This is a genomic window from Umezawaea endophytica (assembly GCF_025061645.1).
Taxonomy (GTDB): domain Bacteria; phylum Actinomycetota; class Actinomycetes; order Mycobacteriales; family Pseudonocardiaceae; genus Umezawaea; species Umezawaea endophytica.
The window spans coordinates 57,086-114,756 of record NZ_JANYMP010000010.1 but is presented as its reverse complement, the minus strand read 5'-3'; the positions used below and the strand labels follow the sequence as shown (position 1 = coordinate 114,756).

The 57,671-nt window shown below is 72.3% G+C and carries 46 protein-coding genes (2 of these 46 running past the window's edge); 26 read left to right on the top strand and 20 right to left on the bottom strand.

What is annotated here, in order from left to right:
* Both NZH93_RS21535 and NZH93_RS21530 read left to right on the top strand, forming a co-directional pair.
* Nucleotides 1-233: the final stretch of an ABC-F family ATP-binding cassette domain-containing protein gene (locus NZH93_RS21535; RefSeq protein ID WP_259625170.1), read on the top strand. 1,390 nt of this gene lie to the left of the window's left edge; only the last 233 of its 1,623 coding nucleotides appear in the window; its start codon lies beyond the left edge, outside the window; it ends in the stop codon at nt 231-233.
* Nucleotides 176-1,444 carry an NB-ARC domain-containing protein gene (locus NZH93_RS21530; protein WP_259625169.1) on the top strand — a complete coding sequence of 423 codons (1,269 nt, stop codon included), beginning with the start codon at nt 176-178 and terminating at the stop codon, nt 1,442-1,444. The genes NZH93_RS21535 and NZH93_RS21530 overlap by 58 nt, the downstream gene beginning before the upstream one ends.
* Before the next feature lie 49 nt (nt 1,445-1,493).
* Here the strand turns inward: NZH93_RS21530 and NZH93_RS21525 are convergent, their stop codons facing one another.
* Both NZH93_RS21525 and NZH93_RS21520 read right to left on the bottom strand, forming a co-directional pair.
* Nucleotides 1,494-2,108 (bottom strand): PKD domain-containing protein, encoded by a 615-nt coding sequence (locus NZH93_RS21525; RefSeq protein WP_259624953.1) that lies wholly within the window; start codon nt 2,106-2,108, stop codon nt 1,494-1,496.
* A 124-nt stretch (nt 2,109-2,232) separates the two neighbouring features.
* Nucleotides 2,233-3,006 (bottom strand): DeoR/GlpR family DNA-binding transcription regulator, encoded by a 774-nt coding sequence (locus tag NZH93_RS21520; protein ID WP_259624952.1) that lies wholly within the window; start codon nt 3,004-3,006, stop codon nt 2,233-2,235.
* 136 nt (nt 3,007-3,142) lie between these two features.
* Between NZH93_RS21520 and NZH93_RS21515 the strand changes: the two genes are divergently transcribed.
* Complete coding sequence (locus tag NZH93_RS21515; protein ID WP_259624951.1) at nt 3,143-4,630, top strand: hypothetical protein; 1,488 nt, start codon at nt 3,143-3,145, stop codon at nt 4,628-4,630.
* Between the two features lie 105 nt (nt 4,631-4,735).
* Here NZH93_RS21515 and NZH93_RS21510 read toward each other — a convergent pair whose 3' ends face one another.
* On the bottom strand, nt 4,736-6,190 hold the full coding sequence (locus NZH93_RS21510) for an ice-binding family protein (protein ID WP_259624950.1): 1,455 nt from the start codon (nt 6,188-6,190) through the stop codon (nt 4,736-4,738).
* A 391-nt stretch (nt 6,191-6,581) separates the two neighbouring features.
* Here NZH93_RS21510 and NZH93_RS21505 point away from each other — a divergent pair, with 391 nt between their 5' ends.
* Nucleotides 6,582-7,799: a GAF domain-containing sensor histidine kinase gene (locus NZH93_RS21505; protein ID WP_259624949.1), complete on the top strand. Its 1,218-nt coding sequence runs from the start codon at nt 6,582-6,584 to the stop codon at nt 7,797-7,799.
* Here the strand turns inward: NZH93_RS21505 and NZH93_RS21500 are convergent.
* Nucleotides 7,755-8,159 carry a response regulator gene (locus NZH93_RS21500; RefSeq protein WP_259624948.1) on the bottom strand — a complete coding sequence of 135 codons (405 nt, stop codon included), beginning with the start codon at nt 8,157-8,159 and terminating at the stop codon, nt 7,755-7,757. The two genes, NZH93_RS21505 and NZH93_RS21500, sit on opposite strands and share 45 nt — an antisense overlap.
* Nucleotides 8,156-8,848 (bottom strand): response regulator transcription factor, encoded by a 693-nt coding sequence (locus NZH93_RS21495; RefSeq protein ID WP_259624947.1) that lies wholly within the window; start codon nt 8,846-8,848, stop codon nt 8,156-8,158. The genes NZH93_RS21500 and NZH93_RS21495 overlap by 4 nt, the downstream gene beginning before the upstream one ends.
* A 224-nt stretch (nt 8,849-9,072) precedes the next feature.
* Here NZH93_RS21495 and NZH93_RS21490 point away from each other — a divergent pair, with 224 nt between their 5' ends.
* Nucleotides 9,073-10,173, top strand: coding sequence for a C40 family peptidase (locus NZH93_RS21490; protein ID WP_259624946.1), 1,101 nt, complete (start codon nt 9,073-9,075; stop codon nt 10,171-10,173).
* Nucleotides 10,174-10,259: 86 nt separating this feature from the next.
* Here NZH93_RS21490 and NZH93_RS49915 read toward each other — a convergent pair whose 3' ends face one another.
* Together NZH93_RS49915 and NZH93_RS21480 are read right to left on the bottom strand one after the other, a co-directional pair.
* A complete protein-coding gene (locus tag NZH93_RS49915) occupies nt 10,260-12,434 on the bottom strand; it encodes a tetratricopeptide repeat protein (RefSeq protein WP_276023846.1) in 2,175 nt (724 codons plus the stop codon).
* Nucleotides 12,435-12,608: 174 nt separating this feature from the next.
* Nucleotides 12,609-13,685, bottom strand: a complete 1,077-nt coding sequence (locus NZH93_RS21480; RefSeq protein WP_259624945.1) for a hypothetical protein — start codon at nt 13,683-13,685, stop codon at nt 12,609-12,611.
* Nucleotides 13,686-13,991: 306 nt separating this feature from the next.
* Between NZH93_RS21480 and NZH93_RS21475 the strand changes: the two genes are divergently transcribed.
* From NZH93_RS21475 to NZH93_RS21460, 4 genes are all read left to right on the top strand, one after another.
* Nucleotides 13,992-15,452, top strand: a complete 1,461-nt coding sequence (locus NZH93_RS21475) for an AfsR/SARP family transcriptional regulator (RefSeq protein ID WP_259624944.1) — start codon at nt 13,992-13,994, stop codon at nt 15,450-15,452.
* Nucleotides 15,386-16,978, top strand: a complete 1,593-nt coding sequence (locus NZH93_RS21470; protein ID WP_259624943.1) for a tetratricopeptide repeat protein — start codon at nt 15,386-15,388, stop codon at nt 16,976-16,978. The genes NZH93_RS21475 and NZH93_RS21470 overlap by 67 nt, the downstream gene beginning before the upstream one ends.
* A gap of 85 nt (nt 16,979-17,063) precedes the next feature.
* Nucleotides 17,064-18,689: an L-lactate permease gene (locus NZH93_RS21465; RefSeq protein ID WP_259624942.1), complete on the top strand. Its 1,626-nt coding sequence runs from the start codon at nt 17,064-17,066 to the stop codon at nt 18,687-18,689.
* A gap of 96 nt (nt 18,690-18,785) precedes the next feature.
* Complete coding sequence (locus NZH93_RS21460; RefSeq protein ID WP_259624941.1) at nt 18,786-19,997, top strand: GNAT family N-acetyltransferase; 1,212 nt, start codon at nt 18,786-18,788, stop codon at nt 19,995-19,997.
* An 11-nt stretch (nt 19,998-20,008) separates the two neighbouring features.
* Here the strand turns inward: NZH93_RS21460 and NZH93_RS21455 are convergent, their stop codons facing one another.
* The 5 genes from NZH93_RS21455 to NZH93_RS21435 all read right to left on the bottom strand — a co-directional run bounded on the left by NZH93_RS21455 (nt 20,009) and on the right by NZH93_RS21435 (nt 26,573).
* A complete protein-coding gene (locus tag NZH93_RS21455; protein WP_259624940.1) occupies nt 20,009-20,794 on the bottom strand; it encodes a GntR family transcriptional regulator in 786 nt (261 codons plus the stop codon).
* A gap of 68 nt (nt 20,795-20,862) precedes the next feature.
* On the bottom strand, nt 20,863-21,654 hold the full coding sequence (gene trpA / locus NZH93_RS21450; protein ID WP_259624939.1) for a tryptophan synthase subunit alpha: 792 nt from the start codon (nt 21,652-21,654) through the stop codon (nt 20,863-20,865).
* Entirely contained in the window at nt 21,651-22,823 is a 1,173-nt protein-coding gene (gene trpB / locus NZH93_RS21445) for a tryptophan synthase subunit beta (RefSeq protein WP_259624938.1), read from the bottom strand. The genes trpA and trpB overlap by 4 nt, the downstream gene beginning before the upstream one ends.
* 155 nt (nt 22,824-22,978) lie before the next feature.
* Nucleotides 22,979-24,502 (bottom strand): glycoside hydrolase family 53 protein, encoded by a 1,524-nt coding sequence (locus NZH93_RS21440; RefSeq protein WP_259624937.1) that lies wholly within the window; start codon nt 24,500-24,502, stop codon nt 22,979-22,981.
* Nucleotides 24,503-24,533: 31 nt separating this feature from the next.
* A complete protein-coding gene (locus NZH93_RS21435) occupies nt 24,534-26,573 on the bottom strand; it encodes a beta-galactosidase (RefSeq protein WP_259624936.1) in 2,040 nt (679 codons plus the stop codon).
* Between the two features lie 172 nt (nt 26,574-26,745).
* Between NZH93_RS21435 and NZH93_RS21430 the strand changes: the two genes are divergently transcribed.
* The 6 genes from NZH93_RS21430 (at nt 26,746) to NZH93_RS21405 (ending at nt 34,208) form a co-directional block, all read left to right on the top strand.
* Nucleotides 26,746-28,035, top strand: coding sequence for an ABC transporter substrate-binding protein (locus tag NZH93_RS21430; RefSeq protein WP_259624935.1), 1,290 nt, complete (start codon nt 26,746-26,748; stop codon nt 28,033-28,035).
* A gap of 3 nt (nt 28,036-28,038) precedes the next feature.
* Nucleotides 28,039-28,962: a carbohydrate ABC transporter permease gene (locus NZH93_RS21425; RefSeq protein WP_259624934.1), complete on the top strand. Its 924-nt coding sequence runs from the start codon at nt 28,039-28,041 to the stop codon at nt 28,960-28,962.
* Nucleotides 28,959-29,792 carry a carbohydrate ABC transporter permease gene (locus NZH93_RS21420; protein WP_259624933.1) on the top strand — a complete coding sequence of 278 codons (834 nt, stop codon included), beginning with the start codon at nt 28,959-28,961 and terminating at the stop codon, nt 29,790-29,792. Before NZH93_RS21425 ends, NZH93_RS21420 begins: the two co-directional genes overlap by 4 nt.
* Before the next feature lie 13 nt (nt 29,793-29,805).
* On the top strand, nt 29,806-30,825 hold the full coding sequence (locus tag NZH93_RS21415) for a LacI family DNA-binding transcriptional regulator (protein ID WP_259624932.1): 1,020 nt from the start codon (nt 29,806-29,808) through the stop codon (nt 30,823-30,825).
* A 220-nt stretch (nt 30,826-31,045) separates the two neighbouring features.
* Nucleotides 31,046-33,871: an AfsR/SARP family transcriptional regulator gene (locus tag NZH93_RS21410; protein ID WP_259624931.1), complete on the top strand. Its 2,826-nt coding sequence runs from the start codon at nt 31,046-31,048 to the stop codon at nt 33,869-33,871.
* 49 nt (nt 33,872-33,920) lie between these two features.
* A complete protein-coding gene (locus NZH93_RS21405) occupies nt 33,921-34,208 on the top strand; it encodes a hypothetical protein (RefSeq protein WP_259624930.1) in 288 nt (95 codons plus the stop codon).
* A gap of 73 nt (nt 34,209-34,281) precedes the next feature.
* Here NZH93_RS21405 and NZH93_RS49910 read toward each other — a convergent pair whose 3' ends face one another.
* From NZH93_RS49910 to NZH93_RS21385, 4 genes are all read right to left on the bottom strand, one after another.
* Nucleotides 34,282-38,142 (bottom strand): DEAD/DEAH box helicase, encoded by a 3,861-nt coding sequence (locus tag NZH93_RS49910; RefSeq protein ID WP_308214222.1) that lies wholly within the window; start codon nt 38,140-38,142, stop codon nt 34,282-34,284.
* Nucleotides 38,143-38,258: 116 nt separating this feature from the next.
* Entirely contained in the window at nt 38,259-39,224 is a 966-nt protein-coding gene (locus tag NZH93_RS21395; protein ID WP_259624929.1) for a hypothetical protein, read from the bottom strand.
* Complete coding sequence (locus tag NZH93_RS21390) at nt 39,221-39,718, bottom strand: SigE family RNA polymerase sigma factor (RefSeq protein WP_259624928.1); 498 nt, start codon at nt 39,716-39,718, stop codon at nt 39,221-39,223. Before NZH93_RS21390 ends, NZH93_RS21395 begins: the two co-directional genes overlap by 4 nt.
* A gap of 77 nt (nt 39,719-39,795) precedes the next feature.
* A complete protein-coding gene (locus NZH93_RS21385; protein ID WP_259625167.1) occupies nt 39,796-40,800 on the bottom strand; it encodes an aldo/keto reductase in 1,005 nt (334 codons plus the stop codon).
* Between the two features lie 49 nt (nt 40,801-40,849).
* Between NZH93_RS21385 and pdxR the strand changes: the two genes are divergently transcribed.
* Nucleotides 40,850-42,235: a MocR-like pyridoxine biosynthesis transcription factor PdxR gene (gene pdxR, locus NZH93_RS21380; protein WP_259624927.1), complete on the top strand. Its 1,386-nt coding sequence runs from the start codon at nt 40,850-40,852 to the stop codon at nt 42,233-42,235.
* 79 nt (nt 42,236-42,314) lie between these two features.
* Nucleotides 42,315-43,463, top strand: a complete 1,149-nt coding sequence (locus tag NZH93_RS21375) for an NAD(P)/FAD-dependent oxidoreductase (protein ID WP_259624926.1) — start codon at nt 42,315-42,317, stop codon at nt 43,461-43,463.
* 90 nt (nt 43,464-43,553) lie between these two features.
* Here the strand turns inward: NZH93_RS21375 and NZH93_RS51280 are convergent, their stop codons facing one another.
* On the bottom strand, nt 43,554-44,501 hold the full coding sequence (locus tag NZH93_RS51280; protein WP_443742655.1) for a cold-shock protein: 948 nt from the start codon (nt 44,499-44,501) through the stop codon (nt 43,554-43,556).
* A 186-nt stretch (nt 44,502-44,687) separates the two neighbouring features.
* On the bottom strand, nt 44,688-45,329 hold the full coding sequence (locus NZH93_RS21355; protein ID WP_259624925.1) for a TetR/AcrR family transcriptional regulator C-terminal domain-containing protein: 642 nt from the start codon (nt 45,327-45,329) through the stop codon (nt 44,688-44,690).
* Nucleotides 45,330-45,414: 85 nt separating this feature from the next.
* On the opposite strand from NZH93_RS21355, the gene NZH93_RS21350 reads away from it, so the two are divergent.
* Together NZH93_RS21350 and NZH93_RS21345 are read left to right on the top strand one after the other, a co-directional pair.
* Nucleotides 45,415-45,906 (top strand): ester cyclase, encoded by a 492-nt coding sequence (locus NZH93_RS21350; RefSeq protein WP_259624924.1) that lies wholly within the window; start codon nt 45,415-45,417, stop codon nt 45,904-45,906.
* On the top strand, nt 45,903-46,991 hold the full coding sequence (locus NZH93_RS21345; protein WP_259624923.1) for an MBL fold metallo-hydrolase: 1,089 nt from the start codon (nt 45,903-45,905) through the stop codon (nt 46,989-46,991). The genes NZH93_RS21350 and NZH93_RS21345 overlap by 4 nt, the downstream gene beginning before the upstream one ends.
* Nucleotides 46,992-47,033: 42 nt before the next feature.
* On the opposite strand, the gene NZH93_RS21340 is transcribed toward NZH93_RS21345, so the two are convergent.
* A complete protein-coding gene (locus NZH93_RS21340) occupies nt 47,034-47,597 on the bottom strand; it encodes a hypothetical protein (protein ID WP_259624922.1) in 564 nt (187 codons plus the stop codon).
* A gap of 227 nt (nt 47,598-47,824) precedes the next feature.
* On the opposite strand from NZH93_RS21340, the gene NZH93_RS21335 reads away from it, so the two are divergent.
* The gene (locus tag NZH93_RS21335; RefSeq protein WP_259624921.1) at nt 47,825-49,348 is read left to right on the top strand and encodes a family 43 glycosylhydrolase; all 1,524 of its coding nucleotides are present in this window, start codon (nt 47,825-47,827) and stop codon (nt 49,346-49,348) included.
* A 16-nt stretch (nt 49,349-49,364) separates the two neighbouring features.
* On the opposite strand, the gene NZH93_RS21330 is transcribed toward NZH93_RS21335, so the two are convergent.
* Nucleotides 49,365-50,279, bottom strand: coding sequence for an RICIN domain-containing protein (locus NZH93_RS21330; protein ID WP_259624920.1), 915 nt, complete (start codon nt 50,277-50,279; stop codon nt 49,365-49,367).
* A gap of 701 nt (nt 50,280-50,980) precedes the next feature.
* Here NZH93_RS21330 and NZH93_RS21325 point away from each other — a divergent pair.
* The 6 genes from NZH93_RS21325 to NZH93_RS21300 all read left to right on the top strand — a co-directional run.
* Complete coding sequence (locus tag NZH93_RS21325; RefSeq protein ID WP_276023874.1) at nt 50,981-52,513, top strand: discoidin domain-containing protein; 1,533 nt, start codon at nt 50,981-50,983, stop codon at nt 52,511-52,513.
* A gap of 9 nt (nt 52,514-52,522) precedes the next feature.
* The gene (locus tag NZH93_RS21320; protein ID WP_259624918.1) at nt 52,523-53,752 is read left to right on the top strand and encodes an MFS transporter; all 1,230 of its coding nucleotides are present in this window, start codon (nt 52,523-52,525) and stop codon (nt 53,750-53,752) included.
* A complete protein-coding gene (locus NZH93_RS21315; RefSeq protein ID WP_259624917.1) occupies nt 53,749-54,696 on the top strand; it encodes a WD40 repeat domain-containing protein in 948 nt (315 codons plus the stop codon). The genes NZH93_RS21320 and NZH93_RS21315 overlap by 4 nt, the downstream gene beginning before the upstream one ends.
* A 132-nt stretch (nt 54,697-54,828) precedes the next feature.
* A complete protein-coding gene (locus NZH93_RS21310; protein WP_259624916.1) occupies nt 54,829-56,418 on the top strand; it encodes an ABC transporter substrate-binding protein in 1,590 nt (529 codons plus the stop codon).
* Nucleotides 56,385-57,413 carry an ABC transporter permease gene (locus tag NZH93_RS21305; RefSeq protein WP_259624915.1) on the top strand — a complete coding sequence of 343 codons (1,029 nt, stop codon included), beginning with the start codon at nt 56,385-56,387 and terminating at the stop codon, nt 57,411-57,413. The genes NZH93_RS21310 and NZH93_RS21305 overlap by 34 nt, the downstream gene beginning before the upstream one ends.
* Nucleotides 57,406-57,671: the beginning of an ABC transporter permease gene (locus NZH93_RS21300; protein ID WP_259624914.1), read on the top strand. The gene runs 622 nt beyond the window's last position; the window shows 266 of its 888 coding nt (coding positions 1-266); its start codon is at nt 57,406-57,408; the stop codon falls past the right edge of the window. Before NZH93_RS21305 ends, NZH93_RS21300 begins: the two co-directional genes overlap by 8 nt.

The following is a 57,671-nucleotide window of genomic DNA, read 5'->3' as shown; positions in this document are numbered from 1 at the left end:
TGGCGTGCGTCCTGTTCGCCGAACCGGCACCCCAACTGCTGCTGCTGGACGAACCGACGAACAACCTCGACCTGGTCAGCGTCGGCCAACTGGAAAGCGCGTTGAACGCTTACCAGGGCGCGTTCGTGGTCGTGAGCCACGACGAACGCTTCCTCGCGACGCTCGGCGTGACCCGCTGGCTGCGCCTGTCCGACGGCGTGCTCGCGGAGGCGGGAGGGCCGGAGACGCGCTGAGGCCTCCGGGTGCCACCCACGACACGGCCAAGCACCGGCACAAAAAGGTCCGCAGCCGGGACGAGTTCGTCGCCCTGCTCGAACGGGAGATCGCGGACCCGTGCGGACGGGTACTGGTCCTCCACGGTGGCGGGGGTTTCGGGAAGACGACGCTGGCGCTCGAAGCCGCGCGGTTGGCGTCGGCGCGGGGAACGCAGGTCTGGTGGATCTCCGCGTCCGACAGGACCAGGCTGAACGCCGGGATGCGCGAGGTGGCGCTCCGACTGGGAATACCGACGGCGGAGATCGACCACGCGTGGTCCGGGCGGGCGTCCGCGCCGGACCTGCTGTGGCGGCACCTGCGCCGGAGCGGGCGGCGGTGGATCCTGCTCATCGACGACGCGAACGAGCCCCAGTCGCTGGCGGACCCCGACCAGCGGCTGTGCGACGGGACGGGGTGGTTGCGGCCCCCGCCCGGCGGCCGGGGAACGGTGGTCGTGACCAGTCGTGACGGGAACCGCTTCGCCTGGGGTGACTTCTCGTGGCTCCACCGGGTCGAATCGCTCGACGCGGTGTCCGGCGGCAAGGCGCTGCTGGACCTGACGGGCGACGGGGCGGGAACCGAGGCGGACGCGCGGAGGCTGTCGGCGCAGCTCGGCGGTCTGCCGCTGGCGTTGCACATCGCCGGGACCTACCTGGCGTACTCGGCCCACGCCCCGAGCGTTCCCGGCACCACCGTGCCGCGCACCTTCCCCTGCTACGGATCGGCACTGGAGCAGCAGTTCGCCACCACGATCGACCGATTACCCCCTGGCGATCGACAACCGCGCGCGGAGAACGGGATCGTGACGCGCACGTGGGAGCTGTCGCTCGACCTCCTCGCCCGACAGGGCTTTCCCAGGGCCAGGTCGCTGATGCGCTTCCTCGCCTGCTTCGCCCAGGCGCCGGTGCCCTACGGGATCCTCGACGTCCGGGAGATGCGGCCGATCGCCGCGTTCGGCGACCTGACGCCGGAGGAACTGCTCGAACTGCTCCACCTGCTCGCCGACTTCGGTCTGGTCGACTGCTTCGAGGACCGGGTGCTCCAGTCCCACGCCCTGACACTGCACCCGCTCGTCCGCGAGACCAACCTGCACCACCTCACCCGGCCGGAGGTCACGAGGCTGTTCCTGGAGTTCGACCACTCCCGGTCCTACCTGGAACTCCACCGCTACGCGCACGACTGGCGCTGAAACCGGGCCCGGCGAGGGGAACGCTGTCGTCCCCCTCGCCGGGCGGCGATCAGGCGACCTCGACCGTCAGGTTCGTGGCCGCGGAGGCGCCGGAGGAGTCGAAGACCTCGGCCTTGATCACGTACGTGCCGGGTTCGGCGTACACCCAGTCGATGTCCCGCATCGACGGGTAGTAGCCTGAGGTGTAGGAGCCGTTGCCCCAGAAGACGCGCATCCTCGTCAGGTCGTAGCCGCTCGCCGGGTCGCTGTGCACCAGGATGGTTCGCGGGGCGGTCAGCGTGGCGGTCGCGGTGATCGAGATCGGGCCCTGGTCGGGGACGACGACGATCGAACCGGTGGACACGGCGACCACGCCGGTGGTCGTGCGGCCGGTCTGGGTGATCTGGTACGTGCCGGGCTGGGCGTACGGGTGCCGGATGTTGTCGCACGGACCGTCGCTCACCTGGCCGTCACCGAAATCGGTCTCGCACAGGAACTCCGCCTGCTGCTCGCTGGTGTACGTGGCCCTGAACCTCACGTCGCCGCCCACCGGGGCCTGCTCGGACATGACCCTGAAGGACTTCAACACCAGGCGGTCTTCCTGCTGGCCGCTCGCGGCGGCGGCAGGTGCCGACGCACCGACGACGGCCATGGCCACAGCGGCCACCACAACAGCGATCTTCACGGTTCCCCCCAAAAGATCCACCCCGGAAGTGCCTCCCCCCGAGGCTCCCGCCCTGTGCGGGCAAGGGCGAACAGTAGTGGATCCGGACACCGCGAACGAATGTGACGAACAGCACAATGCAACTTCAGGTGGACGCTTCCGCCACGTGCACGGTGACCCCGGCCGTCCGCAGCCGGTCGAGTTCCTCCACCGGGGCGCGGCTGTCCGTGACGACGTGCGCGATGCGGCCCGGTGCAACGGTCTGGACCATCGTGTCGACGCCGATCTTGGTGTGGTCCGCCAGCACGGCCACGTCGTCGGCGATGGCGGCCATGGCGCGGTCGACGCCCGCGACCGCGGTGTTCGGCGTGGACAGGCCGTGACCCGCCGAGAGGCCGTTGCCGGACAGGAACGCGCGCTGCACGCGGAGGCCGCTGATGCCCTGCTCGGTGGTGCTGCCGACGAGGGCGAAGATCGTTCCCCGGAGGACGCCGCCGGGCAGGATCACCTCGATGCCGGTGCTCCTCGCGAGCGCCTGGGCCACCAGGAGCGAGTTGGTCACGACCGTCAGCCGCGGCACGCGGGCGAGGCGGCGCGCCAGTGCCTGGGTGGTGGTGCCCGCCCCCACCACGATCGCGTCCCCCGGCGACACGAGGTCGGCCGCCAGGTCGGCGATGGCCGCCTTCGCCGCGCTCGCCACGCCGGTCTTCTCCGAGTGGCTGGGTTCGTAGGCAGGGCCGTCGGTGGCGACCGCGCCACCACGTCTGCGCACGAGCAGGCCGTCGGTGTCGAGGAACCGCAGGTCGCGGCGGACGGTCACCTCGCTGGCCCCGACGATCCTGGCCAGCTCGCGCAGCGAGACGGCCCCGTTCGTGCGGACCAGTTCGAGGATCACCTGGCGACGTTCGGCGGCGAACACGACACCCAGGCTAGGCCGTTGTCGACCGGAGTTGACCGTTCCGGAGCGGATCGAGCGCCACTTCCGATCAATCCCTGGTGCGGGCCGACCGTCTGCGGGTACATCTCGTGGGCCGACCGCGGACGAGGGAGGGCACGTGACAGAAGGTGGAATCGATCGCCGCAGCCTGCTGCGCGGGATGGGGGCGGCGGGGTGCGCGGTGGCGCTGCCCGGCCTGCTGACCGCCCCGGCGGCCGCGGCGCAACCGGTCCGGACGCCGTTCGACCTGCACTTCGAGGTCACCCACAAGTTCCGGCCGTTCGACCTGGTCGCGCCGCGGTTCACCCAGTACGACAGCGCGATCGGCACCCTGGACACGCTGGTCACCACCGGTGTGCGACCGAAGGCGCCGTTCGGTTCCGTGCTGGTCGAGGTGCTGGGCGTCGACGGCCCCGGCGCCGTGGTCGCGGGCTTGGCGGGCGGCGGCACGTCGGTGCTCGGCACGGTCGACCCGTCGGCGGGCCGGGCCACCATCGAGGTGACCACCAACGGCACGACCACCGTGGTCAAGACCGCCGAGGTGCGGGTGGCCGGGGCGTTCCGGCTGGCCCTGGTGGTCAACGAGAACGCGGTGACCGTCCTGGTCGACACCACCGGCACGGGCACGGCGTGGCAGCCGGTGCTGACCGAACGGGACCGCGTCCGCGCGCTGCTCGACCTGCGCGTGCCCGCCGTGCTCGGCAAGCTCGACTACGCCTACGGCGGACGCGGCTCGGGCTCGGTGCGCCTCGGCCGGGTGCGGGCCGGGTACTTCGGCCAGGCGGGCGTGCGCGACCCGCACGTGGTGCAGCACGCCGACGGCAGGCCGTTCATCCGCGACGGCAAGCTGTACCTGACGATGACCAACGCCGGGCTGGGGTTCTTCCAGCAGGCGCACTGGGCGGTGTGGACGCTCGACCTGGCCGACCCGACCAGGCTGGAGCAGGTCGCGGTGCTGTTCTTCGCCCGTGACGGCGTGGTGGTGGGCGACCACGCGGGCCAGATCGTCTACGACGACCGCACCCGCCGGTTCATCCTGCTCATGAGCTCGTGGGGCGACTTCGCCTTCCGCGGCGTGCACGTCCGCCACGTCACCACGACGGCGGACGTCCTGTCGGGCGTCCACGTCCTGCCCACCGAACGCCTCCCGCTGCCCACCTCGGTCAGCTCCTGGGACCCCTCGCTGACCCGCGTCGACGGCCGGTGGCGGCTGGCGTTCGTGGAGAGCGAGGCCCAGCAGCCCGCGTTCGTCTTCCACCCGGCGCTGGCGGTGGGCCCGCCCGGTGCCGACTACGCCGACTCGCTCGGACTGGTCGGTGCCGACACGACCGTCGACCAGACCGAGGGCCCGATCATCCAGCGCGTGGGCAGCCGGTGGTACGTGTTCGCCAGCGACGGCGACGCCCGCGAGTACCCCGTGTACGACCTCGCGATGCGCAAGCTCGGCACCCTGGACGCCCCGTACGGCACCAACATCCCGCACCCGGTCCTGCTGCCCGTCGGCCGCGACTGGTGGCTGATCACCTTCGACGGCACCCAGTACGCCGAACCCGTCCTGGGCTACGGCGGCCACGGCGACCTGGTCGTCATGCGCTCGAAGGGGTGAGGGCGGCGGTCACGCGCTGCTGACGGGGCGCAACAGCGATTTCCTCGTGGTGCGACCGTGACCGGTTTTTCCGCGTTCCTCACCTTGACCTTCGGGCCGGGACCTCTACATTTTTCGCGACCTGCGTGAACGGAGGGTCACAACCAGCAGAGCGCCACCGAGGAGGAGCAGCACACCGACAGCGAGCACGGCTCCCAGACCGCTGCTCACACCGGTGCTCGCGAGACCGGACGGGTATTGGCCCGATCCCGAATCATCGGTCCAGACCCGTTCACCCCCGGCGGTTCCATTCCGACCCGCCGCGGCGCTTTCGGTCGTGGAGCTTTCCGAAGCGGTCCACGCCGTGCCCGAGGAGTCGGTCGACACCTCGGGCGCGGTCGTGGCACCCGAGGTGGTCGCCCCGGACGTCGGTGTGGTGGTGGTCGCCTCCGACGTCGGTGTGGTGGTGGACGACCCCGTGGTCGTGGTGGTGGGCGCTGTGGTCGTGGTCGACTCGTCGGTCGTCGTGGTCGTGTCCGTCGTCGACGTGTCCGTGGTGGTCGTGTCCGTCGTGGTGGTGGGTTGGGTCGTGGTGGTCGACTCGTCGGTCGTCGACGTGTCCGTCGTGGTCGTCGTCGGCTCGGTCGTGGTGGTGGTCTCGTCCGTCGTCGACGTGTCCGTCGTGGTCGTCGACTCGTCGGTCGTCGTGGTCGAGTCCGTGGTGGTGGTCGTCGAATCCGTGGTCGTCGAATCCGTGGTGGTGGTCGTCGGTTCCGTGGTCGTCGTCGAGTCCGTGGTCGTCGCGTCGGTCGTGGTGGTCGTGATCGGCGTCAGGTCGCAGCCCGGAACCGTGAAGACGTTGGTGTCGAGGGAGACCTGGCCGTTGCGCGCCAGTGCCCGGCCTTCGACGACCGCGCCCGTCGTGACCGAGATCGAGCTGAGCGCGAGGACGCTGCCGACGAACGTCGAGTTGGTGCCCAGGGTCGCGGAGCTGCCGACCTGCCAGTAGACGTTGCACGCCTGGGCGCCGTTGATCAGGTTCACGTCGCTGGCCGACGCGGTGATCAGGGTGGAGGCGATCTGGAAGATGAAGACCGAGTTCGGGTCGTTCTGGCCGTCCAGCGTCAGGGTTCCGCTCAGCGCCAGCGGACCGGTCGACTTGTAGACGCCACCGGGCAGGGTCCGCCCCACCAGGTCGTCCGCGACGCTCGCGGTCAGCGCCCTTCCAGCGGCGTCGTCGTAGGCGATCACCAGGTCGGACTGCGCCTGCGCGGCCACCGCGTCGCCCGCGGTCGTGGCCCCGCCCACGATGCCCGGCGGGAATCCGGTGATGGCGTCGCCGGGACTGACGCCGAGGTCGCCGCCGAGGAGGGTGTCGCCGGTGTTGGTGACCGTCACACCCCCCAGCACCGAGTAGCTCTGAGCGGTGCCGAGCAGCACTGGCGACTCAGCGGCGAGCGCGGTCGTCTGGCCCGCCAGCAGCCCGATCACCACCAGCGTCGTCGCCGCGGTGGCGATCCCGGCGACGGCACCCCACCGCTTGCGGTCGAATCGTCCGGTCCGAACTGGATCGCCGTTCATCAAGAACCTTCCCTCGCAGATAAAAATGTGATTTCAAGAACAGCGTGATAAGCACGTCGCACATTCCGACCGTACACGGGCTCAAAGACCAGACTCACCCACGGGAAAAACATGAATGCGAGCAGTGGAAAACCAGAGGAAAAACAGAGCTGAAAACCAGGATATTCTCGTAACACCCACAATCGATTTTTCGACATCAGGTCGACATGAGCGAGAACACACCACTACCCACAGCTACCACCCAACCGGGAAAGTTGTAATTCACCCACAAGAGCCCCAAGATCCGAAAACTTGCCCGAACGGGTGAATGCCAAGGGCAATGAGTAATTGACCCAGCCCGGAAATCGATACTCATCGGTGGTGGTCCCTCATCACGGACGGGTGGGTCAGGGTGGTGAACGGAGACCAGGACGCCGAGGTCGAGCGGGTGGCGGCGGTGCACGCGCTGCGGCTGCTCGACACCCCACCGGAGGACCGGTTCGACCGGATCACCCGGCTGGCGCGGCACCTGTTCGAGGTGCCGATCGCCCAGGTGACCCTCGTCGACACCGACCGCCGATGGGCGAAGTCGTCGTCAGGGGTCCCGCCGCGGGCCGTGCCGCGAGCCACCTCGTTCTGCTCGTACGCGATCGAGGTGGGCCAGTACGTCGAGATCCCGGACGCCACCGCCGATCCGCGGTTCGCGAACACCTCGGCGGTGCTCGGACCAGCGCACATCCGCTTCTACGCAGGCCACCCGATCGCGGCCCCGTCCGGGCACATGATCGGCACGCTGTGCGTCCTGGACCGGGTGCCCCGGCGGCTGACGGGACGCCAGCGCGAGCAGCTCCGCGAGCTGGCGGGGTGGATCCAGCGGGAGTGCTCGGTGCGGCAGGCGAACCAGTGGGAGCAGGAGACCGAACGCGCCCGCCGCGACTTCGTCTCGGTGGTCGGCCACGAACTGCGGGCGCCGCTGACGTCCATCCACGCCTCACTGGAGTTGATCACCTCCGGCCGGTTCGGCGAGCTGCCGCCCCAGGTCGCCCAGCTCGTCAGCATCGCCGCGCGCAACACCGACCGCCTGGTCCGGCTCTCCCAGGACGTGGTGGACCTGCACCAGGCGCACCGGGGCAGGCTGCAACTGCGGCTGGCCGAGGTCAGCCTGGCCGAGGTCGTGGAGCAGGCGGTCAACGCGGCCGAGAACGCCGCGGGACGCGCGGGGATCCCGGTGGCAGTGGTGTGCGAAGGCCTCCCCGCGGTCAGGGGCGACTCCGATCGGCTGGTGCAGGTGGTGACGAACCTGCTGGTCAACGCGGTGCGTGTGTCACCTCAGGGGGAAGTGGTCACCGTGACGTGCGCTGTGGACGGTCCAGGGGCGCGGATCGAGGTCCGCGACCGCGGGCCCGGCGTTCCCCAGGGGCAGTTGGACGAGATCTTCGAGCCGTTCGCGCAGTTCGACGTCCCCGGTCAACGCCGAACCGGCGGGGCGGGCCTGGGCCTGGCCATCGCCCGAGGGATCGTCGAGGCGCACGGCGGACGCATCGGGGCCAGGCCCGCTCCCGGCGGGGGCAGCGCTTTCGAGGTCTCACTGCCCACGGCGGGTCCCGAGGTCGACCGGGCTTGGTGGTAGGCCCAGGAACTCCGCCACCTGGTCGCCGACCCGCACGGGGTCGAACGGCTTGTGCAGCACGGCGGTGGCGCCCAGCGCGTGCAGGCGCGAGGTGAGCCCCGGATCGGCCAGCGCGGTCACGAACACCACCGGGAGAAGCGCGGTGCGCGGATCCCCCCGCAGCGCCGCCAGCACGCCCGGCCCGTCCAGAACGGGCATCTCGACGTCCAGCAGCACCACGTCGAGCCGGCTCGACCAGCAGATCTCCAACGCCCGCGCGCCCGTGGTCACGGCTTGCACGTCCCACCCGCGGAAGGAGACGAGGGCGAGGGAGAGCACCTCGACGGTGTCCGCGTCGTCGTCGACCACGAGCACCCTCACGGCCCACCCCCCGGCACGTACCGGTAGCCGACGCCCCGCACGGTGGTGATCATCCCGGCCTCCCCCGTGGCGCTGAGCTTGCGCCTCAGGTTGGACATGTGCACGTCGACGGCGTGGTCGTCGGCCAGCCGCGAGCCGCCCCACACCCGTTCCCGCAACTGGTCACGGGTGTGCACCTGGCGAACGTCCTCCATCAACGCGGCCAGCAGGTCGAACTCGATCTTCGTCAGCCCCACGACCTCGCCCGCCACCCGGACCTCTCGGGCCGCCAGGTCCATCGCCACCAGACCGGTCTCGACGACGGCGGACCCCGCCAGGTCGCGCGGACGGCGCAGCATGGCCTGCACGCGGGCCAGCAGTTCCCGCGGCGAGAACGGCTTGGTCAGGTAGTCGTCCGCCCCGACCGACAACCCGATCAGCTTGTCCACCTCCTCGGCGCGCCCGGTCAGCATGAGCACGTAGGCGTTGGAGAACCGCCGCAACCTGCGGCAGACCTCGACCCCGTCGGGACCGGGGATGCCGAGGTCGAGCAGCACCACGTCGGGCTCCCAGTCCTGCGCGGCCGCCAGCGCCCCGTCGCCGTCGCCCACCGCCCGCACGTCCAACCGGGCCTCCACGAGCGCCAGCTCGATCAGGTAGCTGATCTCGGGGTTGTCCTCGACGACCAGGATCTTCGCGGGCTCTCTCACCCGCCTCATTGTGCGCGTTCCCCCGCGGATCGCCACCGAGGACTCGGAGCTCACCGCGGTCCGATCTCGACAGTCGTCCTCATGGGAGTGACACTGCCACCCCGACCTCTGGCTGACGTCGGCTGAACCTCAAGTAATCCGCAAGCACTCGCCACAACCGTTCCGGGGCGCGGATCCACGCCTAGCGTCGGGTGTCACCACCTCCGTCGCAAAAGGAGCAAGCCTTGAGGAAGCACGCCACGGCCACGCTCGTCCTGGTGTTCCTGACCACCGCCCTGATCGGCGTGATCGGACCGCCGGGAACGGCAGCCGCCCAGGAGCCCACCACCACCGCCCGCTATGAGGAGTTGAGCCGTTCAGCCGCCCGCGCCAGTGAGGACGTCCTGACCGCCCGGCAGGTCCTCGACGACAAGCGGGTGGCGCTGGACGAGGCGACCGGCGCGGCGGACAGGTCGCGACTCCTCGCCGACGAGGCCGCCGAAGCGCTCACGCGCGCCACCGACGCGGCCGACGCGGCGAAGGCCGTGGAAACCGGGCTGCGGGCCGAGATCGACCACATCGTGGAGATCTCCTTCAAGGGGTTGCGGCTCAACGGACTGGCCGCGATCTTCAGCAGCGACTCGCCCGAGGAGTTCCTCGACGCGGCGATGATCATGGACGTGTACGCCGAGCGGCACGGCGACCTCGTCACCGCCGCCGCCACGGCCTCGGACGACGCGGCGCTGGCCCGAAGCGAGGCGGACACCGCCCAGCACCGGGCGGCGGAAGCCAGCCTGGCCGCCGACGAGACCCGTGACACCGCACGGCGCCTCACCGACGAGGCGGCGGAAGCGGCGCGCGGCGCGGAACGGCGCCAGGAACGTCTGGACGGCGAGGTGGCGGAGGTGCGCCGAGCACTGGACCTGCTGGCCACCGCCGACCGGACCCTGTTGGCGGGCACCGGTCCGGCCGTGGACGTCCCGGCGGCCGACGGCGCCGGGGGCGACGCCGTGCGCTTCGCGCTGGCCCAGCTCGGCAAGCCGTACGTGTGGGGCGCGGTCGGTCCGGACACCTACGACTGCTCGGGTCTCGTCATGGCGGCGTTCCGGTCCGCGGGCGTCCTGGTCCCCCGCACCACCTACACCCAGGCCCTGATCGGCACGCCGGTGCCGCGCGACCAGGTCCGGGCGGGTGACCTGGTGCTGTACCACGACTCCCTGAGCCACGTGGCCATGGCGATCGACGGCACGATGGCCGTGCACGCGTCGACCGCGGGAGAGCCGGTCAAGGTGAGCCCGATCAACGCGATCGGGCCCATCGCGACCATCCGCCGGGTCAGCGGCTAGCGCGGTGATCCCCTGGTCCACCGGGCACTTCCGGCCCGGCCGACGTCACCGCGGGGCGAACGTTCGTGATCACCCGGCACCGGGTGTCACGACCTCGGTGGGTTCCGGCGCTGGGCGGGCAGGTCGACCGGGTCGACCACGCGGATGCGGCCCCGGCGGCGGCCGAGCGGCGAGGTGGACGGGCGGTCGTCGTCCGTCGCGACGCGCAGGTTGTGCCGGGAGGCAAGGGTTTCCGGGTGGTCGGGGCCTCGGCGGGAGGCCAGGACCTCCAGGACGTCCCGCAGTTCCGCCGCCGCGTCCTCCCCGCGCGCCACCACCGCCCGGCTGGTGCGCGCGGTCAGCGTGATCGGGTGCTCGGGGCCGAGCGCCGCGATGGTGAGCCGGACGACGTGGTGCTGGTCCAGGTCGTCGTGGCACGCCCGCGCCAGGCGGTGCCTGGTGATGAGGGTGTGGGCGTGGTGGTGGCCGAGCACGCGGACCTGGTCGTGGAGGAGGGCGCGCAGGGCGGTCGTGGCGCCGGGGTCGCCGCGGTCGTGCAGCGCCGCGGCGGTCTCGTAGCGGGTGATGAGGGTGTCGGGGTGGTTCTCGCCGAGCACTTCCCGTTGCAGCGCCTCGATTTCGCGGTACTCGGCTTCGGCGTGGGCGTGCTCGCCGCACGCCCACGCCGTCCGCGCCAGGTCTCGGCGCGTGGTCAGCACGTCCGGGTGGCACTCGCCCAGCACGGCTACCTGGTCGGCCAGCACGGCGCAGAACTCGGCGCGGGCGGCCTCGGGGTCGCCGTCGTCGGCGTGCAGCACGGCCAGGTTGTGCCGCGTCGCGAGGCTGTCGGGGTGCCGCGGTCCCAGCAGGTCGAGCCGGACGCGGAGCGCCCGCCGGTACAGGCGTTCCGCCGCGGTGGAGAACCCGTGCTCGTAGGCCGCTCCGCCCGCGCTGTGGCACAGGTCCGCGAAGGCGGTGTCCGACCGCACGGCGAGCCGCTCGTGTTCGCAGTGAGGCAGGAGCGCCCGCCACAGCGACCAGCCGGACGGGTCGGCGGCGCGGGTGGCCAGCCGGTGCAGCAGGGCGAGTCGGGTGTCGGTGTACGGGTCGTGGTCGTCGACGTGGTGCCGGGTGATGTCCCGGACCAGCGGGTGCAGCGACACGGTGTCGAGGTCGCCGTGGTGGACCTCGACCAGCCCGAGCCCGGCCAGTTCCGAGACCAGCGCGGCCAGTCCGGTCGGGGTGGTGCCCGCGAACACGGGTGACCCGGCCAGCACGGCGGCGTCCAGCAGCGCGCACGGGACGGGCGCGGGCGCGAACGTCGACAGCAGGCGGAGCAGCGGCCGGGCGAGGGGGTGGCCGCGGTCGTGGAGGAGGTCGAGCGACCTCTCCCACGTGGTGACCAGGCAGTCCCGGTGGTGGGTCGGCTCGGCGGTCACGGCCGTCACCGCGTCGGCGAAGTGGTCGCGCAGCATCGTCCGGTACTCGGCGAACGTGCGGGGCCGGTCGGCACCCGGCAGCCGCACGGCGCCCGCGGTGGCGTCGAGGTAGCGCCCGGCCAGGCACAGCGCGAGGGGCAGCCCGCCCAGCGCTTCGGCGAGGTCGGCCGCCTCCCGCAGGTCACCCGCGCGGGGCGCGAGTTCGCGCAGCACGGCGGCGGCGTCGCGCGGGTCCAGCGCGGGCACCCGCCTGCGCAGCACCCGGCCGCCCCACGTCGCGGAACGGCCGTCGCGGCTGGTGATCAGCACCGTGCCCGTGCGCGGGGGCGTCCGGACCCAGTCCCGCCCGTCGCCCGCGCCGGGCGAGTCGGCGTTGTCCAGCACGAGCAGCCACGGTTCGCGCAGCCGGTCCAGCGTCGCCCACAGGAGGTCCGGGGCCGAGCGGTCGCCGCGCCACGCCCGGCGGACGGGTTTGGGCGCCGCGCCCGCGCGCAGCGCGACCTCGCGGAGGTCGTCGGCGAGCGAGCGGGAGTCCGTGGCGTCGACCCACCACACGTGGACGGACTCGGACACGCGGCGGGCCAGCGACAGCGCGATGGCGGTCTTGCCGAACCCTCCCGCGCCGTGCAGCACGACCGACCGCCCTCCCATCCGGGTCAGGGCCGTGACCTCGTCGAGCAGGTCGTCGCGGCCGCGGACCAGGTGCTCCGTGCCGTCGTACGGCACGGCGACCGAGCCGCGTCCCGGACCGCCACCACCGCCGTGCGGCGCGTGGTGGACGTGGAGGTCCCCGGCGGCCTGGTGGACGACACCCGCCGAGGAGGCGCGCCCGATCTGGCTCATTCCCGCCGCGGTCGACCGCGGCTCACGACGGCGGTCCACGGTCAACCGCCGCCGGTCCGCGCGCGGTGCGACGAGGACGCCACGAGCGCCGCCTTCGTCCGGGTCGAGGTGCGAACTGCGGGGATCGCCTGCGGTACCACGGATCTGCTTCCTCTCCAGGGGGTGCGGCGGCGGTCAGATCATCCGGCGGGGGCCGCGGATGGGGGTGATCATCGGTTCCGCGGAGGGCGGGGGCAGGCGGAGCATCCGGTAGATCCGGGCGCGGATCCGCCGCGCGGCCTGTCCGGGCACCGACGTGATGTGCTCGCTGACGTGGCGCTGGAGGTGTGGGCTGTGCGCGGCGTGGGCCGCGTCCACCTGGGACGGCAGCGGCAGGTCGGGCCGCAGTCGGGGCACGGCGGTGTGGTGCGCGACCGCGGCCCGCCGACCGGTCGGCGTGGACCCGGTGCGGACGGGGCTGGTCGACAGGACCGGCAGGCCCGCGCCCGCGCTGTAGAGGGTGATCGACCCGTGGTCGCCGACGACCAGGTCGGCGGCGGCGACGACCGGGCGCCACTCGGTGAACGGGTCGACGACCTGGACGCTCGCGGTGCGCGCGGTCGTCATCCACGCGTTCAGGTGCCGGACGTCCTCCGAGAACCACGCCATGGGGTGGATGAGCACGGCGACCCGGTAGCGGTCCTCGGCCAGCTCGTCGGTGAACCGGTGCAGCAGCGTGGGTTCGCGGACGATCAGGGACCTCCGGCCCCAGGCGGAGACGACGACCACGAGCCGGCGCCCCGCGGGGACGCGGAGCGCCCGCCGGTACTCGCCGCGCGAGCCCGCGCTGAGCGTGAGCCGGTCGAAGCTGAGGTCTCCCGCGAGGACGGTGCGGTCCCGGCCGATCCGGCGCAGGTCGTCGCTGTGGGCCGTGAGCAGGACCGCCGAGCCGGTGCGTCGGGGAGCGGGCACGCGTTCGCCGTGGGGGCGCGGCGCGACCCGCCGCCGACCGCACGCGCCGGGGATCACCAGGACCGGGGTCCGGTCCCGCCGGAGGTCGGTCCGGGACGCGGTGATCACCAGGTCGAACGCGCGGGTGCCCGCCTCGTCCCAGTCCAGGGTGGTCACGCCCACGTCCCCCAGCAGGCCGTCGACGCCGTTGGCCCAGATCGACGGCACCTTGGAGAACACGATCCGCAGCCGGGGGTCCGCGGCGAGCAGTTCGACGACGTCGAGCAGCCGCTGGCCGCTGCCGACGGACCGGACGGGCACGAGAACGCGTCTCGACGACCACCGGGGCACTTCGACTCCAGGTCGGTGGACCAGTTCCGTTCGTTCTTCTCGAGTCACCCTTTACCGCCCTTTCGCGTGACGGAATTCGGCCACAGCAATAGAGGATGGCGGGATGGGGTTGACAGTCGGGCTGCCACTCGGTGGACACTCCAGTTGTCGCCGGGGATCTCCTTCCTCCGCCGACCGGGAGGAGGCGTCCGACGTCGTCGACGAGCCGCAAAAATCGTACGCCCGTATTCGCGACAACCTGGCATTTCGACCGGCTCGGACGACGGGAGAAGCACGGTGGAGTTCCACGTCCTCGGCCCGGTCGAATTGCTCCACGGTGACCGCAAGGTGCCGATCACGCGGGCCAAGACGCGGCACGCGCTGGGGGTGCTGCTCCTCGCTCAGGGACGGCCGGTGTCGGCCGAGACCATGATGGAGGCCCTCTGGGACGACCGCCCGGACCACGTGCGCAAGGACCTCCAGAGTTACCTCAGCAGGCTGCGCCGCACGCTGAGGTTGGCGCACTGCACCGCGCGGGTGCGGTCCCACGAGGGTTCCTACCTCCTGGAGGCCCCGGACGACGAGATCGACTACGACCGCAGCACCGCGCTGCTGGACAGGGGCCGCCAGGCCAGGCAGCGGGGCCACCTCGACGAGGCCGCGGACCTGCTCCGGGACGCGATCGAACTCTGGCACGGCCTCCCGGTCCAGGGCCTCAACACCCTGTGGATGGAATTGCGGCGGGAGGACCTGGACTTCCAGTTGGCGTCGTGCTGGCAGGCCCGCATCGAGGTCGACCTCCTGCGGCACAATTACAGCGAAGCGCTCAACATGGTCAACAAGGTCATCCCGGACCACGAATTCGACAAGGCATTCATCGGCCAGAAGCTCGCGGCGCTGAACGGCTGCGGCCGCTACTCCGAATTCGACTCCTATTGGCAGCGCATCAGGTTGTCCGGTATCAAGGCGTTCGGCACGGAGCCCGACAGCGAATTGCAGGACCTGCACATCAGGCTCCTCCAGGAACGCGACGGCTACCACCTGTCCCACTCCCCCGTGACCGCGGGCGGCAACCCGCTGCCCACGCCCGCGCAGCTCCCCCCGCAGTCGGCCGACTTCGTGGGTCGCGACGAGCTCGACGCCCTCGACGAGGCGCTGGGCCGCACCAGGGCCAACAGGCCCACCGCCATGCCGGTCCTCGCCGTCGTCGGCGGTGTCGCGACCGGCAAGACGACGCTGGCCGTGGAGTGGGCGCACGACAACCGCCGCCGCTTCCCCGACGGCCAGCTCTTCGCGGACCTGCGCGGGTTCGACCGCCACCCGCCCGCCCGCGCGTTCGACGTGCTCGCCGACTTCCTCGTCGCGCTGGGTCTGGCGCAGGACCAGCTCCCCGACACGACCGAGCGGCGCACGTCGCTGTTCCGCAGCGTGGTGGACGGCCGCCAGGTGCTGATCGTCCTCGACAACGCCCGCGACACCGACCAGGTCCGGCCCCTGCTGCCCGGCAGCTCGTCGTGCGTCGTGGTCGTCACGAGCAGGCACCGGCTCCCCGACCTGGTGAGCAGGCACGCCGCGCGCCGCGTCACGCTCGGCGCGCTGCCCCGCCCGGCGGCCGCGGGCCTGCTGCGCGAGAGCATGGAGGTCGACCGGCTCGCGCGGGAGTCGACCGCGCTGTCCACCGTGGTCGACCTGTGCGGGGGGGGCTGCCGGGTCTGCTGCGCGTCGTGGCGGACGCGCTGGTCGACCGACCTCACCTGAGGTTGGAGGACCTCGTCGCCGAGCTGCGGGGGTCCGAGGACCACGTCCTGCCGTTCGGCGGCGGCGAGGACGGTTCGCTCACGGTGGAGGCGTGGCTGTCGTGGTCGTTCGACGCGCTCAGCCCAGCCACCGCCCGGACGTTCCGGCTCGTCGGCCTGCACTTCGCCGACGAGTTCAGCGCGGGCGACGTGGCCGCGCTGGCGGACACCACGCCGCGGGAGGCCCAGCAGCACCTCAACGCGCTGTGGTCGATCCACCTGATCCAGCAGTCGAGCCATCAGCGCTACCACTTCTACGGCCTCGAACTGGCCTACGCCCGGCGCCGCTTCCGCCTCGACCACGGCGACGCGGACCGGACGGCGGCGCTTCGCAGGCTGCTGGAGTGGTACCTGCACACGTCGGCCAACGCGGTCCGGACCCTGTGGTCGGCCACCGAGACGACGGGGTCGGCGAAGTCGGCGGTCGACCCCCTGACCTTCACCACCGCCCGCGACGCCCTGCTGTGGCTCAGGACCGAGCGGTCCACCCTGGCCGCGGCGGTTCGGGAGGCGGCCGACCTCGGCACCCCGGAGTCGTGGCTGCTGCCCCTGGCGCTGCACCCGCACCACGTCCACGTGGAGTGCCTGGGCGAGTGGCACGACGGGTACGCGACCGCCCTGCGAGCGGCCCGGAAGGCGGGCGACGAGCACTCCGAGGTCACGGCCCACCTCGCGCTCGCCGCGTCCTCCCGCGCGCTCGACGACGACGTCCACGCGGAGCGGCACCTCGTCCGAGCGCTCGCCGCCGCCCGACGCCTCGGGCTGGACCACGAGGAGTCCGAAGCGCTGCGGGAGTTGGGAACGCTCCACCACCACCTCGGTGACCCGGCCTCGGGCGTCGAGCGGTGCGAGGAGGCGCGGCGGGTCGCCGTCGCGGCGCACGACCGGGCGGGCGAGGCGTCGTCGCTGCACCGCCTCGGGCTGATCCGGGCCGACCGCGGCGAGCACGACGACGCGATCGTCGCGTTCGGCCGCGCGCTGCGGCTCCGCGAGGACCTCGACCTCCGGATCGACGTCGCCGCGACGTGCTGCGAACTCGGTCTCGCCCACCTGCGCCGCCACGAACCCGACGAGGCCTTCGCGCTCTGCGAGCGGGTGGTCGACACCGGCGGCGAGCACGCGGCCAACCGCACCGACCTGACCAGGGCGCTGCTGGTGCTCGGCGAGATCGAACATCGGCGCGGGAACCACTTCAAGGCGCTCACTCACCTGCACCGCTCGCTCGCGCTGTGCCACCCGCTGCGCGACAAGGCGTCGGCCGCGCACGCCCTCGACCTCCTCGGCACCTCGTTCCGCGCGCTGGGGCAGAGCGACAACGCCAACGAGGAGTGGCAGCAGGCGCTGCTGCTCCTCACCGAACTCGACGACCCCCACGCCGAGCACATCAGGGCCCGGCTCGCGGACCTGACGTCGACCCGGATCGTCCTGTCCTCCGAGGACACCGCCCTGCCAGGCCCCGACCAGGCCCCGCCGGACCGCTCCAGTTGAGACGGGCACGGAGCGCGAGTGGTTGACCACGGTGCGCACGGCCCCTAGCTTCGGGGGAAAGCGCATTCCTCAACGAGGAGGAAACGTGTACCAGCCGGTCCTCGACGCCGTCTCGGGTTCGCTCGGCCTGACCGCCCTGTTCGCGGCGCTGCCGCTGGCCACGTTGTTCGTCCTGCTCGGCGTGGTGCGGATGAGGGCGTGGCTCGCCGCGCTGCTGTCGCTGGCGGTCGCCGTGCTGGTCGCGGTCGTCGCCTACCCGATGCCGGTCGGCCAGGCGCTGCTCGCGGCGACGGAGGGGGCGGCGTTCGGGTTCTTCCCGATCCTCTGGATCGTGGTGAACGCGATCTGGGTCTACAACATGACCGTCCAAACGGGACACTTCGACGTGCTGCGGCGGTCCTTCGCCCGCGTCAGCGACGACCAGCGGATCCAGGGCGTGATCATCGCGTTCTGCTTCGGCGCGCTGCTCGAAGCGCTCGCCGGGTTCGGCACGCCGGTCGCGATCACCAGCGTCATGTTGATAGCACTGGGTTTCCGGCCGTTGAAGGCGGCGAGCGTCGCGCTGGTCGCCAACACGGCGCCGGTCGCGTTCGGGGCGCTGGCCGTGCCGATCACGACCCTGGCGACCGTCACGGGCCTGCCGGTGCAGGACCTGGCGTCGATGGTCGGCAGGCAGACGCCGCTGCTGGGCGTGTTCGTGCCGATGGCGCTGGTGCTGATCATCGACGGGCCGCGCGGGGTGCGCCGGACGCTGCCCGCGACCCTCGTCTGCGGCACCACGTTCGCCGTGGCGCAGTTCGCCACCTCCAACTACTTCAGCGTTCCCCTCACCGACATCGTCGCCGCGCTGGTGAGCGCCGCGGCCACCGTGCTGCTCCTGCGGGTGTGGCGACCGGTGGACACCTACGTGGAAGCGGTCGCGCCCGCAGGCACGGGCTCGGCGGAGCCTGCGCCGGCGGAGGAGCGGGACGCGCCCAGGGAGGTGTTCCGCGCGTACGCCCCGTACGGCGTCATCATCGCGGTGTTCGCCCTGGCGCAGATCCCCTTCGTCAAGAGCGCGCTCACCAGCGTCACCAGGACGTTCTCCTGGCCGGGGCTGCACCTGCTGACGGCGAACGGGAAACCGTCGACCCTGCCGGTGTTCAAGTTCGACTGGCTCGCCTCGGGCGGCACGCTGCTGATCGTCGCCGGCCTGATCACCATGCCGCTGATCGGCATCGGCGCGCGCCGCGCGTGGACCACCTACCTGGCCACCTACCGGCAGCTCTCGGCCGCGATCGTCACGGTGATGGCCGTGCTCGCGCTGGCGTACGTGATGAACGCGAGCGGCCAGACCGCGACGCTCGGCACCTGGATGGCGGGCGCGGGAGCGTTGTTCGCCGTGCTGTCACCGATCCTCGGCTGGATCGGCGTCGCGGTGACCGGTTCGGACACGTCGTCGAACTCGCTGTTCGGCGCGCTCCAGGTCGCCGCCGCGCAGCAGGCCGGGCTGAGCACGACGCTGATGGCGGCGGCCAACTCGTCCGGCGGCGTGCTCGGCAAGATGATCAGCCCGCAGAACCTGGCCATCGCGGCCGCCGCGGTCGGCATGTCCGGGAAGGAGGGAGACCTGTTCCGCAAGGTCCTCCTGTGGAGCCTGGGTTTCCTGGCGCTGATGTGCGTGCTGGTGTTCCTCCAGTCCACACCCGTGCTGTCGTGGATGGTGCCGTAGGGCGCGTTATTCGCTTGACCCCGCCGCGGGCCCGCGCTGCACTGTGGCCGGACACCGCGGGCCGTGGTGCCGGTACCCGCGGAGGCTGTGGCAGCGATGGAGATCCGTTCCACCACCGACCAGGACCTCGACGTCCTGCTCGACACGTTCCACGCCGCGCTGGGGCGCTTCCCGGACCCGCCTGCCGAGGGCGGTGGGTCCTGGTGGTCGGCGATCGAGGTGGACCGCGGCCTGCTCGCGGTGGACGACGGGCGGCCCGTCGGCACCGCGGGCGCGTACTCCTTCGAGCTCACCCTCCCCGGCGTGGCCGTCGTCCCGGTCGCGGGGGTGACCCACGTCGGCGTCCTGCCCTCGCACCGCCGCCGGGGCGTGCTCACCGCGATGATGCGGCACCAGCTCGCCGACCTGCGGGCCCGAGGCGAGTTCCTCGCCGTGCTGCTGGCGTCCGAGGCCCCGATCTACGGCAGGTTCGGCTACGGGCCCGCGACCTACACGACCCGGCTGACGGTGCAGCGCCACCGGTCCGCCTTCACCCCCGCCCGCACGACGGCCGCCACCCCGGCGACCGGCTCGGTGGAGGTGCTGCGCCGGGCCGACTGCGGCCCGGTCCTGGAGGAGGTCTACGACCGGTACCGCCGCGCGATGCCCGGCGCGCTGTCCCGGCCGCACCACTGGTGGTCACGGGGCGCGGGCCAGCCCCCGGTCTCCACCGCGCCGCGCTACGTGGCCGTCCACCGGGACGCCGCCGGTGTCCCGAACGGATACGCGAGTTACGCGCTCGGTGACGGCGGCAGGCTGAAGGTCGACGAGACCATCACCACCGACGACGCGGTCTTCGCGGCCCTGGCCCGGTTCGTGCTCGACCACGACCTGGTCGACCGGGTCGTGTTCGAGCACGTCCCGACCGACAACCCGCTGCGCTGGCAGCTCGCGGACTTCCGCGCGGGCGAGGTGAGCGACGTCGGCGACTGGCTCTGGGTGCGGCTGCTGGACGTCCCGCGGGCGCTGACCGCGCGCGGCTGGCTCGCCGAGGGGGAGATCGTCCTCGACGTCACCGACCCGTTCCTCGGCGAGCACGACCGCTACCTGCTGACCGCCAGGGGCGGTGAGGCCGCGTGCGTCCCGACCGACCGGGAGCCCGACCTGTCACTGGACGTGCGCGACCTGGGCTCGATCTACCTCGGCGGCACCGCCCCGAGCACGCTCGTGCGCGCGGGCCACGTCCGGACCCACCGGCCGGGCGCGGTCGCACTGGCCGACGAGCTCTTCCGCGCCGAACGCCCGCCGCACTGCCTGCACTGGTTCTGACGCCGCGTCGGCTACCGCTGGACGTACCGGAAGTTCGGGCCCGCCGCCTCGCGCTCGATGGTGACCACCATGCGGTCGCTCACGAGCAGCGCGTCGTCGTGCACCAGCGCCACGCCGTACGCGTCGAAGGTCAGCCGGTCGCTCCGCAGCCCGACGGCGCCCGCCGCCACCTCCAGCAGCGCCGCCACCTCCGGTGTCATCGACTGGGGCGTGATCGTCTCGGTCGCCCGCGCGGGCACCGCGCCGCAGCGCTCGGCCAGCAGCCCGTAGAGGGACTCGGTCTGGAAGTCCGCGTCCAGCAGGGCAGCGCCGAGCGCCTCCGGCACGCGGGACAACTGGTGCACCACGGGATTGGGCCCGACCAGCCGCAGGCGTTCGACCTCCAGCACGCGGTCACCCGCCGCCAGCCCCAGCCGCGCCGCCGTCTCCGGGGTGGCGTCGACGACCTCCGCGCGCAGCAGCGTCGTGTCCATGACGATGCCCTGGGCGCGCAGGTCGTCGACGAGGCTGCCCAGTCCCGTCGCCACGTACGGGACCCGGTTGATCCGGACGTACGTGCCCTTGCCGGGGACCTGCTCGACGACGCCCTGCGCTTCGAGCGCCTGCAACGCCTGCCGCAGGGTCATCAGGCTCACGCCGTACTGCTGGCTCAGGTCCCGTTGGGACGGCAGCGGCCCACCGGCGCGGAACTCCGCCCGGCCGATGCGGCGCAGCAGGTCCCGCTCGATGACCACGTACTTGGGCGTGTCGACGGCCTTGGTGAGCTTGTGCTTGGCGTCCGGCCGCGGGTTCGCCATGTGTCCGTCCTCCTGGTCCGTCCCGCGTGGATCACTGCGGCAGACGGTATCCGGCGGACGGGCGCGCGTCACCCACCGGCCCGGTCCAGTGCGGCGCGGAACCCGGCGATCAGCTCGGCGACACCCGCCGCGCCGCCTGCCTCGGCCACGCGCCGCATCACCGGCGCCCCGATGATCACGCCGTCCGCGACGCCCGCGACCTTCTCGGCGTTCTCCTTCGTGGACACCCCGACACCGATCAGCACCGGCTTGTCCGTGACGGCCTTGAGCCGCCGCGCCATGTCGCGCGCCGAATCCGTCGGCGCGGCCCGCTCCCCCGTCACCCCCATCACGCCCATGCCGTAGACGAAACCCGTGCTGCGGGAGCAGAGCGCGGCCAGCCGGTCGTCGGGTGTGCTGGGCGCGGCGATCAGCACGGTCGCGACCCCGTGCGCGGCGGCGTCCGCCTCCCACGACGCCGACTCCTCCAGCGGCAGGTCCGGCAGGATCGCCCCGTTCACCCCGCTCGCCACCAGGTCGCGGGCGAACTCCCGCTGCCCGTGCTGGAGCACCAGGTTGTAGTAGGTCATGGCGATCAGCGGCACGTCCCGCCGGTACGCCGCGAGGTCGCGCAGCACGGATTCGGGCGTCGTGCCGCGGTCCAGCGACCGGACGGAGGCGGCCTGGATCACCGGTCCGTCGATCACCGGGTCGCTGAACGGGATGCCGATCTCGACGGCGTCCGCGCCCGCGTCGACGGCGGCGTGCACGTAGTCGATCCAGTCGTCCGACACACCGCCGGTGACGTACGGGACCAGGAGCTTGCGGTCGGTGCCGCGCAGGTGGGTCTCGAGCGCGGTGAGGTACGCCGTCGTCGTCATGCCTTGCCACCCTTGCCGTTGAGGAGGGTGATGACCTGGTGCATGTCCTTGTCGCCCCGGCCGGAGAGGTTGACCAGGACGGTCGAGCCGAGCGGGATCCCACGGCCCGCCTCGCGGAACAGGTACGCGAACGCGTGGGCGGACTCCAGCGCGGGGATGAGGCCTTCGAGCCTGCTCAGCTCCCGCACGGCGACGATCACCTCGTCGTCGGTGACCGAGGGGTAGGTCGCGCGGCCGAGGTCGGCCAGGTGCGAGTGCTCCGGCCCGATGCCGGGGTAGTCCAGGCCCGCGGAGATCGAGTACGCCTCCAACACCTGGCCCGCGCCGTCCTGGAGCAGCATGCTCTTGGCGCCGTGCACCACGCCCACGCGACCCGCGCCGATGGCCGCGCCGCCCGCCGCCTCCACGCCGATGAGCGCGGCGTCGGTGTCGGCGAACCCGGCGAAGATCCCGGCCGCGTTGGAGCCGCCGCCGACGCAGGCGACCACGTGCGTCGGGTCGGCGCCGTCGAGCAGTTCCCGGCACTGCGCCAGGGACTCGTCGCCGATCACCCGCTGGAGTTCGCGCACCATCCACGGGTACGGGTGCGGCCCCAGGACGGAGCCCATGCAGTAGTAGGTCGTGTCGACGGAGGCGACCCAGTCGCGCAGCGCGTCGTTGACGGCGTCCTTCAGGGTCCGGCTGCCCGAGGAGACCGGCCTGACCTCCGCGCCGAGCAGTTCCATCCGGAACACGTTGAGCTGCTGGCGCTCGACGTCGACCTCGCCCATGTAGACCACGCACTCCAGGCCGAACAGGGCGCACGCGGTCGCCGTCGCGACGCCGTGCTGGCCCGCCCCGGTCTCGGCGATGACCCTGGTCTTGCCCATGCGCTTGGCGAGCAGCGCCTGCCCCAGCACGTTGTTGATCTTGTGCGAGCCGGTGTGGTTGAGGTCCTCGCGCTTGGCCAGCACCCGGACGCCCAGTTCCTCGGACAGCCTGCGGCACTCGGTGACCGGCGAGGGGCGGCCGACGTAGTGCTTCAGGTAACCGTCCAACTCGCGCCGGAACTCCGGATCGGCCCACGCCTCGGTGAAAGCCCGCTCCAGCTCCACGCAGGCGGGCACGATCGGCTCCGGCACGAACAGGCCGCCGAACTCACCGAACCTCCCCTTCACGGGATCGCCCATGAAAGTACTGGTCAAAGACATGCCACTCCTCCGGAACTGTCGGGACTACGAGGGAAAACAATGGCGGACTCGACCGGGTCAACACCATGTTCACCCGTCGAGCCCGCCATTGTCAACCACACAGTTCTAGAGCGGTGAAATGCGTCGGAAATCATTCATCGGTTGAACGCCGTGATCGCGGGCAGCGCCTTCCCTGACCAGTCGAACAGCGCCTGGTTGTCCCAGCCGTCGCCGGAGTTCGGGTTCGCGGGGTCCCAGCCGTTGCCGGGCACGGCGGTCCAGGTGGGCTCCCAGTAGACGACGCCAAGGCCTCTCGGCACGGCCTGCACGACGCCCAGCACGTCGCGGAAGTTCGCGAGCTGACCCTCCGAGGTGGCCGGGTAGCCGGGGACCAGCAGCGACGGGTCGTTGAACGCGTTCGGCTCGAAGTCGGCGTCGGCCATGGTGAACGGGTACGCGGTCTCCGCCACCAGCACGTCCTTGCCGTAGCGCGCGGTCACGTCGAACAGGGTCTGCTGGAGCTCGCCGAGCGTGCCGTGCCAGTAGCCGTAGTAGGACAGGGCGATGACGTCGAACGGCACACCGCGGGAGACCGCGTTGTCGAACCACCAGCGCACGTCCGCGCCGCGGGCGCCGTTGGCGACGTGCAGGGCGACCCTGGTCGAGGACGAGACGGCCTTCACGGCGTTCGCGCCACTGGTGAGCAGCCGGGCGAGCTGGTCCCAGTGGTCGATCGACCCCTCCGGCCACAGCATCCCCGAGTTGGTCTCGTTGCCGACCTGCACCATGTCCGCGGTGGTGCCCTGGGCCTTCAGCGCGTTCAGCACGTCGTAGGTGTGGTCGTACACCGCCTTGGACAGCCGGGCGAAGTCGTAGGACGCCCACGCGGCGGGCTTGTACTGCTTGCCGGGGTCGGCCCAGGTGTCGGAGTAGTGGAAGTCGACCAGCAGCTTGAGGCCGAGCGCCTTGACCCGCCTGGCCACCGCGAGCACGTCGTCCTTGTCGTTGTAGCCGTCGGCCGGGTTCACCCACACCTTGAGGCGGATGTAGTTGGCGCCGTTGGCCTTCAGGATCGCCAGCGGGTCCTGCGCGGTGCCCGACGCCGTGCGGTAGACCGCCCCGTGGTCCTCGCCCTTCTTCAGGCTCGACACGTCACCGCCGCGGATGGCGAGCGAGGTGCGCTCGGCGGTGAACCGGACGTCGTCGAAGTTCGCCCACGTGCCCGCCTTCCCCTTCGACACCAGCGCGATCGTGCAGCGGCCGGTGGTCACCTGGGCGGACACCACGAGTTCGATCCACAGGGCACCGGCGCTGATCGGCAGCGACGCGCGCTGCTCGGCCCCGCCGCAGTCCCGCAGCGCGATGTGGGACGTGCCGCCGGAGCGCACCCACACCCGCAGCGTGTGCCAGCCGTTCGACACGCCGGTCAGGGTCTGCCGGGTCTCGACCTCGTACGCCGAGGCCGAGTAGTGGGACAGCCGGTAGGAGCCGGACCGGCCGCCCGCCTCGGTGAACGACGCGCTCGCGGTGCCGCCGGTCGTCCACCCGGTGGGGTTCGCCGTGCCGCCGTCGGCCTCGAACCCGCCGTTGGTCGGCGTGGCGGCGGCGTTGGCCGTGGGCGGTAAGCCCATGGTCAACGCCAGCGCCGCCAGCACGGCGAGCAGTCGTGGGGTTCTCATCTCGTCCTCCTCGTTGAGGAACAGGCAGGGTTCAGGTCACGCGCACCACGGCGACGCCGCCGGGCGCGACGAGCAGGTCCGGGTCGCAGTGCCGCCCGGAGAGCAGTTCCTCGCCGCGGACCTCGACGCGCACGGCGTGGTCGTTGTGGTTGACGACGAACAGGTACGCGGCGTCCTCGGTGACCCGCCGCACGACCTCCACGTCGGCGGGCAGGTCCACCCGCACGTCGAGCCCGGCGTCCAGGCGGGCGTCGTGCAGGACCAGGCCGAGCGCCGCGCGGTCCATCCGGGTCGAGACGTACCAGGCGGTCCCCGCGCCGAACCGGTGGCGGGTGACGGCGGGGCCGCCCGCGCTCGGACCGTCCACGTACCGCACGACGGCGTCCGCCCCGGTGAGCAGCACCTCCTCCGCCCACGTGTCGGCGTGCGCGCCGCCGTCGAGCAGCACCCGCTCCCCCGCCCGCAACGGCAGCCACTCCTCGACCTCCACGCCGAGCACCTCGCGCAGCGCGCCGGGGAACGGTCCGGGGTGGATGGTGTCGTTGGCGTCGACGATGCCGGAGAAGTACGACACCACCAGGGTTCCGCCGTCGCGGACGTACTCGGTCAGCACCGCCGCCGCGGCCGGGGTCGTGAGGTACAGCGACGGCACGACGACCAGCGGGTAGCGGGCCAGGTCCGCGCCGGGCGCGACGAAGTCGACGGTGAGGTGGGCGTCCCACAGCAGTTCGTAGAACGCGCCGACGCGCTCGCGGTAGTCCAGTTCGGACGACGGCCGCCAGTCGAGTTCCAGCGCCCACCACGATTCCCAGTCCCACAGCACCGCGACGTCCGGCACCACCAGGCTGCCGCGCAGCTCGTCGAGCACGGCGAGGTGGCCGCCGAGCCGCACGACGTCGTGCCAGACCCGGCTGCGGGTGCCCGAGTGCGGCAGCATCGCCGAGTGGAACTTCTCCGCGCCGAACCGGGAGGCCCGCCACTGGAAGAACATCACCGCGTCGGCTCCCCTGGCGACGTGGGTGACGCTGTTGCGCACCATCTCCCCCGGCCGCTTGGCGACGTTGCGCGGCTGCCAGTTCACGGCGCTGGTGGAGTGCTCCATCAGCATCCACGGCCGTCCACCCGCGACCGAGCGGGTGAGGTCGGCCGACATCGCCAGGTCGACGTGGTTCCGGTCGGCCTCGGCGGTCAGGTAGTGGTCGTTGGCCACCACGTCGACCTCGGGTGCCCAGCGCCAGTAGTCGATGGACTTGCAGTTGGTGGTCATGAAGTTGGTGGTGACCGGGACACCGGGCGACAGCTCGCGCAGGACGTCGCGCTCGGCGCGGAAGCAGTCCAGCAGCGCGTCGGAGCAGAACCGCAGGAAGTCCAGCCGCTGCGCGGGGTTCACCGTCGACCCGCTGGTGCGCGGCGGCTCGACCTCGTCCCACTCGCCGTAGCGCTGACCCCAGAACGTGGTGCCCCACGCGGAGTTCAGCGCCGTGAGGTCGCCGTGCCGGTCGAGCAGCCAGCGGCGGAACGCGGCGGCGGACTCCGGGCAGTAGCAGGAGCCGACGGGCGCGCCGTACTCGTTGTGCACGTGCCACATCGCCAGCGCCGGGTGCTCGGCGTACCGCCGGGCCAACGCACTGGTGACGCGCAGCGCCGCGTCCCGGTAGGCGGGCGCGCTCGGGCAGAACGTGGCCCGCGAGCCGAGTTCGAGCACCACGCCGTTGCGGTCGACGGGCCGGATGTCGGGGTGCGCGCGGTAGAGCCACGCGGGTGGCGCGACCGTGGGGGTGGCGAGGTTCGCCCTGATGCCCGCGCCGTGCAGCAGGTCGAGCAGGCGGTCGAGCCAGCCGAAGTCGTGCTCGCCGGGCCGGGGTTCGAGCAGGGCCCACGAGTGGATGCCGACGCTGACCAGGTTGACCCCGGCGCGCCGCATCAGCTCGACGTCCTCCAGCCACACGTGCTCGGGCCATTGCTCGGGGTTGTAGTCGCCGCCGAACACCATCCCGTCGATCCCGACGGGCGTCGGCGGCGGGTCCACCCGGAGGTCCCGCACGGCCTGCCCTCGCACCACACCGGCCATGGAATCTCCCTCAGTTGGGAACGTTCACAGTCAGTTGGCTAGGTTACTTTGCAGCTACAGACCGGTGTCAAGCGGTTGACAGGACACTCTTGAGGCGAACTACTGTGCACGTTCACAGCGCTCGTCCTCGCCGGTGTTGTCGCTGGCGACGCTGATCCGACCGGAGATCCCCATGCGATTCGACATCGCCAGGAAGGCCGTGGCGGCAGGCCTCGGCCTCGCCCTGCTGGTTGGCTGCGGGAGCAGCGGAGGCCAGGAGCCCGAAGGTCCCACCGAGCTGAGCTTCTGGGCGTGGGCGCCCAACATCGAGAAGGTCGTCGACCGGTGGAACGCCGCCCACCCCGACCGCAAGGTCGTGATGAGCAAGCAGGCCCAGGGCGACGACCTCGTCACCAAGCTGCTGACCAGCGCCAAGGCGGGCAGCGGGCCGGACCTGGCGCAGGTCGAGTTCCAGGCGCTGCCCACGCTCGTGAGCAACGACGTCCTGGCCGACATCGCCGCCCACGCGTCGAGCGTCAAGGGCGAGTTCCCGGACGGCGTGTGGCAGCAGGTCACGCTGGGCGGCGACGGCGTGTACGCGATCCCGCAGGACTCCGGGCCGATGATGTTCTACTACCGGACCGACCTGTTCGAGCAGTACGGCCTCACCGTCCCGAAGACGTGGGACGAGTACGCGCGGACGGCCAGGACCCTGCGGACCAAGGCGCCGGACAAGTTCCTCGGCACGTTCTCCTCCAACGACCCCGGCTGGTTCGCGGGCCTCGCGCAGCAGGCGGGCGGCTCGTGGTGGAGCGTCGACGGCGACACCTGGAAGGTCTCGATCGACGACGCCGCGACGAAGAAGGTCGCCTCGTACTGGAGCGGCCTGGTCGCCGAGGGCGCGGTCGACAAGACCCCGATGTACACACCGGAGTGGAACAAAGCCCTCAACGACGGCACCCAGATCGGCTGGGTCAGCGCCGTGTGGGCTCCCGGCGTGCTGGCGGGCAACGCGCAGAGCACCGTCGGCAAGTGGGCCATGGCCCCGCTGCCGCAGTGGGACGCCGCGTCGCCGCGCACCGGCAACTGGGGCGGGTCGACCACGGCGGTCACCGCCGGGTCCAAGAAGCAGAAGGCCGCGGCGGAGTTCGCGATCTGGCTCAACACCGACCCCGAGGCGGTCGCCGCGCTGGTGACCGACAGCGGCGTCTACCCCGCGGCGACCAAGGCGCAGACCGGGTCGGCACTGGCGAAGCCGCCCGCGTTCTTCCCCGCCCAGACCGACTTCTACGCCACCGCGCAGCGGGTCGCCTCCACGGCGGCGGGCTTCACCTGGGGCCCGAACGTCAACGTCGCCTACACGGCGTACAAGAACGCCTTCGGTGCCGCCATCACCGGCGGGACCGACCTGGCGCCCGCGCTCGCCGAGATGCAGCGGGCGACGATCGACGACCTGCGGGCCAGCGGGTTCAAGGTCGGCTGACCGGTGCCCTCCACCACGTCCCGACCACGGCGGGCGGGAGCGGCGACGCCCTACCTGTTCGTCGCTCCCGCGGTGGTCCTCTTCCTGCTGGTGCTCGCGATCCCCATCGCGTACACGGTGTACCTGAGCCTGTTCCGGATCGAGGTGAGCGGACTCGGGCTCGGCAAGGGCAGCCGCAAGGAGGTCTTCACCGGTCTCGGCAACTACGCGCGCACCCTCACCGACGCGGAGATGGGCGCGGGCGCGTTGCGCGTGCTCGGGTACGGCGCGCTGCTCGTGCCGACGATGTTGTTGCTGGCGCTGGTGTTCGCGCTGCTGCTGGACGAGGACCGGGCACGGGCCCGCGGCTTCTCCCGGATCGCGATCTTCCTGCCGTACGCGATCCCCGGCGTGATCGCGACGCTGCTGTGGGGGTTCCTGTACCTGCCGTCCACCAGCCCGTTCGTGCAACTCCTGACCGAGCTGTCGCTGCCGGAGGTGGACCTGCTGTCGCCGACGGGCATCTACTTCGCGCTGGCCAACATCGCGGTGTGGGGAGGCGTGGGATACAACATGATCGTCCTCTACACGGCGCTGCGGTCCATCCCGCGCGACCTCTACGAGGCGGCGCGGATCGACGGCTGCTCGCCGGTGCAGGTCGCGCTGCGGATCAAGATCCCGCTCGTCGTGCCCGCGCTGGTGCTGACGACGCTGTTCTCCGTCGTCGCGACGCTCCAGGTGTTCGCCGAGCCGACGACGTTGGCGCCGCTGACGAACTCGCTGTCGCGCACGTGGAGCCCGCTGATGAAGGTCTACCAGGACGCGTTCGCCCGAGGTGACGTCCACTCCGCCGCCGCGGCGTCCGTGGTGATCGCCGCGGTGATGTTCGTGCTGTCCTTCGGCCTGCTGCGGATCACCCGCTCACGGGCGTTCGGCGGTGAGCGGTGAGGCGGGCGCTGGGCACGCTGCCCACGCTGGTCCTGCTGCTCGGGGCCGCCTACTGCCTGCTGCCGGTCGCCTGGGTCCTGGTCGCGGCGACCAAGAGCAGCGGCGAGCTGTTCGCCACGTCCACGTTCTCCCCCGGCACGTCGATCCTGGCCAACCTGGACGACCTGTCGTCCTACCGGGACGGTGCGTTCTGGCGGTGGATGGCCAACTCCGCGCTGTACGCGGGTGTCGGCGCGCTGCTGTCGGCCGCGCTGTCCGGGCTCACCGGGTACGCGCTGGCGAAGTTCGCGTTCCGCGGCCGGGACCTCGTGTTCAACGCGCTGATCGCCGGCGTGCTGGTCCCGTCGGTCGTGCTGGCCATCCCCCAGTACCTGCTGATCTCCGAGGTGGGGCTGGCCGACACCTACCTGTCGGTGCTGGTGCCCAGCGTGCTCAGCCCGTACGGGATCTACCTCGCCCGGATCTACGCGGCCGCCGCCGTGCCGGAGGACGTGGTGGAGGCGGCCCGCACCGACGGGGCGGGCGAGGGCCGGATCCTGTGGTCGATCGCGGTGCCGATGATGGCGCCGGGACTGGTCACCGTGTTCCTGTTCCAGTTCGTCGCGATCTGGAACAACTTCCTGCTGCCGTTCATCATGCTCGGCGACGACCGGAAGTTCCCGGTGACGCTCGGGCTGTACACGATGCTCAACCAGGGCAACACCACGCCCGCGCTCTACACCCTCGCGATCGTCGGTTCGCTCGTGTCGGTGCTGCCTCTGATCGCGCTGTTCCTCACGCTCCAGCGATACTGGCGGGTGGACCTGCTCTCCGGAGCGGTGAAGGCGTGAAGGGAAGTGGGCCATGACCGGCAGGCTGGGCAAGAGCAGGGCACGGCCCACCATCCACGACGTGGCCGCCGAGGCGGGCGTCTCCAGGGGCACGGTGTCGCGCGCGCTCAACGGCGGGCAGAACGTCAGCCCGACGGCGCTGGAGGCGGTGCTGGCGGCCGTGCGCAAGACCGGGTACGTGGCGAACTCCGCCGCCCGCAGCCTGGTGACGCAGCGGGCGCACTCGATCGCGTTCGTGCTGACCGAGCCGCAGAGCAGGCTGTTCGAGGACCCGAACTTCAGCATCCTGCTCCAGGCGTGCACCCAGGAGCTGGCCGAGCACGACCTGCCGCTGCTGCTGATGACGGCCAGCAGCGACGTCGAGCGCAAGCGCACCAGCCGGTTCCTCGCGGCGGGCCACGTCGACGGCGTGCTGCTGGTGTCGTCGCACACCGGCAACCCGCTGGTCGACGAGCTGCTCCAGTTCGACATCCCGGTCGTGACCTGCGGCAAGCCGCTGGGCCACGAGGGCAGGGTCGCGTACGCCGCCGCGGACGACCGGGAGGGCGCCAGGTCGATGGTGCGCCACCTGCGGGAGCGCGGCCGGACCAGGATCGCGACGATCACCGGCCCGCTGGACACCCCCGGCGGGGTCGAGCGCCTGGCGGGCTACCGCGACGTCCTGGGCGCGGACGCCGTGCCGTCGCTGATCGCGCAGGGCGACTACTCGCGGGCGGGCGGCGAGGCGGCCATGGCCGAGCTGCTGGCCAGGTCGCCGGACCTGGACGCGGTGTTCGTCGCGTCCGACCTCATGGCGGCGGGCGCGCTCACCGTGCTGCACGACGCGGGCCTGCGGGTGCCGCGGGACGTGGCCGTCGGCGGGTTCGACGACTCCGGCATCGCCTCGACCACCCGGCCCGCGCTGACGACCGTGCGGCAGCCGTTCGAACGGATCACCCGCGAGATGGTGCGCCTGCTGCTGGACCTGGTCGCGGGCCAGCCACCCGCGGCGGCCCTGCTGCCGACCGAACTGGTGGTGCGCGACTCGACCTGAGGGGACGTCCCCAGTCGACCATCCATTCGAGACGGACTCCGGATAGTGCTCGGCGAATCCACCTCGCCTTTTCCCGCAATGCCCGCATTTATGCGGTGTCGATTGGGAAAAACCGCTCGCGCTCCGGCGCTTTCCCCCGTGGTCGACCGGTTGTGGTGGACGATCGGAATACGGGATCATCGGAGATCGCCGCACGACGACGTGGTCCGCCGGAGGTACGATGACCGCTGCGGAAACGCAGGTGGAATTCCAGGTCCTGGGATCCCTCCAGGTTTCGGCGAGCGGTGGTCTGCTCCGGCTGACCGGCAGGCGCCAACGGACGTTGCTGGCGCTGCTGCTGGTGAACGCCGACCACGCCGTTTCACTCGACACGCTCATCGACGCCGTCTGGGACGACCGTCCACCCACCACCGCCAAGCGCCAGGTGCAGAACAGCGTCTCCGCGCTCCGCAGGCTGCTGGAGGCGGGCGAACGCGACCCGGACCCGGCCGTGGCGCCCACGATCGCCGCCGAGGGCAGCGGGTACCGGCTCCGGCTCGGTGCCAGCACGCTGGACGCGTCGCTCTTCCAGGCACGGGTGGACGAGGCGCGGCGGCTGAGCGCCGCCGGTGAGACCGGCGCGGCCGCGGCCGAGTTCAGGGCGGGACTGCGGCTGTGGCGCGGACCCGCGCTCGCCGGACTGCCGGGCAGGGCCTTTGAGGCCGCCGCCGCCCGGCTCGACGAGCAGCGGCGGGCGGCGGTCGAGGAGTGCGTCGAACTGGAGCTGCGGCTCGGCAGGCACGCCGAGCTGGTCGGCGAGCTGGTCGAGCTGGTCGCCGCGAACCCGCTCCGGGAACGGCTGGTGGGCCAGTTGATGGTGGCCCTGCACCGGTCGGGACGGCAGGCGGAGGCGCTGGAGGCGTACCACCGGCTGCGCGGGGTGCTCGCCGACGAACTCGGCCTCGAACCGGGCGCCCGGCTGCGGGAGCTGCACACCGCCGTCCTCCGGGACGAGGCGGGCGACACCGAGGCCGTGCCGTCCCGGCCCGCCGCCGGGCGGGTGGTGCCCGCCCAGCTCCCCGTCGACGTGATCGGCTTCACCGGCCGCGTCCGGCACCTCAAGGAACTCGACGAGGTGCTCCCCGGCGGCGAGGGCACGGTGGTCACCGCCATCGCGGGCATGGCCGGGATCGGGAAGACCGCGCTGGCCGTCCACTGGGGACAGCGGGTGCGCCACCACTTCCCGCAGGGCCAGCTCTACGTGAACCTGCGCGGCTTCGACGCCGACGGGTCCCCGGTGCGGCCCGCCGACGTGCTGCTCGGGTTCCTGGAGGCGCTCGACGTGCCGCCACCGCGGGTGCCGGTCGGCCTCGCCGCCCGGTCCGCCCTCTACCGGAGCCTGCTGGTGGACCGCCGGGTGCTGGTGGTGCTGGACAACGCCCGCGACGCCGACCAGGTGCGACCGCTGCTGCCCGGCAGCCGCGGCTGCCACGTCGTGGTCACCAGCCGCCGCGTGCTGTCCGGACTGGTCGCCGCCGAAGGGGCCCGGCCGGTGGTGCTGGGTCTGTTCGACCCGGCCGAGGCGCAGCAGATGCTGGCGCTGCGGCTCGGCCGGGAACGCCTGGCGGCCGAGCCGGACGCCGTCGACGAGATCATCACCCGGTGCGCCTCGCTGCCGCTGGCGCTGGCGGTGGTGGCCGCCCGCGCCGCCATCCACCCCGACTTCCCCCTGGCCTCGCTCGCCGCCGAGCTGCGCACGGCCCAGGGCAGTCTCGACGCGCTGGGCGGCGACGACCCGGCCACCGACGTGCGTGCCGTCTTCTCCTGGTCGTACCACCAGCTCAGCGAACCCGCGCGCCTGCTGTTCCGGTCGCTGGGGCTCAGCCCCTGCCCGGACGTCACGGAGCGGTCGGCCGCCAGCCTGACCGGGCTGCCCGTCGACCGGACCCGCGCGCTGCTGGCCGAACTGGTGGGCGCCTGCCTGGTCACCGCGCAGGCTCCCGGCCGGTACGCGTGCCACGACCTGCTGCGCGCGTACGCCGCCGAACTGGCCCGCGGCAGCGACACCGACGGGCAGCGGCGGGAAGCCCTGCACCGGTTGGTCGACCACTACCTGCACAGCGCCCGCGCCGCCGACCGGCTGATCGACGCCCACCGCGACCCGATCACCATCCCGCCGGTCCAGCCCGGTGTGGTCGTCGACGAGCACACCGACCACGAGCACGCGATGCGCTGGCTGACCGACGAGTTCGCCGCGATCACGGCGGTCGTCGAGCGGGCGGCGTCGACCGGGTTCGACGACCACGCCTGGCGGTTGGCCTGGGCGGTGGCCTACTTCGCGGAGCGCCGGGGGCTCTGGGAGCCGTGGGCCGCCGCGCAGCACACCGCGCTGGCGTCGGCGCGGCGGATCGGGGACCGCCTCGGACAGGCGCACGCCCACCGCAGCCTCGGGCGGGTCCACGTCCACCTGGACAAGGTCGCCGACGCGGTCGTCCACCTGCGACACGCCCTGCGCCTGTTCCGGGAGACCGGTGACACCGCGGGAGAGGCCAGGGTCCACTTCGACCTGTGCTGGATCGACTTCCGCGAGGGCGAGCACGCGACGTCGCTGGCGCACGCCGAGCGGGCCTTCGAACTGTTCCGCGACATCGGCCACCTGTCGGGGCAGGCCAGGGCGCTCAACAACATCGCCTGGGGCCACAACCTCCGCGGCGACCACGAGCAGGCACTGGACGCCGCGGAACGGGCGCGGCGGCTCAACGAGGAGATCGCCGACCGGTTCGGCGACGCGGACACGTGGGACGTGCTCGGCCACGCCCACCAGGGGCTGGGGCACCACGAGGAGAGCATCCCCTGCTACGAGAAGGCAGCCGGGCTCTACCGCGACCTCGGCCACCGGTGGGCGGAGGCCGAGACGATCGCCCACCTGGGCGACGCCCACCTCGCCGCGGGGGCCGTCGAGGCCGCGCACGACGACTGGCACCGAGCCCTGGTCATCTTCGACGAGCTCGGGCACCCGGACGCGGACGCGGTCCGCTCGAAGCTGGGCTCCGCGCGGTCCCGGTGACCGTTGTCGGCCGTCGTGGCAGAACGATGAACGCGGCGATGCCGATTCGATGAACACCACCACCGAGACTCTTCCCAGCGGCACAGCGGGCCCTGGCGAGGAGGAGGGACGGCACGCCGACCGTCCGGCGGGCGACCTCCGATCGCGGCCACCGCAGGGCCCGCTGCCCCGCGAACCGGGGGTGCGGGCCAGGACGGCACGACCCGTCGTCCTGGCCCGCTTCACCGTGACGAGGAGGCAGGCCGTCAGGTCGGCGCGACCTGTCGTCCTGGCCCGCTTCGACGTGACCATGAGGCAGGCCGGCACGACCCCATCGTCCGAGCCCGCTTCGGCGTGACGATGGAGACAGGCCATCAGGTCGGCGCGACCCGCCGTCCTGGCCCGCTTCAGCGTGCTGAGCAGGCAGGCCGTCAGGCCGCCCCGAACCCCCGGCGGGGTCGGCGTGCGGGCGGCGGTGGTTCGGGATCGTCCTCGGGGACGGCCAGCCGGTCGTACGCGGCGAGCCAGCCGGTGGCGCGGTAGTCGCCGCGCCGGGTGAACACCGCGACCCCCGCGTCGGCGTCGGACTCCGGGTCGCGCGGGTTGTCGACGTCCGTGGTCGCCTTCGTGACCACGACCGGGCCGCGTACCTTGCCGCGCCAGGCGACCGCGGCGGCGCCCGCGAGTCCGGACACCACCGCGCCGGTCTCCCCCTCGACGATCGTCGCCCCGGTGACCCGGTCGCGCAGCAGTGCCGTGTAGCCCGCCTGGTCGAGTTCGCAGCCGGTCGGCGGCACGCCGGGTTTCCAGTCCGGGGCGCGCAGGCCGGAGTCGACCGCCGACCGCCACATCGCCGGGACCAGGTCCTTGGCGCGGGCGCGGGTGGCCATCTGCTCGCACAGCCACAGCAACCGGCCCGCTCCACGCCTCGGCACGAGCCTCCGCCACCGGACCCGCTGGTCCAGGTCCGCGGCGACGATCGCGATCCACGGGTGCACGGTGCCCAGCACGCCCTGGGCGGCCAGCCACGACAGGTAGCGCGGCGCCTGCTCCAGCACCGGGTGGACCGTGGCCACCGGGATGCCCGCCACGACCCGGCGCGGCTCCCGGAACAGGTGCGGCGAACGAGCCGTGACCAGCAGGGCGGCCCACGCCAGGTCGCCGGGAGCCGTCGAGGCGGAGGAGCCGAGCCCCTTGATGGAGGTGGTGTGGGTGATCCGGGACGTCCGGCCGCCCGCCTTGATCGCGGTCGCGACGGCGGGGCGCACCGACTCGGCGACCGGCAGACCCGCCAGCTCCGGGACGGCGACGGCCAGCACGAGGCTGAGCGCGTCCTCGGCGGAGTCCGGGTCCTGCGGCACGGGCAGCAGCCCGAGGGTGCGGCGCAACCGCTGCCCGGTGTAGGTCGACACCATCATCCTGGCGGTCAGCCTGCCCAGGTCGGTGGTGGCCAGCACCAGGTCGTCGCCGCGCCGGACCCCGGTGAGGTGGCCCTCCGCGACCAGGAAGTCGACCGCCGCCTGCACCGGCTCCAGGTCGTCGTCGCCCTGCGCGTGGGCCAGGGTCTCCACCCACCACGCCTGCGCGTCGGCCAGCGTGGTGATGCGGGCCTGGAGTACCTCGGCGAGCACGTGGTCGGCGAGGCTGTCGTAGATCCGCGAGTACACCGAGTACCCGGCCACCAGGCGGGTCTGCCACGCGGCCCGCTCGGTCTCCTCGGTCAGCAGGTAGGACCAGCCCTGGGTCTCCCCCGCACCGATGCGGCCCGCCCGGCCGAACATCTGCTGCACGGTCGAGGTGTCCATCGGCTCGCCGCCGATCTTGGTGTCCCGCACGACCACCGCCCGCGCGGGCAGGTTGACGCCCGCCGCGACCGTGGACGTCGCGACGAGCACGTCCGCCTCCCGTGCCCGGAAAGCGCGTTCCGCGGCGTGCTTGTGCTCGTAGTCCGCGTAGTGCATCCGCACGCCGACCGCCGCGCACACCTTCGTCAGCTCGTCGACGTCGTCGGCCGCGGCGGTGTGCACCGGAGCGCCGCGCGACGCGGCGACCGCCATCGCGGTGGACCGGACGTTGCGCTTGGACCCGCAGAACACCAGCACGCTGCCCGATTCGGCGGTGTGCCGCTCGGTCAGCTCGACCACGGCCTGCTCGCGCATCCGGCTGCCGCCCGCGAAGGTGGTGCTGGCGGGGAGCACCGGGAGCTGCCACGTCACCCGCGACGGCCGCCAGGTCGTCGTCACCAGCGTGGCCTGCAACCACTCGGCGACCTCGGCGGCGTTGGACACCGTCGCGGACAGGCCCACGATCCGCACCGGCGACTCCGCGCCCCGCACCCGCGCCAGCAACGCCTCCAGCAGCGCGCCGCGGCCGGGGCTGCCGAGCAGGTGGATCTCGTCCACCACCAGGCACCCGACCTCGCCGAGCGCGGCCTGCAACGACCCCGTGCGGCAGATCGCCTCGAACTTCTCCGTGGTCGCCACCCACAGGTCCGCCTCGCGCACCTTCTCGATGTCGACCGCGTACTCGCCGGACAGCCTCTCCACCCGCAACCCGTTGCGGCGCCACGCTTCCAGCTCGATGTTCAGCTCATCGGTCAGCGACCGCTGCGGCACCAGCCACGCCGCCTTCCGGCCGTCCTGGAGGATCGACCGCAGCGCCGCCAGCTTCCCGATCGTGGTCTTGCCCGCCCCGGTCGGCGCGGCGACCAGCAGGTGCTCGTCGGTGTCCAGGATGTGCGGCGCCGCCTGGCTCTGCGCCGGGTTGAGCAGCGGGAACGACAGGAACGGCAACCACTCCGCAGGCACGAGGCGGTCGGCGGGCGTCGAGTCGGGCACCGTCGCCGGGTCGACCGGCTCGTGCAGGTCCCACAGCACCTCGAACGCCAGCAGCGCCGCGAGCGCCCCGTCACCACCGACCGGATCGCACCGGTCGGGCACCAGCCCGCCCACCTCCGACAGCCACGCCGACGCCACGACCGGCACGAGCCCACCGGCAGGCCCCACCGACGAGACCAGCTCCTCCTCGATCCAGTGCGGCACCGACCGGAACGCCACCTCGGCCACCTTCAACCGCTCCCGCAGCCCGTCGAACCTCGGGTGCTCGGGCAGGACGACCCGGACGTCGACGGTAGACGGCAGGTCCGGCGGCTCCAGGTGCGGGTCCACGGTCTTGCGCCACCACACCAGCCGGTGCTCCGTCGACCCGGCCAGGCCGGGGGGCAGGACCGGGATCGACGCGGCGGGAGCGGCGGCGACCGTGGTCGACCCGGTGAGGATCGACCGGATCCGCGCGGCCATGACGGTCGTCGACACCCGCCGCCGGGCGGGGGCGGGTGGTTCGGTTTCGGGCGGGGCAAGGGGTTCCGGGTCGACGGGAGGGGTTCGGTCGAGTCGGTCAGGCCCTGGTCGGCTCGGTGAGAGCAGGTCCGGCCCGACGGGAGGGTCCCAGTCGAGCGGGTCCGGCTCAACCGGAGGAGCCCAGTCAAGCGGATCCGACCCGGCCGGGTGCGGTGCGAGCGGATCCGGCTCAACGGGAGCGGCCCAGTCGAGCGGGTTCGGCCCCGACGGGCTCGGTGCGCGCGAGCCTGGTCCGACGGGAGCGTCTCGGTCGAGCGGGTTCGCGTCCGGCCGGGTGCGGAACCGGGAGGTGTGGTTCGCGGCGGGTGGTTGGGCCGGTCGAGGGCGGAGGTCGGGTGGTTCTTCCCCCGTGGGTGGTGGGTTCGTGGCAGGCGGTCGTGGCGGGAGTGCCTGCCGTGCGGCGGGAGGTCGGTTCGTACCCGGTGCGAGGTCCGGGCGCTGCTCTGCGGCAGGAGGACGCCCCAGGTCCGGCGACCGGGCCGGCCGCTGCCCGAGTGCCGTCTCGTGGGCGCCGTCCGGACCGCCTGCCGACCGCCCCGGCTCCGGCCGCGCGGGTGCCGTCCGCTGTCTGGGCTCGAAATCTGGGCGTTCGAGCGCCGCGAGCTGGGCCTCTTCGCGCAGCCTGCGGGCGACGGACTCCGGCCGCAGCTCCCCCAGCACGGCGCGTTGCGAGAGCTGCAACTCGCGCACGGTGAACGACGCCGGGCACGTCGGGCAGACGACCGCGGCCTGGAGTTGCTGCCGCCCCTTGTGCGGGTGCGACCGGTACATGCCGTGCAACTGCCCGCCGCACGTCGGGCAGGCGCGCTCGATCGGCATCGGCGAGTGCAACCACCCCGGCTCCGCGTAACGGGCCGTCGCGGGCTCCGGCCGCACGCCCCACCGCGCGTAGGCGACACCGGCCACGGACGTGTCCTTCGACGCCTGGCTCACCTGCCCCCTTCCGCCTCGGCGGCCCCGATGTTATGCCACACGGGCAGGCGCGGCCCGCGACCCGTTCGCTCGTCGAACGGTTCGCGGACGCTAACAGGGGGGTCCGACAAAAAGCGTCAGTACTCGCCGAGCCAGACCCGCCAGTCACCGGAGAGGCGTTCCGGGATCACCGTGATCCGCACGGGGTCCCCGGCCGCCACCGCGATCCCGTGGACCCGGCCCCAGTCCTTGGACGACATGCTCTGGGTCCCGGCGATCCCGTAGTCCCAACTGAAGAAGTCCGTGACCAGGACGTCGTTGACCAGCACGCGAACCCTTCCGGGAGTGTTCACCTGGGCGTGCAGGAACCGTTCGCCGGGCCACGCGATGGAGAATTCCCGCGGCGAGTCGGGATCGGCCGGGTCGGCGGACACCACGAAGGTCGGGTCGGTAAGCGGCGGGGGCATCTCCGCCAGGGTCTCGGGACGTGGCGGGAACGGGTACCGGTCCACCGGGACCGCCTCGCCCACGGCGATCCCGAACGCCCCGCTGCTCGGTCTCGGCATCGTGACCGGTGACGACGGCCTGGAGTGGTCCACGGCCTCGTCGCCGACGGTCAGCGTCACCACGACGGGTTTCCCGACCTCGGCCCCCCGCGTCCCCCAGTCCGAGGACCCCGAAGCGGTGCCGCAACCGCCTGCCAGTACCTCGTCGCCGTCGATCACGAGCTTCATGGGCAGGTCGACCCCCTGCCCGATGTCGCACCTGACGAACACCTTGAAGTCCAGCGACTTCGGCACGAACCTCAGCACGACGCTCGACGACGGCAGTTCGGCCCACGCCTGGGCGGCGAGCCTGGTGCCCGCCTGGTACTCCGGGAAGCTCCGCTCGGGCGTCGCGGGCTCCGACGACCGCTCCGCGCGCGGGACCACCGCGTACACCACGCCCACCAGCGCGAGGACGACGCAGGCCGCGGCTCCCACCGCGCGGCGGCGCCTGCTCGCCGCCACCCTGGCGCGCACCCCGGCCAGCCGGGCGGTCACCTGCGCGTCCGCTCGCGGGGCGTGGTCGCGCAGCACCTCGGTGAGGTCGCTCAGGTTCATCGCCAAACCCCTTCCGCGGCGAACGTGTCGTCCAGGCGCAGCTTGGCGAGCGCCCGGCTCACCTGGCTCTTGACCGTGCCGACGGAGCAGCCCATCAGCTCGGCCGTCTGCGCCTCGGTCAGGTCCTCGTAGAACCGCAGCACCAGCACCGCGCGCTGCTTGCGCGGCAACCGGCCCAGCGCCTGCCACAGCCACTCGCGGTCGCCCACGACGTCCTGCGGCGCCCCGCTCGGCCGGTCCGGCAGCCGTTCGGTGGGTTCCTCACCGCGCCACCGCCTCCGCCACCACGTGGCGTGGGTGTTGACGATGATCCGCCGCACGTACGGCTCCGGGTCGCCGTCGACCCGGCCCCACGCCCGCCACGCGCGCGCCAACGCGGTCTGGAGGAGGTCCTCCGCGTGCCCCTCGTCCCTGGTGAGCAGGAACGCCGTGCGCAGCAGCCGCGGCGACGCGGTCGCCACGAACTCCTCGAACCCCTCGGGTATGTCCCCCACAGCACGGCCCTTCGCTCATCCGACACACCGGGTACCGGTCGGGGCGCGGGAAAGGTTGCCTGGCGGGCGAAATCGTTTCAGGCTCCCGCCGCCTCCAGCGACGCGAGGTGCTCGGCGCCCAGTTCCACGTCCAGCGCGGGCCGGAAGGCCTCGAACTGCTCCCACGTCCGGGTGCCGACGATCGGAACCACCGCGGGCGTCCGCTGGTGCAGCAGCCACGCCAGCGCGACCTGGTTGCCGGTCACCCCGAGGTCGGCCGCGACCTTCCCGACCACCGCGAGCCGGGCCTCCGAGTCCGGTCCGGAGTAGGCCGACCACATCCGGTGGGCCGCCCGCCGGTCCGGGTCGTCGTAGATGCCCTGGAGGATCGGCGAGTAGGCGACCAGGGACAGGTCGTCGTGCGCGGTCAGGTAGTCCAGCAGTTCGGGCCCGGCGATGCCCGCCCGGTCCGTGCGCGGCGCGGGCCGCAGGTAGGAGTGCTGCTGCTGCACCGCGACCGGGGCCGTCCAGCCGTGGCGGTCGGCGAGCTGCCGGATCCGCTCCAGCCGCCACGTCCGCACGTTGCTCCACCCGATGTGGCGGGCCTTGCCCGCGCGGACGATCCCGTCGAGCGCTTCGAGGGTCTCCTCCAGCGGTGTGGCCGGGTCGTCGACGTGGACGTAGTACAGGTCGACGTGGTCGGTGCCGAGCCTGCGCAGGCTCGCGTCGACGCCCCGGCGGACGACGTCCGCGCCCGTCCCCTCGAACAGCTTCGACGCGACGTCCCAGTCCGCCCTGCCGTCGACGAGCGCGGCGGGCACGTCGGTGACGATCCCGCCGACCTTCGTGGCGAGGAAGACGTCGTCGCGGGTGCCGCGGTCGGCCATCCAGCGGCCGAGCAGCTCCTCGCTCTCCCCGCCCGCGCTGCCCGCGTGCCACCACGAGTAGCAGTTCGCCGTGTCGAGGAAGTCGCCACCGGCCCCCAGGAACGCGTCGAGCATCCGGTAGGAGGTCGGTTGGTCGGTGTAGGTGCCCATCAGCATGCAGCCCAGCGCCACCTGGCTGACGGTGGTCCCGGTGCGGCCGAGTTCGGTTCGCTTCATCACGCGACCACGGTAGGACGGGATCGGTCTGGTGCTACGGTCCGTTTCCGTGCCGGAATCGCAGACCAATCTGAGCTGGGACGTGCTGCTGGACCTGTCCGGGCCGGACGTCGGGCCGCGGCACGAACGGCTGGCCAGGGCGTTGCGGGCGGCCGTGCGCGACGGGGTGCTGCCGGTCGGGACGGCGTTGCCGCCGAGCCGCAAGCTGGCCGCGGACCTGGCCTGCTCGCGGTGGCTGGTGACGCAGGCGTACGCGCAACTGGTGGCCGAGGGCTACCTGGAGGCGCGGACCGGGGCGGCCACCCGCGTGCTGTGGTCGCCGTCGCGGGAACGCCCGTCCCGCCCGGCGTCGGCCGCGACCACGACCGTCCCCCGCCACGACCTGGCGCCGGGTCTGCCGGACCTGCGGGCGTTCCCCAGGCGCCGCTGGGCCGAGGCGCTGCGGGAGGTCCTGACCACCGCGCCCCACACCGAGTTCGGCCTCCCGCCCCGCGGCGGGCACCCGCGGCTGCGGGCGGTGCTGGCCGAGTACCTGCGGCGCTGCCGGGGCGCGTCGACCACCCCGCCGGACGTCACCGTGTGCTCCGGTGTCACCGAGGGCGTGACGCGGGTGTGCCGTGCGCTGGCCGCAGCCGGGTTCACGTCGGTCGCCGTCGAGGACCCGAGCTGGGGCCGCACGCGCGACGCGGTGGCGGCGGCCGGGCTGACCGCGGTCCCGGTGCCCGTCGACGAGGACGGCGTGCGGGTGGACCGGCTGGGAGGGACGCGCGCGGTGGTCGTGACGCCCGCGCACCAGTTCCCCACCGGCACGGTGCTCGCCCCGGCCCGCCGCGCGGCGCTGGTCGCGTGGGCCCGCGACGTCGACGGCCTCGTCCTGGAGGACGACTACGACGCCGACTTCCGCTACGACCGCCGTCCGGTCGGCACAGTCCAGGGCATGGCGCCCGCGCACGTGGCGCTGTTCGGGTCGGTCAGCAAGACCCTGAGCCCGGCGCTGGGCATCGGCTGGTACGTCCTGCCTCCGACCTGGGCCGACGCGGTCCGCGCCGCGAACCCGGCCGCCTCGACACCTCCGGTGGTCGACCAGCTCGCGCTCGCCGCGTTCGTGGAGCGGGGCGGCTACGACCGCCACCTGCGCGCGGTCCGGTCCCGCTACCGCGCCCGCCGCGACGCGCTGGTCGCCGCGCTGGCCACCCACCTGCCGGATTCGCGGATCACCGGCGTCGCCGCGGGCCTGCACCTGCTGCTGCACCTGGGCGGTTCCCCGGACACCGGGGCCTTAGTGCGGCGAGCCGCGGCCGAAGGCCTGAACCTGGTCGACCTGGACACCTACCGGACCGAGCCGTCCGGCGACCCGACCCTCGTCCTGGGCTACGGCAACCTGGCCGACCACGCCGTGGTCCCGGCCGTCGCCCTCCTCGCCTCCCTGCTGTGACGCCGGTCACCTGGCGTCACATCCGCTTGGTCCCACCTCGTCTGGTGGTCGTCGGAGCGGGCGAGAAGGGACGAAGGACATGCGCAGGATCGTGGTTCTCGGAGCGGGGTACGCGGGGATGGTGGCGACGGTGAGCCTGGCGGCCCGCACGAAGCGGCGTGGCGACGTGCGGATCACGCTGGTCAACGCGGCCGAGCGGTTCACCGAACGGCTGCGGCTGCACCAGACGGCGAGCGGGCAGCGGACGCGCGAGGTGCGGATCCCGGACGTGCTGGAGGGCACCGGGGTCGAGTTCGTGCGCGGCTGGGTCACCGCGGTCGACGCGGAGGCGCGCACCGTGCGCGTGGACGACGAACGGGTGCTGGAGTACGACACGCTGGTCTACGCGCTGGGAGGGGTGTCCGACACGGCCGCCGTCCCCGGAGCCGAGGACCACGTGCACACCCTGGACAGCGCCCACGACGCCGAACTGTTCGCCGCACGGCTGACGGGCGGCACGGTCGCGGTGTGCGGCAGCGGGCTGACCGGCGTGGAGGCGGCGACCGAGATCGCCGAGCAGCACCCGGAGCTGGACGTCGTGCTGATCGGCCGGGACGAGCCGGGCGCGGCGCTGGGCCCGAGGGCCAGGGCGCACCTGGCCGCCGCGTTGGCCCGGCTCGGCGTGCGCGTCCGGAGCGGGGTCGAGGTCGTGAAGGTGCTGCCGGACTCGGTGGTGTTCGCCGACGGCGGTAGCGAGGCCGCCGACGTGGTGCTGTGGGCGGCCGGGGTGCGGGCGGCTCCGCTCGCCGCCGCGGCCGGGCTGGAGGTGGACGACCTCGGCCGCGTCGTCACCGACTCCGCGCTGCGGTCCGTGACACGTCCGGAGGTGTACGCCATCGGCGACGCCGCGGCGGTCGGGCAGCCGTTCGGCGTCCTGCACGGCACCTGCCAGAGCGGGATGCCCACGGCCGTGCACGCCGCCACGTCGATCGCGCGGGAGCTGGACGGCAAGCGGCCCAAGGGCTTCCGGTTCGGCTACTACAGCAAGGCGGTGAGCCTCGGCCGCCACGACGCCGTGATCCAGTACACCCGGCCGGACGGCGGCCCCCGGCGGATCTCGATCACCGGCAGGCCCGCCGCCTGGTACAAGGAGGTGGTGAACGCGGGGGTCGTCCAGGTCTTCGGGCTGCTGAGGAGCGTGCCGAGCGCGGGCGCGTGGTGGCCGCGCGGCGGCAGGTACACGCGGTGAGCGACCTCGACGAGTCATCAAGATCGAGCTCTGCGACCAGGTCCGACGCATCCATTCACTCGTCGGGGACACATCGGTGGGGCCGCCTCTTCAGAGGCGTTCGACGCGGTCGGCCTGCGGGCCCCGATCGCTCTGACGCACCGCGTACCGGACCCGGTCACCCTTCATCAGCGGCTCCGACCCCATGATCACGGACACGTGGGCGAAGAGATCGTCGCCGCCCGCGTCCGGGGTGATGAAGCCGAAGCCGCGGTCGCCGTCGTAGCGCGCGACGACGCCCTCGCCGCCTCGTACGGGCACGTCCCGCGCGGCCGACCCTGCGGCCGCGGCAGGTGCCGACCGCCGCGGCGCCGTCTGAGGCTCGGCGCCCCGGACCAGGTGCACGTCGCGGGCCTGCGGGCCCTTGTCCCCACTGGCCACCTCGTAGGCGACGCGGTCGCCCTCCGCGAGCCACGTCAGCCCCTCGGCCAGGGCCCGTACGTGGACGAAGATGTCCCCGGCGCCGGAGTCGGGGTTGATGAAGCCGAAGCCCTTGTCCTCGTCGTACCAGGCCACCGTGCCGTCGGCACCGTCCGAGGTACCAGCCGCGGCGGGTGAGCCTGCCCCTGCTCCCAGCGGGATCACGTGCCCGGCCTGCGGGCCGCGCTCGCCTTCGACGAGCAGGAAGGCCACCCGCTGCCCCTCGGTGACCACGCCGCCGGTCACGATGGCGGAGCTGTGCACGAAGACGTCGGCGCCGCCGCCGTCCGGCGACGCGAAGCCGTACCCCTTGCCCGGCTCGTACCAGTTGACGGTGCCGAGCAGGCCCACGGCGCTGCCGGTGGCCGCATCGGCGGTGACGCGAACGCGCAGCGCCTGGGGCCCGCGGTCGTTCTCGCCGACCTCGAACACGACGGCCTGCCCCTCGCGGAGCACCTTCGCGCCGCCGTCCCCGACGATCTCGGAGGCGTGCACGAACACGTCCGGCGAGCCGTCCTCGGGCGCGAGGAAGCCGAAACCCCGTTCGGCGTCGAACCAACGGACGGTCCCTTGCGGCATCAATGGCTCCAGGTCGAGAGGGCGGGCACTGGCCCCCAGTCTCTCTGACGGACTTCCGGTCCCCACAAGCGGGCGGTGCGGAGCCAGGGGCGGGCCGTTGGTTCACCTGGCGACACGCCGAGTTTTGAGAGCAGGGCCTGATCACCACCGTCCACGACGTGGCCAACCCGGACGAGCCGGGGTCCGTCACCGCGCGGACGGTCCACCCGCCGCGCCGACCGCCCGCAGGGCGAGCGCGTCGAGCACCAGGTCGAGGCCGAAGCGGTACTCGGCCTCGTGGTGGCACACGGCGAGGTGGCGGGCGGCCTCGGCGACGCGGGGCAGGCCGGTCGCGACCAGCGCGGGCTCGCGGGTCTCGTCCGGCGGCCCCGAGCCGATCTCGCGGAGCAGGGTGCCGATCACGTAGGCGAGCAGGGTGCGCGACGCGTGCACCGCCTGCTCGGGGTCGAACCCCGCCCTGGCCAGGACGTCCAGCGCCGCCTCGGTCACCGGCACGGCCGGGTAGCCGAGCTGGCGGGCCAGGCTCAGCGACGCGGTGCGCGGGTGGGCCAGCGCCGCCGCGCGGAAGGCGTCCGCCAGCGCGCGGGCGTCGACCCGCCAGTCCGCCGTCGGCGGGGGCAGGGCGACGTCCGCGAAGACGACCTCGGCGATGGCGTCGAGCACGTCGTCCTTGTTGGCGACGTGGTTGTAGAGCGACATCGCCTCGACGCCGAGTTCCGCGGCCAGCTTGCGCATGCTCAGCGCTTCCACGCCGTGCAGCTCCACCAGCGCCAACGCGCTCGCGACGACCCGGTCGCGGCTCAGCGGTTCACGGCGTCTCGGGGTCATCGGCGCGTCTCCACGTTGACAAGCTTACGCCGTAAGTGGAATCCTGACCGCACTTACAGCGTAAGTAACCGAGGAGTTGGGACCCGTGCTCACCGATACCCTGCGCGCGACGCGCGAGAAGATCGTCCTGGACCACTTCCACGACGAGGTCGCCCAGCAGTGGGACGACGTCCTGTCGACGTTCCCGCACCCCCGCTACGAGGTGATCGCCACCGGCGTCGTGCACGACGGCAACGCGGCGGTCCGCGGCTACTACGCGGACACGCGCACCGCATTTCCCGACCAGCACCACGAGATGATCCAGCTCCGGCACAGCGACGACGCCGTGATCTGCGAGTTCTACCTGCTCGGCACGCACCTCGGGCCGTTCGGCTCGGTCCCGGCGACCGGCAGCAAGTTCAAGGTGCGCATGACGGCGTACTTCATCTTCGAGGACGAGACCCTGGTCTGCGAGCGGATCTACTTCGACGTGCTGACCATGCTCAAGCAGCTACTCGGCGGCCTGGACTTCAAGAAGCCCAAGAACTGGCTGCTCGTGGTGAAGGCCCTCCTCGGCGCGCGCAAGGAGCTGAAGTGACGCTGCCCGAGGCCTCCGACCTGTCCGCGTTCGGCACCCCGCTCGACACCTTCGCCGGCCTGTCCGCCGTCGGAGGCGGGTTCGGCGCGAAGCTCGACTGGATCCGCACCAGGGCCGACGACTTCCGCCGCGACTTCTCCTCCAGCGGCACGCCGGACAGCATCACGACGTGCGACCTGGTCACGCTCCCCTACCCGACGAAGTTCGGCCTGTTCCGCGCCGCGCTCACGCCCGCCCCGTTCCTGACGATCACCAACCGGATGCTGGTGATCCGCTGGACCGAGACCGACGGCCGGGTCAGGACGCTGCTGTTCGAGCCGAGCGACGTGGAGCTGGGCCGCAACACCCCGTACTTCGCCGCGCTGGCGCGCAAGACCCCGGCCGTGCTCGAACGGCTGCTGGTCGCGACGAACCCGTCCGTCGGCGACCACCTGGCCAGGCTGGGCGTCCGCCCCGAGGACGTCGACTACCTGGTGTTCGACCACCTCCACACGCAGGACCTGAGGCGCTGGGTCGGCACCACCACCGACCAGCCGGACCTCGGTGGCCGCGTGACGCCGTTCTTCCCCAACGCCAAGCTGGTCGTGCAGCGCGACGAGATCGCCGGGATGCGGTCGCTCCACCCGTTGCAGCGCCCGTGGTACCAGGCCGAGCACTTCACCGACCTGCGCTCCGAAGCGATCCTCGCGGTCGACGGCGGTGTCCTCATCGGCCCCGGCGTCGCCGTGGTCCCCACGCCCGGCCACGTGTTCGGCAACCAGACCCTCCTGCTCAACACCAGCACGGGGATCTGGGCCAGCAGCGAGAACGCCATCGCCACCGAGTGCCTGACGCCGGAGCACAGCAAGCTCCCCGGCGTGCGCCGGTGGGCCAAGGACTGGCAGCAGGAGGTGGTGCTGAACGCGAACAGCCTGGAGACCACCGCGGACCAGTACAACTCGCTGATCCTGGAGAAGTCCGTCGTGGACCGCTCCCAGTCGGACTCGCGCTTCCTCCAGTTCTTCCCGTCCAGCGAGCTGACCGCGCACTGGATCAGCCCCGGCACCCGCCCCACCTTCGTCCACCGCGCCATCAGCCACGGCTGACGCCGGGCCGCCCCTCGGCGGCCCGGCTGTTCGCGCACCGGGTCAGAACCCCTGGTTGCAACTCGGCACGTTGGGGTTGATGTCCAGGTCGGCCGTGCGGACGAAGCCCGCGAACGTGTTGCGCGGCACGTAGACGAGCAACGAGTTGGGCTGGCCCGGCTCCAGGTGGCAGAAGGCGCGGAGCTGCTCGCCGACCCGGAGGTCGCCGCCGAAGTTCACGCACCCGCCTCCGGAGCAGGACCACAGGTTGGTCCTGACCTTCGTCCGCGCGAAGGAACCGGAAAGGGCACCGCACCGCGAGGGGTTCAGGACGTTGTTCGTGAAGTTCGCGACAGGAATGTAACCGCCGCGGCCGTAGACGGGGTTGGTGTAAGTGAGGTTGAACCCGCCGTTGGGGTGGGAGCAGTACGTGTCGACGGGCTGGTCGCGCGGCACGGTCTGCGCGTCCCGTGCGCAGACCGAGACCTCGCAGGCCTGCGTGACCGACCGGACGTCCAACGACTGCTTCGTCTTCGCCGACGCCGTGCCCGCCACGAACACCGTTCCCGCCAGTGCGAGCAGGAAGGCCGTGCCGAGCAGCCCGACGCGCCTGAACGATTGACGCATGTCTTCTCCTCTTCGAGAAGGGTGGCTGTGTTGCCTGCGCAAGTATCGGCAGCCGTCTTCATCGAATCGGCATCGTCGCGTTCATCGCGCCGACGGGTGGGTCCGCCACCAGGACTTCCTGACCGCGCAACGGTGTCGGGGGCTCCCCAAAGGCCGGGAACACCGTCGCGTTGTCCACCAGGACAACCTATGGACACCGCGCCGGATCACGTGGTGGGATCGACGGCATGGATTTACAACGTTGCAAATCCTGGCGGCGCAGCCGTTCGGCCAGGATCACCACCCTTGCCCTGACCGCGTTGTTGATCGGCGGCGGCCTCGTCCCCTCGGCAGGCGCCGCGCCCGCGATCCCCGACTACTCCACCTCCGAGGCGGGCAACCCGTTCGTCGACGGCTGGTACGCGGACCCCGACGTCGCCATCTACGGCGGCGCGTACTGGGTGTACCCGACGTCGTCGCGGCCCTACGGTGAGCAGACCTACCTGGACGCCTTCTCCTCCACCGACCTCGTCCACTGGACCAAGCACAGCAACATCCTGACCACCGCGAGCGTCTCCTGGGCGAACCGGGCGGTGTGGGCGCCCGCGCCGATCGAGCGCGACGGGAAGTACTTCCTGTACTTCGGCGCCAACGACATCCAGAGCAACTCCGAGTCCGGTGGCATCGGGGTGGCCGTGGCGGACCGGCCGGAGGGCCCGTACGTCGACGCGATCGGCGCGCCGCTGGTGGGCCAGTTCGTCAACGGCGCCCAGCCGATCGACCAGGACGTGTTCATCGACTCCGACGGGCAGGCCTACCTGTACTACGGCGGCTGGGGACACGCGAACGTGGCGAAGCTCAACCGCGACATGAAGAGCCTCGGGAAGTTCGACGACGGGACCACGTTCAAGGAGATCACCCCCGCGAACTACACCGAGGGGCCCCAGATGTTCAAGCGGGGCGGCAAGTACTACCTGATGTGGTCCGAGGACGGCTGGACCGGCCCGAACTACGCGGTGTCCTACGCGATCTCCGACTCGCCGCTCGGGCCGTTCGCCAAGGTCGACAGGGTGTTGGCGCAGGACTCGGCGGTGGCGCGGGGCTCGGGGCACAACTCCGTGATCAACGTCCCCGGCACGGACATCTGGTACATCCTCTACCACCGCCGTCCGCTGAGCCGCTCGGGAGCGAACGACCGGCAGCTCGCCTACGACCGGATGACGTTCGCCGCCGACGGCAAGATCCAGCCGGTGACGATGAAGGTGCACGACGACTTCGGCGACGACAACGCCATCGGGTGGGCGACCTACGGCGGCGCGTGGTCCGCGGCGGGCGGCCGGTACACCGCGACGTCGTCGTACGGCGGGAAAGCGCTGCTGGACACCAACTTCGCGAACTTCGTCCAGGACGTGGACGTCACGCCCGCGTCCGCGTCCGGTGACGCCGGGGTCGTGTTCCGCGCGACCCAGCCCGCGGTCGGCACGGACTCCTACCGCGGCTACTACGCGGGGGTGAGCGGAGCGGGTCGGGTGGTGCTCGGCAAGGCGGCGAACAACTGGACGCCGCTGGCGTCCGCGTCGATGACGATCAGGCCGGGCACGCGCTACCACCTGCGGGTGGAAGCGGTCGGGTCGTCGATCAAGGTGTTCGTGAACGACATGACCACCCCGAAGATCAGCGTGACGGACACGAGCTACACCAGCGGGGCCAACGGTGTGCGCGTGTTCGCGACCGGAGCCGCGTTCGACGACTTCGCCGTGGCGAAGAAGTAGGCGTCGCCGGACGGTGTCAGTCGCGCGCGTCGAGGTCGACCAGGAACTCCTGGTCGACCTCGACCGCGCACGGCTGCCGGAGCGCCTCGGCGCCCGCCTCCACGTGGTTCCCGTTCAGCCCCAGGCACCGGTCGCCGGACGGGGTGCGCAGCCGGTAGCGCTGGTCGGCGACGCGCTCGACGCGGAACACCTGGTCGCCGTCGCCCTCGACGCAGTCCTCCCGCGGTTCGACCATGTCCTTGGCGGGCCCCGAGGTCATGACGGTGAGGCAGCCCATGACGTGCTCGACGGGGTGCTCCCACTTGACGGTGACGACGTCCTCGCCCGCCGACTGCATGAACACCCGTGGCCCGCCGGGTTCGGCGCAGGGGCGGAGCGCCGCGACGGCCGACTGGTAGCGGCCTGCGCGGTCACGGCCCTCGGTCAAGCACAGCTCCTCCGCGCCCGCGGCACGGATCCGGACCCAACTGCCCGCCGAGGGCAGGAACAGGACCTCGGGCGAGGTCCGGTCGGTGGGGACGTCGCCCGCGGGCTCCGTGCGCGGCCACAGCGCCACCGCCACGACCAGCAGCACGACCACGACCGCCACCGCACCGAGGACCACCGGCGTGCGACGTCGTGGAGCGGGGTCTTCGGCGGGAGGCTCCCGCACCTCGTCGAGGACCAGGCGTTCACGCGCGCTCGACCACTCCGCCAGGTGCTGACCGTCGCCGCAGGCCCGCACGAACGCGGCCAGCAGTTCCGACCGGGGAAGCCCGTCCCGGCGCAGCATGTCCGCGACCGTGCTCCGGGGCAGCACGGAACCCTGTTCGGCGGCCCGTTCTTCCAACTGGCGCAGGGTGAATCCCGAATTCCGCTTCAGCGAGCGCAGCAGGGCGGAGAACTCCGCGACGTCCCGCGCTGATTCCGGCAGGACGCGGTCACGGGTCACGAAAACCATCATGGTCGACCACCGGCCACGGGGTCATCGACCGTTCGGCGTCTGTCCGGACATCCGGACAGCCGCCCTCTGACCACGGCGGACAGGACGGCGCGGTCCGGGACGCGCCAACCGCTTGGTGGCGCTCCCGCGGCCTTGTCAAGGTGGGTCGGCGCGGCTCGAACGGCCGCGATCCGGAAGACGAACAACCTCTCGTCCGCATCGGGGAACCGGTCGCGGCGGGCATCGGTGAGGCAGTCCTCGACGTTCGCCGTGCCCGCCCGACTTCGCGGACGTCCTACGACGAAGGGGGCTTCCACCCGCGGACCTCAGCCGCGGGTGGGGTGCGGTGTCGTGCCGCACAGCTCGGCCGAGCTGTGCGGCGTTGCGGGAACTCAGGCGACAACGGCGACGGCGGCGTTCAGGCGACATCGGCCGTCCGGCGTTGCGGCGTTCAGGTGACGCGGGCGGTGGGCAGGCCCACTCGCGGTGGCGCGGTGCGCTCGACCGGTGGACTTCGGTGGTGACTGGATCGTTCAACCGACTTCCGCCGCTTGCCCAGCGGAGAAACGCGACACTAGAGTCTGTTAGGAAAGTTTCCTAACTATCTCTGCCTCGTTCCCGCCGCGCCAGGCTCGAAGGAGCGCCACGTGCACCCACCACCACGTCGAACCCTGTCCAGGGTCGCGGCCGTCACCGCGACGGCCCTGGCACTGTCCTCGGCCGTCGCCGTCCCGGCCAACGCGGCCGATGTCCTTCTCTCCCAAGGGAAACCGGTCGTGGCGTCCACCACGGAGAGCAGCTCGCTCGGTGGTGACAAGGCGGTCGACGGCGTCGGCACCACCCGCTGGGCCAGCGCCGTCAGCGCCGATCCGCAGTGGCTGCGCGTGGACCTGGGCCAACCGTCCACGGTGAACAGGGTCAAGCTGACCTGGGAAGCCGCCTACGCCAAAAAGTACCGGCTGGAGGTCTCCGACGACGGCGTCACCTTCACCACGGTCGCCACCGTCGACAACGGCGACGGCAAGACCGACGACCTGTCGGGCCTGTCCGGGCACGGGCGGTACCTGCGCGTCGTCGGCACCACCCGCGCCACGAAGTACGGCTACTCCCTCTGGGAGGTCCAGGCGTACGGCACCGCGGACTCCACGGGTGACACCCAGGCCCCGAGCACTCCCACCGGGCTGGCGGCGGGGACGACCACGGCGAGCAGCGTCGCGCTGACGTGGTCGCCGTCGACCGACAACGTCGGCGTGACCGGCTACGACGTCCTGCGCGGCGGGCAGGTGGTCGCGACCAGCGCGACGACCTCGTTCAACGACACCGGTCTCACCGCGGACACGGACTACGCCTACGCCGTCCGCGCCCGCGACGCCGCCGGGAACACCTCCGCGGTGGGCACGGCCGTCACCGCCCGGACGAAACCGGGTGGCGGCGGGTCCTTCGTGCTGGCCGCGGCGGGCGACATCGCCGACCGGTGCACCGCGAGCGACTCGAACTGCGTGCACCCGAAGACCGCGAAGCTCGTCGAGGCGATCAACCCGGCGGCCGTGATCACCATGGGCGACAACCAGTACGACGACGCCCACCTCTCAGACTTCCGGAACTACTACGACAAGACGTGGGGGAAGTTCAAGGGCATCACCCACCCCGTCCCCGGCAACCACGAGACCTACGACGACACGCCGTTCAAGGGCTACCGGGACTACTTCGGCCCGATCGCCACCCCTCAGGGCAAGAACTACTACTCGTGGGAGATGGGGAACTGGCACTTCATCGCCCTGGACTCCAACGACTTCACCACGCACGACTTCGCGGAGCCCGCGCAGGTCGCCTGGCTGAAGCAGGACCTCGCCGCGAACACCAAGGGCTGCGTGGCCGCGTACTACCACCACCCGAGGTTCAGCTCCGGTGACCACGGTGACAACCCGGACAGCGCCGCGCTATGGCAGGTCCTGGTCGACAACAAGGTGGACCTGGTGCTCAACGGCCACGACCACCACTACGAGCGGTTCGTGCCGCAGAACGCGGCGGGCAGGGCCGACGCGAACGGCCCGGTGCAGATCCTCGGCGGCATGGGCGGGGCACCGCTCTACGACGTGCACGCGGCGCACCCGACCACGGCGAAGCTGTTGCAGGCGTTCGGCGTGGTCAAGCTGTCGATGACGGACACCTCGTTCTCGACGCAGCTCATCGGCCTCGACCGGGCCGTGCTGGACAGCAGCCCGACCTACACCTGCCACTAGGGGGCGAGCATGTACATCGCGGCAAGCCGTTCTCCCGACCTCACGACCACCGACCCGCGCGCACTGCCCCGGCGCGTGCCCGCGAACGTGGTGGCGCTCGGCGTGGTCAGCCTCGTCACCGACGTCTCGTCGGAGATGGTCACCGCCGTGCTCCCGCTGTACCTGGTGCTGGGCCTCGGCCTGAACCCGTTGCAGTTCGGGCTGCTCGACGGGCTCTACACGGGCGCCACCGCCGTCGTCCGCGTCCTCGGCGGGCACCTGGCGGACCGGTGGGGACGCCTCAAGGCGGTCGCCGGGTTCGGGTACGGCTTGTCCGCGGTGTGCAAGCTCGGCCTGCTGGCGGCGGGCTCCTCGGTGGCGGCCATCGGCGTCGTGCTCGCCGCCGACCGCACCGGGAAGGGCCTGCGCACCGGGCCGCGCGACGCGCTGATCTCGTTGAGCAGCGATCCCGCCGCGCTCGGCCGGTCGTTCGGCGTGCACCGGGCGCTGGACACGGTCGGCGCGCTGCTCGGCCCTGTGGCCGCGATGGGCGTGCTGGCCGTCAGCCTCGGCAGCTACCCGTCGGTGTTCGTCACCAGCTTCTGCGTCGCGGCGGTCGGGGTGCTGCTGCTGGTCCTGTTCGTGCGGGACCGGCCGGGGGCCGTCGACCGAGTGGCGGTGTCGTCGCGGGCCGCGCTGGACCTGTTGCGGCGCCGCGACTTCCGCCGGGTCACGCTCTGGGCGGCGGCGCTCGGGCTGGTCACGGTCGGGGACGCGTTCCTCTACCTGGTGCTGCAACGGCGCTGGGACGTCCCCGTGGCGTACTTCCCGCTCCTGCCGCTGGGCACGGCCGCGGTCTACCTGCTGCTGGCCGTGCCGGTCGGCAGGCTCGCCGACCGGGTCGGCCGTTGGCCGGTGTTCCTCGGCGGGCACGCCGCGCTCGGCGTGGCTCTGGTCGTCGTGTGCGGTCCCACGGCCGGGCCGGGGCTCGCCGTGCTGGCGCTCGCGCTGCACGGCGTGTTCTACGCGGCCACGGACGGCGTCCTGATGGCGGCGGCCGGACCGATGGTCCCGCCGGAGCTGAGGTCCACCGGCTTCGCCGTCGTCCAAACAGGACAGGCGGTGGCCCGGATGTCGTCGTCCATCCTCTTCGGACTGGCGTGGACGCTCTGGGGGCTCCGCCCCGCGGTGTTCGCCGCCGCGGGGCTGCTCGCGGTCGTCGTTCTCGCCGCCGCGGTCGCCAGGCCGGTGCGCCCATGAGGCGGCTGTTGTTCGCACTGCTCGGATCGGTGCTGCTGATCGGCGCCGCGGTCGCCTTCACGGTGCAGGCGCGCCAAAGCGTCGCCCAGGACGGACCGGCCGCCGAGCAGCTCACGCTGGAACCGGGCCAACTCCTGTTCCGCGACACCGGCACCGGCCGCGTCAGCTCGGTGTCGCCGACCGACCCCGGCGGCGCCCGCCGGTCGAGTGCCCTGGTGTGCGACCGGTTCGCCGCGGCCCGGCGGACCGCGGTGTGCCTGGCCGCCCGCCCCGGCGCGCTGCCCGCCGTCACGGACGTGCTGGTGCTGGACTCGACGCTCGCCGTGCGCCACCGGGAGGCCCTGCCGGGCACCCCGAGCCGGGCACGGGTGTCCCCGGACGGGAAGGTCGTCGCCTGGACGCTGTTCGTCACCGGCGACTCCTACGCGGCGACGGGCTTCTCGACCAGGGCCGGGCTGTACGAGGTCGAGACCGGGAGGCTCGTCAAGACGATCGAGGAGCTCCCGGTGTTCACCGCCGACCGCCGCTACTTCGCCGCGGACGTGAACTACTGGGGCATCACCTTCGCCGCCGACGGCAACCGCTTCTACGCCACCCTCGGCAGCCGGGGCACGACCCGCCTGGTCGAGGCGGACTACGGGCGCTACCAGGGGAAGGTGCTCCGCGAGAACGTCGAGTGCCCGTCGCTGTCGCCGGACGGCACGCGGGTCGCGTTCAAGAAGGAGGTGTCCGACGGCGTCTGGCGGCTGGCCGTCCTCGACCTGGCGAGCATGGTGGAGACCGAACTGGCCGAGTCGCGGAGCGTCGACGACCAGGCGCTGTGGCAGGACGGCTCGACCATCCTGTACGGACTCGACGACGGCGTGTGGTCGGTCCCTGCCGACGGCACCGGCGGCCCGCGCCTGCTGGTCGAGAACGCCGCGTCCCCCGCGGTCACGGGCTGACCGGAACGAGGACGAGGGGACAGCGCTGAACGCTCCCCCGCTATTCACCGGGCTGCCCCACGGAGGCCTTCTTGTTGCCAGCAATTTGCTGTTAGCATCAGCCGGCAACAGTGGACCACCACGTACGGGGGGATGCGCGTGCGCCATGGGCCGAAGATCGTTCTCGCGGCGGTGGGGCTGCTGGTCGTCGGGTGCACCTCGCCGGACGGCGGTGGGGGCTCGGCGCGGACCGGCGAGTCCATCGTCATCGGCGCGGGCAGCGAGCCGGAGAACCTGAACCCGATCCTCGGGTACGCGCCCGACGGGGCGGCCAAGGTCTTCGACGGGCTGGTCGCGCGGGACGCGAAGCTCCAGCTCGTGCCCGCGCTGGCCGAGCAGGTGCCCACGGCGTCGGCCGACGGTCTCGTGTGGACGGCGAAGCTGCGCGAGGGCACCAGGTTCTCCGACGGGACAACGCTGTCCGCCCAGGACGTCGTGTTCACGTTCAAGTCCGTGCTCGACCCTGGAACCAACTCCACGATCGCTTCACGGCTGGACGCGCTCGCCGACGTGACCGCTCCCGACGACCGGACGGTGGAGTTCCGGCTGCGCCACCCGTACGCGCCGTTCGCGCAGCAACTGGCGCTGGGTGTCGTGCCGCGCAAGGCGTTCGACGGGGTCGACGTGAACTCGGCGCCGTTCAACTCCGCGCCGATCGGGACCGGCCCGTACACGGTCGCCGAGTGGCGCAAGGGCGACCGGATGGTGTTGAAGGCCAACGAGTCCTACTGGGGCGGGGCGCCCGCGGTGAAGACCGTGACCGTCGTGTTCGTCGCCGACGACAACGCGCGGGCCACGCGGATGGCGGCGGGCGAGTTCGACGGCACGGTGCTGCCGCCCAAGCTCGCCAACGCCTACCGGGACAGGGACGGCTACCGACTGGTGCGCAACCCGTCGGCGGACTACCGCGGTCTCGGCCTCCCGTCCGAGCTGCCGCTCACGTCCGACCCGCGGGTGCGGCTGGCGATCAACCTCGGCGTCGACCGGCAGGCGATGATCGACACCGTGCTCGCGGGGGCCGGGAAGCCCGCGGCCACACCGATCTCGCCCCACCTCGCCGACTGGTACGAGCAGGGCGCGGTGTTCCGGCACGACCCCGCCGAAGCGGCGCGGCTGCTGGACGAGGCCGGGTGGCGGGCGGGCGCGGACGGCAAGCGGTCCCGCGACGGCCAGGCCGCACGGCTGCCGGTGCTGTACCCGGCGCCCGACGTGCTGCGCAAGGAACTGGCGCTGGCGACCGCGAGCGACATCGCGCGGCTCGGCATCGACGCGCCGGTCGAGGCGACGACGTTCGAGGTGATGCTCCAGCGGCAGCGGGAGGCCGCGAGCGTCTGGGGCGGCGGCGACCCGTACGACCCGGACACCGCCGCGTACACGCTGCTGCACTCCCGCTACGCGGGCCAGTCCGGCTACGTGAACATGTCGCTGTACCGCAACCCCACCGTCGACGCGGCGCTGGACACCGGCCGCCGCAGCCTCGACACCGCCACCCGCAAGCAGGCCTACGCGGACTTCCAGCGGGCCTACACCGCCGATCCCGGCTGGGTGTTCCTGGTGTTCCTCGACCACACCTACGTCCTGCGGGACCGGTGGACCGGCCAGGAGCAGCAGGTCGAGCCGCACGACCACGGCCTGGTGCACGCGGTCTGGTGGAACCTCGAACGCTGGACGCCCAAGCCGTGACGGCTCCCGCGCGGCGGCGTCGGGGCCGGGCGATCGGGCTGCTCGCACTGCGGCGCCTGGGTTTCGCCGTCCCGGTGCTGCTGCTGGTGAGCTTCGCGCTGTTCGCCCTCGCCAAGGCCTCGCCGTTCGACCCGATCGAGCGGTACTTCGGGGTGCGGATCATCGGCGCGAGCCCCGAGCGGATCGCGCGGATCCGGGAGAACTGGGGCGTCGACCGACCGGTGGTCGAGCAGTACCTCGCGTGGCTGCGGCACGCCGTCGCAGGCGACTTCGGCGACTCGCTCTCGTTGCGGCAGCCCGTTTCGGAGGTGATCGGCGACCGCATGGGGTGGACGGTCCTGCTCGTCTCGGCGGGGTTCGCGCTGGCGCTGCTGCTCGGCCTGCTGCTGGGCACGGTGGCGGCGTGGTTCGCGGGCGGGTGGCTGGACCGGGCGATCACGGCCACCTCCTACACCCTCGAGGCCGCACCGGTGTTCTGGCTGGGGCTGGCCGCGCTGTACGTGTTCGCGCTCCAGCTCCGCTGGCTGCCCGGCGGCGGCCTCACCGACGCCGGGGAGGCGTTGGGCGTCGGGCAGGTCGCGACGCACATCGTGCTGCCCATGTCCGTGTTGGCGATCTCGCAGGCGCCGTGGTTCGTGCTGTTCGTGCGGCAGAACCTGCTGGAGTCGTTCAGCCAGGACCACGTGGTCGGCGCCCGTTCGCGCGGGCTGTCGGACCGCCGGGTCGTGCTCGGCCACGCGCTGCGCACCTCGCTGCTGCCGTTCCTCACGCTGGTCGGCGCCCGCCTGCCCGAGCTGATCACCGGCGCGCTGCTGGTGGAGACCGTGTTCTCCTGGCCCGGCATCGCCAGGGCCACCGTCGACGCCGCCCTCAACGTGGACTTTGCCCTGATGGGTGCGCTCACCGTGCTGGCGACGGCCGTCGTGCTGCTGGGCAACCTGATCGCCGACGTCCTGTACGCGCTCGCCGATCCGAGGGTGGGTCTCGATGGGTGACCAGCGGACGTGGCGGCCGGTCCCCCGCTCCCGGATCGCCGCCGCGAGCACCCGGCTCCCGCCGCGGTGGCGGCTGATCCCGTCGGCCGTCGTCCTCGGCGTGGTCGTGCTCGCGGTGCTGGTGGTGCCGCTGGTGGTCGACCTCGACCAGCAGCTCGTCGACCTGGCGTCGGCCAACCGCCCACCCGACGCGGCGCACCCGTTCGGCACCGACGAACTCGGCCGCGACGTGCTGCTGCGGTGCGTCTACGCCCTGCG

Bases quoted from the DNA above. Each gene is read 5' to 3' on its own strand.
- NZH93_RS21510 (WP_259624950.1), bottom strand. From the start codon at position 6,190: ATGAACGGCGATCCAGTTCGGACCGGACGATTCGACCGCAAGCGGTGG.
- NZH93_RS49915 (WP_276023846.1), bottom strand. From the start codon at position 12,434: ATGAGCCAGATCGGGCGCGCCTCCTCGGCGGGTGTCGTCCACCAGGCC.
- NZH93_RS21460 (WP_259624941.1), top strand. From the start codon at position 18,786: ATGGAGATCCGTTCCACCACCGACCAGGACCTCGACGTCCTGCTCGAC.
- NZH93_RS21455 (WP_259624940.1), bottom strand. From the start codon at position 20,794: ATGGCGAACCCGCGGCCGGACGCCAAGCACAAGCTCACCAAGGCCGTC.
- trpA (WP_259624939.1), bottom strand. From the start codon at position 21,654: ATGACGACGACGGCGTACCTCACCGCGCTCGAGACCCACCTGCGCGGC.
- trpB (WP_259624938.1), bottom strand. From the start codon at position 22,823: ATGGGCGATCCCGTGAAGGGGAGGTTCGGTGAGTTCGGCGGCCTGTTC.
- NZH93_RS21440 (WP_259624937.1), bottom strand. From the start codon at position 24,502: ATGAGAACCCCACGACTGCTCGCCGTGCTGGCGGCGCTGGCGTTGACC.
- NZH93_RS21435 (WP_259624936.1), bottom strand. From the start codon at position 26,573: ATGGCCGGTGTGGTGCGAGGGCAGGCCGTGCGGGACCTCCGGGTGGAC.
- NZH93_RS21430 (WP_259624935.1), top strand. From the start codon at position 26,746: ATGCGATTCGACATCGCCAGGAAGGCCGTGGCGGCAGGCCTCGGCCTC.
- NZH93_RS21415 (WP_259624932.1), top strand. From the start codon at position 29,806: ATGACCGGCAGGCTGGGCAAGAGCAGGGCACGGCCCACCATCCACGAC.
- NZH93_RS21410 (WP_259624931.1), top strand. From the start codon at position 31,046: ATGACCGCTGCGGAAACGCAGGTGGAATTCCAGGTCCTGGGATCCCTC.
- NZH93_RS21405 (WP_259624930.1), top strand. From the start codon at position 33,921: ATGAACACCACCACCGAGACTCTTCCCAGCGGCACAGCGGGCCCTGGC.
- NZH93_RS21395 (WP_259624929.1), bottom strand. From the start codon at position 39,224: ATGAACCTGAGCGACCTCACCGAGGTGCTGCGCGACCACGCCCCGCGA.
- NZH93_RS21385 (WP_259625167.1), bottom strand. From the start codon at position 40,800: ATGAAGCGAACCGAACTCGGCCGCACCGGGACCACCGTCAGCCAGGTG.
- NZH93_RS21375 (WP_259624926.1), top strand. From the start codon at position 42,315: ATGCGCAGGATCGTGGTTCTCGGAGCGGGGTACGCGGGGATGGTGGCG.
- NZH93_RS51280 (WP_443742655.1), bottom strand. From the start codon at position 44,501: ATGCCGCAAGGGACCGTCCGTTGGTTCGACGCCGAACGGGGTTTCGGC.
- NZH93_RS21355 (WP_259624925.1), bottom strand. From the start codon at position 45,329: ATGACCCCGAGACGCCGTGAACCGCTGAGCCGCGACCGGGTCGTCGCG.
- NZH93_RS21340 (WP_259624922.1), bottom strand. From the start codon at position 47,597: ATGCGTCAATCGTTCAGGCGCGTCGGGCTGCTCGGCACGGCCTTCCTG.
- NZH93_RS21335 (WP_259624921.1), top strand. From the start codon at position 47,825: ATGGATTTACAACGTTGCAAATCCTGGCGGCGCAGCCGTTCGGCCAGG.
- NZH93_RS21320 (WP_259624918.1), top strand. From the start codon at position 52,523: ATGTACATCGCGGCAAGCCGTTCTCCCGACCTCACGACCACCGACCCG.
- NZH93_RS21315 (WP_259624917.1), top strand. From the start codon at position 53,749: ATGAGGCGGCTGTTGTTCGCACTGCTCGGATCGGTGCTGCTGATCGGC.
- NZH93_RS21310 (WP_259624916.1), top strand. From the start codon at position 54,829: ATGCGCGTGCGCCATGGGCCGAAGATCGTTCTCGCGGCGGTGGGGCTG.